The sequence below is a fragment of the Paenarthrobacter sp. CCNWLY172 genome (assembly GCF_037402035.1).
Taxonomy (GTDB): Bacteria; Actinomycetota; Actinomycetes; order Actinomycetales; family Micrococcaceae; genus Arthrobacter.
Genome location: NZ_JBBEGB010000006.1, coordinates 1 through 57,671, shown reverse-complemented (window position 1 = coordinate 57,671; position 57,671 = coordinate 1). Strand labels below are relative to the sequence as shown.

The following is a 57,671-nucleotide window of genomic DNA, read 5'->3' as shown; positions in this document are numbered from 1 at the left end:
CGGAGGGAACCTTCAGGAGTTCTGTGAGCTCAGTCACCAAGGCCCGCTCGGCGGCCAGATGACGGAATGCGTCCAGGCCAACGAAGGCTTCAACACGGCGGTTTCCGGAGCCAACGGACTGCTCTCCCAGCAGCGAAAGGCTGCCGATGAGCGAGGTGTTGGATACGTGCGTTCCACCACACAGCTCGCGGGACCAGGCGCCGTCGATCTCCACGACGCGCACTTCGCTGCCATAGTTTTCGCCGAACAGTGCCATGGCACCCAGCGCCTTGGCTTCAGCGAGCCCCATCACCTTGGTGTCTACCCGGTAATTGTTCCGGATGGCGATGTTGGAGACTTCTTCGATCTCGGACCGCGTGGCTGTGCTCAGACCCTCGCCCCAGGCGAAGTCGAAACGCAGGTAGCCGGCTTTGTTGTAGGAGCCACGCTGGGTAGCTTCAGGGCCCAGGATTTGATGCAGGGCGGCGTGCACAATGTGCGTGCCGGTGTGGGCCTGCTCGGCTGCGTGGCGACGTTCACGGTCGACGGCGGCGCGCACCAACGCATCTGAGGCAATCTCGCCTTCGCGGACAATAGCCTTGTGCACGCTCAGGCCCTTGATGGGCCGCTGAACGTCCAGGACCTCCACCACGAAGCCATCGCCGGTGATGAGGCCGGTGTCAGCGGACTGGCCGCCTGCTTCGGCATAGAACGGGGTTTCGTTGAGGACCAGCTCAATTTCGTCGCCGGTGGAGGCATGCCCTACAGCACGGCCACCGCTGACGATGCCGCGGACCGTGGATTCGCCCTCAAGTTCGTCATAGCCCGTGAAGACGGTCTCGCCCTTGCCCAGGAGATCCTGGTAGGCGCTGAGGTCCGCGTGGCCACCCTTCTTACCCTTGGCATCAGCCTGTGCACGCTGGCGCTGCTCGAGCATGAGCGAGCGGAATCCTGCTTCGTCCACCTTGAGGCCGGCCTCTTCCGCCATTTCCAGTGTCAGGTCGATCGGGAACCCATAGGTGTCGTGCAGGGCAAAGGCGTCGGCGCCGGAGAGCGGAACACCGGCGGCCTTCGATTCCGCCACGGCATCCTCGAGGCGGGCCGTGCCCGAAGCAATGGTGCGCAGGAACGCCTTTTCTTCGGCGTAGGCAATGCGGCTGATCCGGGCGAAATCCGTCTCCACCACGGGGTAGACGCCCTTCATGGCGTCACGGGAGGCGGGAAGAAGGTCCGGCAGGCAGGCCTTTTCGACGCCGAGCAGCCGCATGGCGCGGACTGCGCGTCGAATGAGGCGGCGCAGCACATAGCCACGGCCTTCGTTGGACGGCGAAACGCCATCAGCAATCAGCATCAGGGCAGAACGAATGTGGTCTCCGACGACGCGCATACGGACGTCGTCCGTGTGGTGCGGGTCTTCCGGAGACTCGGCCGAGGTGTACTCCCGGCCGGACAGTTCTGCAGCCTTGTCGATGACCGGGCGGACCTGGTCGGTTTCGTACATGTTCTCGACGCCCTGGAGGATCATCGCGAGACGTTCCATGCCCAGGCCGGTGTCAATGTTCTTCTGCGGGAGCTCTCCCACGATGTCGAAGTCCACCTTGGAACGGACATTTTCGATCTGGTACTGCATGAACACGAGGTTCCAGATCTCGATGTACCGGGTCTCATCGGCCAACGGGCCGCCTTCGATGCCGTAGGCGGGGCCGCGATCGTAGTAGATCTCAGAGCAGGGACCGGCAGGACCCGGCTGGCCGGTGGACCAGTAGTTGTCGGCTTTGCCCATGCGCTGGATGCGCTCCGCCGGGATGCCGGTGTTCTTGAGCCAGAGTTCCTTGGCTTCGTCGTCTTCTTCGTAGACAGTCACCCAGAGGCGCTCGGCGGGAAGTCCGTAGCCGCCGTCGTCAACGCTGGTGGTGAGCAGCTCGAACGCGAACTTGATGGCGTCTTCCTTGAAGTAGTCGCCAAAGGAGAAGTTGCCGCACATCTGGAAGAACGTCCCGTGGCGGGCCGTTTTCCCCACTTCCTCGATGTCTCCGGTGCGGATGCATTTCTGGACGCTCGTGGCACGGCTGTACGGGGGTTCTTCGCGCGCAGTCAGGTACGGAATGAACGGCACCATTCCGGCGACGGTGAAGAGAAGGGACGGGTCGCTGGAAACGAGCGACGCGGAGGGAACGGCGGTGTGGCCCTTGCTGACAAAAAAGTCCACCCAGCGTTTGGTGATCTCCTGCGACTTCATTAGCTGATTACTTACCCTTCTCAATTCACTGCACGTCATGTGCGCGGTACCGGCTGGTGCCGTTCCGCAGTTTTCCATTCTGCCCTGTTGCGGGCGTGGGAGCGAACCGCTCCGCTAGCGTCGGCTTGCTCCGGCGTCGTCAATCCCCAACGCCGCCCGAAGGTCCTCTTCCCGCTGGTGCATGCCCGTCCGGACCGCGTCGGCGAAATCGAACAAGCCATCAGCCATCCGGCCCACGGCACGGTTCAAGCCCTCAGGACCGATGTTCGCCTGGGCTTCAGTGATCTTCCGGAAGGCAATGACGCCGATGGCGACGCCGATGCCCATCCACACAATTCTTTTCATTGGTTTCTTTCTCCCTCTTATTCAGCGACTGTATAGGGCAGCTGCTGCGCAGGTCAGCGGCTGCGGCGGCCGGAGGAAGGTGCACGACGGCCGGCGAAGGCGGAACGTACGCCATAGCTGAAGGCAGCCACCTTGATCAAGGGAGAACCCACCGTGGCCGCCACCAGAGAGGACAACGCGGAGATGTTGGCCGAGGCATCGGAGACGTTCGAGGCGATCCCGTCAACCTTCTTCAGCTGCTGGTTGGTGGTGGTAACCGTAGCGGTCACTTCATCCATCAAGGGGGTTGCACCGTCGCTGATGGACCGGATGGAGGTGCGGACCTCGTCAAAAACGCCACCCAGCTTCAAGATTGGCACAGCCAACAACAACACAAGGAGCGCGAAGACTCCTGCTGCGATGAGGCCGGCGATGTCGCCACCAGACATAGAACTCTTCTCCTAGGGTTGTTGCATTGCCCTGCACCAGCCGCTGAACGGCTTTGGACAAGGCCTCCCAAGTACCTTACCCACTTTGGACCGGTACCTTACATACAAAGAAGCCCGCGGCATGTGCCACGGGCTTCTTTGTATGCGCTGCTTGAATTTAGCGAGCGTAGAATTCGACGACGAGCTGCTCTTCGCAGATCACGGGGACCTCAGAGCGCTTGGGGCGACGAACCAGGCGTGCCTGCAGGGCCTCGATCTTGACGTCCAGGTACGGCGGCACGTTGTTCAGAACATGTGCGCCTGCAGCTGCCACCTGGAACGGGGGCATGACCTCGGAGCGGCTGTGAACGTGGATGAGCTGGCCTTCGCCAACGCGGAAGGACGGGCGGTCCACGCGGATGCCGTCAACCATGATGTGGCGGTGCACAACCAGCTGGCGGGCCTGTGCGATGGTGCGGGCGAAGCCTGCACGGAGCACAAGGGCGTCCAGACGCATTTCGAGCAGCTCAACCAGGTTTTCACCGGTCAGGCCCTTGGTGCGGCGTGCTTCTTCGAAGGCACGGGTCATCTGGGCTTCGCGGATGCCGTACTGGGCGCGCAGACGCTGCTTTTCGCGCAGACGTACGGCGTAGTCGGAGTCCTGCTTCTTGCGGGCACGGCCATGCTCACCGGGGCCGTACGGGCGGCGCTCCATGTACTTGGCGGCCTTGGGGGTCAGAGCGATGCCGAGTGCACGCGAAAGGCGTGCGGTACGGCGAGCACGAGTGTTGTTAGCCACTTGTGTCCTTCCAATTACTGCGGTGTGTCAGTGTTACTGGCCTCCATCAGGGAGAGCATCGGCCAACCGCTGCCTCTTGCTACTAGCCCGGGCGCACAGCACTGTTGAAGGAATCTTCAGTGGGATTGTGCGTCGGGCCATGCCAGACAAGGATCAATCGTACCATGCACAACGTGGTTGACGCCTGTGGGCCTTCGAGGGGAATGGGCGCCCCTGCCTACTCCCCACGCACTATCTTGCGGAGCCGTTCCAACCTGGCGGCAATATCCCGTTCGGCTCCGTTATTGGTGGGCTGGTAGTAGTCCTTCCCCACCAAATCGTCGGGCGGGTACTGCTGGGTTGCCACACCGTGCGGTTCGTCATGTGCGTACTTGTAGCTCTTGCCATGCCCCAATTGTTTTGCCCCGGGGTAATGCGCATCCCGCAAATGCATGGGGATGCCACCGCCAAACCCTGCCCGGACATCAGCCACCGCTTTGTTCAAGCCCATATACGCGGCATTGGATTTCGGCGCGGTAGCCAAATGGACCACAGCTTCGGCGAGGACGATCCGCCCCTCCGGCATGCCGATCAACTGCACCGCCTGGGCTGCCGCCACTGCCGTTTGCAGCGCTGTGGGATCGGCCATTCCAATGTCTTCAGCGGCGGAAATCACGATGCGTCGTGCAACAAACCGTGGATCTTCGCCCGCTTCAAGCATGCGGGCCAGGTAATGCAGCGCGGCATCGACATCCGAGCCACGGATGGATTTGATGAAAGCACTGGCGACGTCGTAATGCTGGTCCCCGGCACGGTCATAGCGAACCGCCGCGGCGTCCAAGGCACGCTCGGTATGGCGCAGTTCCACCAGCACCGGAGCGTCAGGGGTGCCGTCGCCGGCGAGCCCCGGCTCGCCGTCGTCGTTGATTGGTCCAGCGTCGCCGTCCTCCCCCGGCACGGCATCGGTACCGTCCGGTTCAGGCCCGACGGCGGTGCTGTCACCGAACGCGACCCCGGCAGCGGCTTCCAGCGCGGTCAACGCCCTGCGGGCATCGCCGCCGGAGAGGCGCACCAGATGGTCCAGCGCCTCCGGGCTGAGCTCCACACGTCCGGCAAGGCCGCGCGCATCGGCGACGGCACGTTGCAGCAGTCCCCCAATGTCGTCATCGGTGAGCGGCTTCAGCGTCAGCAACAGGGACCTCGACAACAGGGGCGACACCACCGAGAATGACGGGTTTTCCGTGGTGGCGGCGACGAGCACCACCCAGCGGTTCTCGACACCCGGCAGCAGGGCGTCCTGCTGGGCCTTGTTAAAGCGATGGATCTCGTCCAGGAAGAGGACGGTAGTTTTCTTATAGAGGTCGCGGGCCGTCAAGGCCTCATCCATGACGCGCCGGACATCCTTGACGCCTGCGGTGATCGCAGACAATTCCACGAACTTCCTTCCGGGACCCCGCGCGATCACATGGGCCAGCGTGGTTTTTCCCGTCCCCGGAGGCCCCCAAAGGATCACGGAGCTCGGTCCGGCAGGACCGGCAGCTTCGGCCCCGGCTGCCAGCTGCCGGAGAGGCGAACCATGGCCCAACAGGTGCTGCTGCCCCACGACGTCGTCCAAGGTACGGGGGCGCATCCGCACTGCGAGGGGACTGCGCTGGGACGCCATCCAGTGCGCGTCGGAAGGCCCCCCGGGCGAATGCGGCGAGACCGCCGGTTCCTCCGACCCGTCGTCGTTGTCAGCACCGGCACCAAAGAGATCTTCCACATGGATAGGCTACTCATAGTTCCAGCAAAGGAGACATCCACCATGGACCGCCGAGCATCTGCCCCGCGCCACCAGGCCATCCGGACCGCCTTGGTGTCCGCCACCAGGTTGCCGGGCTGGGTGGAACGGTTCGCGGCCGGCCACGGTCCCGTGGTGGAAGACCTCCACGACGGCGGCCTCCTCCTGCGCGCAGCCGACGGAGCCACCGCGCTGCTAAAGGCGCCATGGCCATCCGACGGACGCCCCGGCCGGGGAAGCAGCGAACTCCACCGCCTCGCCTCATTGGCCGCCCAGGAACGCGGGCTGGGCCTGGTGCTGGTCCGGCGCGGCGGTTACGCTGTGGCCTCGGCCAGCGGCACCACCATCATCGCTTCCAAGAGCGGGAACCGATTCATCGATGCCAGGTCCACGGCGGAACATGCGGCCAGGATCTTCACGGAGCACCTGATGGAGTACATCGTGCCCGGCGGAGACAGGGCCTTGGTGGATCAGGTCCTTGCGCAGCCCGCCCTCAAGGCTTTCACAGGCCGCACACGGCTGGCATTCCTGGACATTCAGGAGATCAAATCCGCGGCCCTGCAGAAAGCGGCAGCAGACGCCTGCTCGATCCGGATTACTGTGACCGATCCGGCGGCGGCGGGTTAGCAGCCGCTGAGGGCACGTTTCAGGGGAGCCTGCCGGTACACGTAGCTGCCGTGGTCCACGAATCCAGCCTGCGTGTACAGCGCCTGTGCCCCGTGGTTGGCGGCCGTGACCAAAAGCCAGACCCCCTTGAGATCCCGCCCGGCACCGGCATGCAGCAACGCGGCCAGCACCTGGGCGGCGTATCCGCGCCGGCGGTGCCTGGCAGACGTCGCCATACCGTAGATACCACCCCAGCCATCAACCAGGGCGAGGCGCCCGACGGCGGCGGGGACGCCGTCGTCGTCCCTCACCATTGCGTACAGCGCCGGGCAGCCGGTGAGGATACTGTGAGCGACCGATAATTCGGCCTCACCCCCGCGGCCATCGACGGACCACCAGAGACTGAGCCATTCCTCAGAAGGCAGTTCGAGCATCTCCACCGTCGGTTGGCAGGACGGCAATGAGTCCAGGCCGCGGAGCATGATCTTCGTTTCGGACTGCCGGGTGAAGCGGCGGCGGTCCAGGAGATCATTGAGGGCAGCACTGCGGGAGTCATCGAACACTTGGAAAATCAATGGCAGACGGCGGCGCCGGTACCACTCCGATGCGGCGGTGACGGATCGCTCAAGGTCAGCGGCAGACTCCAGGCCGGTGGCCACTGCATGACTTTCTGCACTGCCTGCACTTTTTGCACTGTCTGCCGGGTTGGCCGGCCACACAGAATTGGCCCGTTGCGTCACCCCGTTCGAAGCACGAAGCACCCACTTCACCGTGCCTTCGCCAACAAGGTCTTCACGCTCAAGGGCCGGCCAGGCCTTATCCATGAGCGTTTCCAGCACGGTTTGCTCGAGCATCCGGCAGCACCTTTCGTTGAGGGAGTCTTGGGGGAGAAACGCCAAAGGCCCTCCACCGGAGTGGAGAGCCTTTGGGTGACCGTTTAGACGGTGGTGGTTTCCGGCTTGGCTGCAGGCTTGGCTTCCGGCTTGAAGTCGACGCCTGCCTCCTTGCGCTGCTGCGGAGTGATCGGTGCAGGAGCGGCAGTCAGGGGGTCGTAGCCGTTGCCCGACTTCGGGAACGCAATAACATCGCGGATGGATTCCACACCGGCGAGCAAAGCAACAACGCGGTCCCAGCCGAGGGCCATTCCGCCGTGCGGAGGTGCACCGTACTTGAAGCCCTCCAGCAGGAAGCCGAACTTGGTTTCGGCGTCTTCCTTGTCAAGCCCCATGAGCTGGAAGACCCGTTCCTGCACTTCGCGCTGGTGGATACGGATGGAACCGCCACCGATCTCGTTGCCGTTGCAAACGATGTCATAGGCATACGACAGTGCGGATTCCGGGTCCTGGTCGAAGGTGTCCAGGAATTCCGGCTTGGGCGAGGTGAACGCGTGGTGCACAGCCGTCCACTGCCCTCCACCCACAGCTACGTCACCGGAAGCGACAGCTGCGGCGGCGGGCTCGAACATGGGAGCGTCCACGATCCAGACAAACGCCCAGTCGTTGGGGTCGATCAGGCCGGTACGGTGACCAATTTCCACGCGGGCAGCACCGAGCAGGGCGCGTGCCGCTGACTTCTCACCGGCGGCGAAGAAAATGCAGTCACCAGGCTTGGCGCCCACGGCGTCGGCCAGTCCGGCACGCTCTTCTTCCGTGAGGTTCTTGGCAACGGGGCCGGCGAGCTCGCCGTCCTCCTTGAAGAGCACGTAGGCGAGGCCCTTGTGTCCGCGCTGCTTGGCGAATTCCTGCCAGCCGTCCAGCGTACGGCGGGGCTGCGAAGCTCCGCCGGGCATGACCACTGCGCCGACGTACGGTGCCTTGAACACGCCGAAGTTGGTGTCCTTGAAGAACTCCGTAAGCTCAGTCAGCTCCACACCGAAGCGCAGGTCCGGCTTGTCCGAGCCGTACTTGGCCATGGCATCCAGGTACGTCATGCGGCGGATCGGGGTGGGGATCTCGACGTCGATGAGCTGCCACAGAGCCTTGACGATTGCCTCGCCCAGCTCAATGACATCGTCCTGGTCCACGAAACTGGCTTCGATGTCGAGCTGGGTGAACTCCGGCTGGCGGTCCGCACGGAAATCCTCGTCGCGGTAGCAACGGGCAATCTGGTAGTACTTCTCAAAGCCACCCACCTGGAGCAGCTGCTTGAAAAGCTGCGGCGACTGCGGCAGGGCGTACCAGGAACCCGGCGCCAGACGTGCCGGGACCACGAAGTCGCGGGCGCCTTCCGGCGTCGAACGCGTCAGCGTGGGTGTCTCAATTTCGACGTAGCCACGCTGGTGCAGCAGTTCGCGGGCCACACGGTTGGCCTCCGAACGCAGACGCATGTTGCGGGCGGGGCCGGGACGACGAAGGTCCAGGTAACGGTGCTTAAGGCGTGCTTCCTCGCCAACTTCAACGTGTTCGTCGATCTGGAACGGAAGTGGCTCAGAGGTGTTGAGGATGACCACCTTGTCAGCGATCACCTCGATGTCACCCGTCGCCAGAGCCGGGTTTTCGTTGCCTTCGGGACGCTTGTTGACGGTACCCGTCACCTGCAGGACGTACTCGTTCCGCAGGCCATGGAAGACCTCTTCCTCACGGACTACCACCTGGGCGGCACCGGACGCGTCACGCAGGTCAACGAATGCAACGCCACCGTGATCACGGCGGCGGCCCACCCAGCCGGCCAGGGTAACGGTTTGTCCAATGTGCTCGGAGCGAAGTGATCCGAGGTCATGTGTGCGCAGCACAGCATTCCTTTCAGCATGAAATTTATAGGGACCGCTGCAATGGCGGTCCCGTCCGAGTTTACCCGCCCCGGCCGCGGCTCCCGCCAAACGGCGGAACAAGCGATGCCGGTATCAGGCGGTGGTGACGCGGACGTGCAAGTCCTCTTCCGCCGGCGTCCATTCTGCGGGGTCGGCGTCAACCTGCTCACCGGTGCGGATGTCCTTGACCTGGTGTTTGCCGTCGTCGTCGGTAAACCACACAAACGGGATACCGCGCCGGTCGGCGAACTTGATCTGTTTGCCGAACTTCTCGGCTTTTGCAGCAACTTCGGTCGCGATGCCCCTCCCCCGCAGTTGTGCCGCGATATCCTGCGCGGAAGACCAGCTGTCGTCCGTATTCAAGGCAACCAGGACCGCTGTGGGGACCGAGCGCGATGCCGTCGCCAGTTCCTGGCTAAGGATGCGCGATACGAGGCGCGTCACACCGATGGAAAGGCCGACGCCGGGGAACTTGCGGTTGCCCTTGCTGGCCAGGGCGTCATAGCGGCCACCGGAGCAAATGGAACCGAGCTGCTCATGGCCCACCAGCACGGTTTCGACGACAGTTCCGGTGTAGTAATCCAAGCCGCGGGCGATGCTCAAATCGGCAACCACCTTTCCCGGGGCACGCTGTACGGCCGCCTGGATGACCTGCTCCAGCTCGTTGAGCCCTTCCTCCAGGAGCTCATCGGTGACGCCCAGGGCGCGGACCTGCTGGACGAAGGAGGTGTCCTCAGTGCGGATACGAGCCAGTTCCAAGGCCAGTCCGGCTTGCTCGTCCGTGGCACCAAGCTCGCTCTTCAACAGCTCTGCCACCCTCGCAGCGCCGATCTTTTCCAGTTTGTCGATGCTGCGCAGGACCCCGGCAGTGTCCGCCAGGCCGATCCCGCGATAGAAACCCTCGGCCAGCTTCCGGTTGTTGATCCGGAGCCGGAAATCCGGAATCGGCAACGCGCTCAATGCCTCGGCAATGACCAGGGCAATCTCGACGTCGTAGCGGAACGGAAGCTCGCCGTCGCCCACCACATCGATGTCCGCCTGGGTGAACTCACGGGCGCGGCCTTCCTGCGGCCGCTCGCCACGCCACACCTTCTGGATCTGGTAGCGGCGGAAGGGGAACGCCAGGTAGCCGGCGTTCTCCACCACGTAACGGGCGAAGGGAACAGTCAGGTCGAAGTGCAGGGCCAAGGCGTTGGGATCCGCTTTATCTGACTTCGCAGCCTCACCCTCGTCATCCTGGAGCCGGCTCAGCCCGTAAACCTCTTTGTCGATCTCGCCTTTGCGGAGCAGCTGCCCCACAGTTTCCACCGCCCTGGTCTCGATGGACGAAAACCCATGCAACTCGAACGTCTTGCGGAGCGTATCCAGCACGTGGAGCTCCACCAACCGCTCCTGGGGAAGCCACTCGGGGAATCCGGACAGGGAGGCGGTACGTGCCATGGTGGAAATGTCTCCTCGAAGAAAGCTGACGCTGGTATGGGACCCACAGCTTTAAAACGCCCGTACGGCGTTTACAGGGCGGGCGTCCAGCCGGTCATGCATAAACTATGTGCGGCAGCCAGTTTATGCTTTCCGCGCGTGCACATCTAATGCAGCATGCCCGGGTTCCTGTCGGCGGCCCCGGAAGTGGACACAATCAGGAGGACTCTTGGCAACAAGGTCGCGGGATGACCGCGAAGCGAAACGGCGCATCAGGCAGATGGAAGCCAAGCGTGCCCTGCGGCAGGAACAGGGCAAGCGGCGCAAACGCGACAACACCATCGCCGTTGGCGCAGGTGCCGCAGCGGTGGTTCTGGCCGTCGTGCTGCAACTGACGGTCTTCAGCTCCAACCCCACCGAAGCGGAGTTCGCCGCCGCAGAAGCCGGGCTCAGCTCTCCGTCCGCTTCGCCGTCTGCGTCTAACAGTTCGGACATTCCCAGCCCGGACACAGCCGCTGGAAAAACGTTCACCGGCGAGCTCGCGTTGAACAGCGGAGTGGTCGGCGTTGAACTGAACGGAACGGCTGCACCCCAGGCCGCGGCAGTGTTCAAGTCACTCAGCGACTCCAGCTACTACAACGGGAAGTTCTGCCACCGCCTGACGACCTCGGAAACCTTCGGGCTGCTGCAGTGCGGCGCCCCGTCCGAAGACGGCGCGGACGACCCCAACTACCGATGGGGTCCGCTGGAAAACACGCCCGCAGACAACAAGTACCCTGCGGGGACGATAGCCGTGGCCCGCAGCGGGAACAACGCCTATGGCAACGGGCACCAGTTCTTCATCGTCTACAAGGACACCACCATTCCTGCTGACACGGCCGGTGGGTACACCGTAGTGGGCAAGGTAACCAGCGGGCTGGACGTAGTTACCAACATCGCCGCCGCAGGCCTGAAAACCGGCGAAAGCACCAGTGACGGCGCCCCTGTGGCACCTGTCACGATAGACTCGTTTTCTCTGAAGTAACCAGCTCCAGGCCCCGGCCCGGGGTGCATTACCTGAGCAGTCCCTCCAAGCGAAAGACTTTTAGCGGTGACAGACAGTCAGAAATCCGACGAAACAGCAGTAGTGGCCAACGAAGAAGAAGCAGTCGAGGCGACCAGCCCCGACCATGTGGAAACCTCCGTCGCGCCGGCAGCTGCACAAGAACCAGCGCCTGTTGATGAGGCAGCAGCCGGGGCCGAAACAGCAGCCGGGGACAAACCGGAACCTGCAGCGACGCCCGAGGCCGAAGCAGCCGCAAGTGAGCCGGCCGCACCGCGACCTGCCCCGTCCGCTGCCCCAACACCTGCAGCGCTTGCGGCCCGCCCCAAGGCTCCCGCCGCCGTCGTTCCCGCTGCCCCGGCCGTGTCCGCCGCGTCGCTCGCCGAGGCAGCCAAGTGGGGTCGCGCCGAACGCGATGGCCACGTGTTCCTGACGCTGGATGGTGACGAGATCGCCGTCGGCCAGTACCCGGGGGTCAGTCCCGACGAAGCCCTGGGTTACTTCGCCCGGAAGTTCGACGACATTATTGCCCAGGTGGTCCTGCTGGAACACCGTGTTGAGTCCAAGGCCCCGGCCACGGACATGCAAAAGACCGTCACTCATCTCCGCGAACAGCTTGCAGAGCGCACCATGGTGGGCGATATCCGGTCTGCGGAAGCACGCCTGGATGCCCTTTCCACCCAGATCGTGGAGCTGGAAAAGTCGGAGAAGGCAGCACACGAGGCTGTGCGGGCCGGCGAACTCGCTGCACGCGAAGCAATAGTATCCGAAGCCGAATCCATTGCCGGACAGGATCCTGCCCAGATTCAATGGAAGACCTCCAGCGCCCGCATGAACGAGTTGTTTGAAACCTGGAAGGCGGCGCAGAAGAGCGGTGTACGCCTGGGCCGCAGCAATGAGGACGCATTGTGGAAGCGGTTCCGTTCGGCCCGCACAGTCTTTGACCGTCACCGCCGCGCCTACTTCTCACAACTTGACAGCAACAATTCAGCAGCGAAGTCCGCCAAGGAAGCGCTGATCGCCGAGGCTGAAGCCCTCTCCTCTTCCACCGATTGGGGATTCGCCGCCGGTGAATACCGCAGGCTGATGGACCAGTGGAAAGCCACCCCCCGGGCGAGCCGCAAGGATGACGACGCATTGTGGGGCCGCTTCCGCGCCGCCCAGGATGTCTTCTTCAGCAACCGCCAGGCGGCCAACGACCAGATCGACCAGGAATACACCGCCAACCTGGTGGTCAAGGAGCAGCTGGTAGCTGAAGCGCAGGCCCTGCTTCCCATCAAGGACCTCAACGCAGCCAAGAAGGCCCTCCAGTCCATCAGGGACCGCTGGGAAGATGCCGGCAAGGTTCCGCGAGGGGACATGGGTCGCATCGAGGCCGGACTCCGCAAGGTTGAAGACGCCGTCAAGGAAGCCGAAGAAGAGAAGTGGCGCCGGAGCAACCCGGAGACCAAGGCGCGCACCAACAGCGCCCTCTCGCAACTCGAAGCTGCCATCGCCGGCCTTAAGGATGACCTCGAGAAGGCTGAAAAGGCAGGCGACCAGCGCCGCATCAAGACTGCCCGCGAGGCCTTGGAGGCCCGCCAGGCGTGGCTGGACCAGATTCAGCGCTCTGCAAGCGATCTCGCCTAGCGCTTCTGGCAAGGCACTACCGCAGGCTCCGTTCCAGTTATCCACATAACCGGAACGGAGCCTGTACTGCTTCGGCGGCGGCGCGGAATGATCAGTGGATGGACCCCGCTGCCGCCGCCCCGCACCTATCGGAGCCGGCCATCCCAGAGCTGTACTCCCCCCACCGGATCTTCACGTGGAACGAACTCCAGGGCATGGCCTTCGACGGCATCCTGCTGCCGCTCTACGGGAAGAGTTACGCCTCGCCGGGCACCGCTGTCACCCATCGCCTCCGGGCCCGCGCAGCAGCCCTCACAGTTCCGGAACGGATCCGAACCAAAGTAGTTGCCGGCCGCCTCACGGCCGCGTGGATCTACGGCTGCGCGAACCCTCCGGAGCGCCTGTCGCTCCTGGTTGATGCGAAGCACCGCATTTCAAGTCTGCGCGGAAGCACCGCCTGCAGCCTCCACGAGGTCCGGCTTGGTCAAATGGACGTAGTGAGTCTGGGCGGGATGCTGGTGAGCAGCCCGCTCCGCACCGCAGCTGACATCGCCTTGCATGTGGAAAGTGACCGCGCCCTGCCTGCCCTGAGGCGTCTCCTGGCCAAGGACGACCTGGGAATCCGGTTGAGACTCCTCACGCTGGCCGTGGAGGCAACACCGCGCGTTCCCCACAAGCGGCGTGCGCTGGCCACCCTTGCACACCTTGCTGCCGGCTAGCTGCGCCGCCTGTTACCCGTGGTGCGGTAGACATCAAAGACGCCATCAATGCGGCGTACGGCATTCAGGACGTGGTGCAGGTACTTGGGGTCGCCCATTTCGAAAGCGAACTTCGAGATGGCAACCCTGTCGCTCGAGGTGTGGACCGAGGCAGCGAGGATGTTCACGTGATTTTCGGACAGAATCCTCGTCACGTCGGACAACAGGGATTTACGGTCCAACGCCTCCACCTGGATTTCCACCAGGAACACACTCGACTGCGTGGGAGCCCATTCCACTTCCACGATTCTGTCCGGTTGGTCCCTGAGCCCCGAAACGTTGGTGCAATCGGTCCGGTGGACGGAGACGCCCGAGCCACGGGTGACGAATCCCAGGATGGGGTCCGGCGGAACGGGTGTGCAACAACGGGCCAGTTTGACCCAGACGTCGCCCACACCGCGGACGATGACTCCGGAGTCCGAGAATTTGGACTTGGCAACCTGCGTCGGAATGCTGACTTCGTCGAGGTCTTCATCCGGAGTCTCGTGGCCGCCCAAGTGCTCGACGAGTTTTTCCATCACGGATTGGGCGGAGGTATGTCCATCGCCCACCCCTGCGTAGAGCCCGGAGATATCTACGTAGTGGAAGTCCTCGGCCACCGCAGACAAGGCGTCGTGCGTCATAAGGCGCTGCAAGGGCAGGTTCTGCTTCCGCATGGCCCGCGTCAGCATGTCCTTGCCGCGATCGATTGCTTCTTCGCGGCGTTCCTTGGTGAACCACTGGCGGATCTTGTTGCGTGCGCGTGCCGACTTGACGAAATGTTGCCAGTCCTGGCTGGGACCGGCTCCTTCGGCCTTGGATGTGAAGATCTCCACCCAGTCGCCATGGTTCAGCTCACTGTTGAGCGGGACCAGCTTGCCGTTGACGCGGGCGCCGATGGTCCTGTGGCCGACCTCCGTGTGGACGGCGTAGGCAAAATCGACGGGAGTCGATCCCGCGGGCAGGGCCATGACCTCACCCTTGGGGGTGAAGACGAAGACTTCGCGTGCATTGATCTCATAACGCAGCGAGTCCAGGAACTCGCCGGGGTCCGACGTTTCCTGCTGCCAGTCCACCAACGACCGCAACCAGCCCATGTCCCCATCGCGGGGGCTGCCGGGGCCCTGCGCCGTGCGGTTTGGCTGGTCCTTGTATTTCCAGTGTGCTGCCACACCGTACTCGGCCCGGCGATGCATCTCATGGGTTCGGATTTGAATCTCCACGGGCTTGCCGCCCGGGCCGATCACCGTGGTGTGCAGCGACTGGTACATGTTGAACTTGGGCATGGCGATGTAGTCCTTGAACCGCCCCGGAAGGGGATTCCATCGCGAATGCAGGGTACCCAGAGCTGCGTAACAGTCCCGGACCGAGTCCACCAGGACGCGCACGCCCATGAGGTCGTTGATGTCGTCGAAGTCCTTATCCCGGACGATCATCTTCTGGTAAATGGAGTAGTAGTGCTTGGGACGCCCGGTGATGGTCGCCTTGATCCGGGCCGTGCGCAGATCATCAGCTATCTGGTTGCGGATGACACTGAGGCTCTTCTCGCGCTCCGGCGTGCGGTCCCCCACCATGCGCACGATTTCCTCGTACACCTTGGGATACAGGGCAGCGAAGGACAGGTCTTCGAGCTCCCACTTGATGGTGTTCATGCCCAGTCGGTGAGCCAGGGGGGCAAAGATCTCCAGCGTTTCACGAGCCTTGCGGGAGGAAGACTCAGCGGAGACAAAGCGCCACGTACGGGCGTTGTGCAGGCGGTCGGCCAACTTGATCATCAAGACACGGATGTCCTTGGCCATGGCCACAACCATCTTGCGGACGGTCTCTGATTGCGCGGCTTCGCCAAAGCTGACCTTGTCCAGCTTGGTCACGCCGTCCACCAGCATGGCAACCTCGGGACCAAAATCCCTCGTCAGGTCAGCGAGTGTGTAGGGCGTGTCCTCCACGGTGTCGTGAAGCAACGCCGCTGCCAGGGTGGTTCCTGTCATTCCGAGTTCAGCCAGGATGGTGGCCACGGCAACCGGATGGGTGATGTAGGGATCACCACTCTTGCGTTTCTGGCCCTGGTGGCTTCGCTCCGCTACGGCGAAGGCCCGCTGGATCAGGTCAAAGTCCTCTTTGGGGTTGTTGGCCCGCACTGTCCGCAGCAAAGGTTCGAGGATCGGAGAATACGGAGCCACGCCACGACCGGTCAGACGGGCCAAACGGGAACGTGTACGCTCCCGACGGCCCGGGAAGGTTGGACGCGCGCCAGGGGTATCCACCGGAACAGCTCCCGCAGTCCGTCCAGCCATGCTTGTTGCTGGAACCGCCACAGCATTGTGGCCGTCTTCCCCGCCCGCCGGTGGTGCCGACGTCGCACGTTCTTCCACAGAAGTACCCCTCACAACCGAATAATTCTCTAAGTCTATTCCCGTCAGTGAATGCTTCTGCAAATGGGCAGCACATGACGCATGGGACGGGCAAGTCAAAGAGCCGGTCCCGCGTAACTGCGCGGACCGGCTCCTTGGTCAAACAGAGGAGTTGCCAGAGCCTAGACGGTGACCTCGGCCCGGCGGTGGGCTACCTTCTTGGCCTGCTTTACGAGTTCCGGTTCACCTTGGCGCAACCAGGCGTACAGGGGCGCCGCGATAAAGATGGTGGCTGCCGTACCGATGAGGATACCGACGAACAACGCCAGCGAGAGGTCACGCAGCGTGCCCGCACCCAGGAGACCGGCGCCGATGAAGAGGATCGCTGCCACCGGGAGCACGGCCACCATCATGGTGTTGATGGAGCGGACCAGGGTTTGGTTGACGGCCAGGTTGACCTCTTCGGCGAATGTACGGCGGGTGGAAGTCGAGATATCGGCCGTGTTCTCGCGGATCTTGTCGAAGACCACAACGGTGTCGTAGAGCGAGTAGCTCAGGACCGTCAAGAAGCCGATGATGGCCGACGGCGTCACCTCGAAGTCGCTCAAGGCGTAGACACCCGCTGTGGTGAACATTGTGACAAGCATGCCCACGAGGGCCGACAACGACATCTTCCAGGTTCTGAAGTACAGCGCCATCAGGACAGCCGCCAAACCAACGAACACCACCAGGCCGATGAGTGCCTGCCTGGTGACATCCTGACCCCAGGTGGGACCCACAAAGTTGGACGTCACTTCATTCTCGGTAACGCCATAGGCGCTGGTAAGGCCGTCCTTGATGCGGTTGGTCTCATCATCGGTGAGCTGGTCCGTTTGGATCCGCATGGTGTTGCCCGCGACGTTTGCCACGCGCGGGATGGCGCCGGGTACGACGTCGTGCACAGCCTTTTCGCCAAGGCTGGCGTCCGTGGTGCTCACGTTGGAGACGGTGAACTCCGAGCCGCCCCGGAACTCGATGCCAAGGTTGAAACCGCCCTTGGCCACCGGAATGAGGATGGACAGGGCCACCGCGACGGCCGCAATGATGAACCAGATCTTCTTCGAATTGACGAAGTTGTACGAGCGCTTGCCCGTGTACAGCTCATGGCCGAAGGTTGCGAAGCTCGTAGTCATTACTTCTCCTCCTTGGTTGCCTTGGAGGAACCAGTCAACTGGCCCTTCTCGGCAAGGCGCCGTTCGGCGATGGTCATGCGACGTTCAGCTTCAGCCACTGCGCCGGTGTTCCGCGCACGGACAGCCGGGGGCTTCTCGTCAGGTGTACGGAGCCGGCCCGCGCCACGGTACAAGGGAACTGCCCCAAGACGGTCCGGGGAAAGGCCCGAGAATCGGTGGCCTTCCCCGAAGAACTTGGTGCGCGCCAGAACCTGCAGCATGGGGTGGGTAAACATGAACACGACCAAGAGGTCGGCGAGGGCTGTCAGGCCCAAAGTGAAGGCGAAGCCGCGCACGTTGCCGACAGCCACGAAGTAAAGCACCAGGGCAGCAAGGAGGTTGACCGCCTTGGAGGCAAGGACAGTTCGCTTGGCCCGCTTCCAGCCGTTTTCGACGGCGGATACAAGTCCGCGGCCTTCGCGCAGTTCATCGCGGATACGCTCGAAGTAGACGATGAACGAGTCAGCGGTCTGGCCGATGGCCACGATCAAGCCAGCCACGCCGGCGAGGGAGAGTCGATAGTTCTCGGTCCAGCCGAGGATCGCGATGGCCAGATAGGTCAAGACGCCGGCCACCACCAAGGAAGCGATGGTGACAAGGCCCAGGGCCCGGTATTGGAAGAGGGAATAGACCACCACCAGCAGCAAGCCGATCATGCCGGCCAACAACCCGAGCCGGAGCTGGTCCCCACCCAGGGTGGCCGAAATCTGTTCCTGTGACTGGATCTCGAAGCTGATGGGCAGGGCACCGTAACGGAGCTGATCGGACAGCGCTTTGGCAGTAGCCTGCGTGAAGTCACCCGTGATCTGCGGGCGTCCGTCGGTGATCACTGCCAGGGAACGCGGTGCGGAAATGACTTTGTCGTCCAGGACAATGGCGAACTGGGATTTGGGATCTTCAGTTCCCTGCGCCTGGGCCGCCACATAGTACTGGTTGAGCCGCTCGGTGACGGCCTTGAACTTCTCGGTGGCATCCCCGTTGAAGACGATGTTCACACCCCAGGAGTTGGTGACCGAACCCTGGGCGCCCTGCACCTGGGAGAAAGTGGAATCGCTGATGTCCTGGCCCCGGACTTCTACCGGTCCAAGGATGTACTTGAGGGCCGGAGTCTTGGCTGTGGCAGCTTCGCAGGTGACAAGGGGCTTGGCCGGATCGGAGCGTTCACGCCTTTCCGTCGAAGGATTGACGCAGTCAAGTGCTTCAAATTCCTTCTGGACTTCGGGGGTGATCCAATTGACATCACTCGCATTGGCCGGCTCCGCCGTCGGTTTGTTCAGCTGGTCATCCGGTGTGCGTGATTCCACCGGGACGGCCGCGGGATCGCCGTAGGTGATGACAGGCCGGAAGTTCATGTCGGCCGAAGCCTGGATCAAGTCGCGGGTTTCCTTGGACGGTGTACCCGGGAGGCTGACCACAACATTGCGGCCGGACTGGGTGCTGATCTCTGCTTCAGCAACACCCGAGCCATCAACCCGCTGACGGATGATGGCAACTGCCTGGTTGAGCTGCTCTTCGTTGATCTCGCTGGATCCGTCAACCCTGGGCGCCAGGATCATCTGGGTACCGCCCTCGAGGTCCAAGGCAAGCTTGGGTGCCCAGCTGGCATTCCCAGTCAAAACTCCGCCACCGAGGACAGCGGTGAGTACAACGAATATTGCTCCAAGCCAGGTCAGCACCCTGCGGGCTGAATTTTTGGGGCCGGTCCGTGCCATTATCGATCTTCCTGTTATCGCCGGACAGCCGCCGGCCAACGCTTGTGAGCGTCTGCCGGCGGCTCTCAGCTGCCGTAGAAGTTGCCTTGCGCGGGGGTGCCGCGCCTGACGATCCTAGTTGTCCTTCTTGTCCTCTTTGTTGAGGCGCGCAATGGTTTCTTCGGGCGTCTCAACTGCGGCAGGAGCTTCAGCATCTGCGGTAGTCAGCGAAGAAGCGTCGTCCGGTACAACCGGGGCTTCCTCAGCGGGCGCTTCGACTACCTTGGTGACGGCCTGGCGGTGAACCGTGGCCTCGTTACCCGGGGAAAGTTCGATGACAACCTTGTTCTCGGCTTCGTCGATGGAGACGATGCGGCCAAAGAGACCGAAGCTGGTCATGACGTCGACGCCCGGAGCGAACTTGGACTGCATTTCAGCCTGCTGCTGCTGGGTCTTCTTGTTGCGGCGGAACATCATGAAGACAAAGAGTCCAAGCATGACGAACAGCAATATGGTCATTGGATCCACAGGGAAGTTCCGTTCTGTACTTACGTTTTGGTTCACGGCAACGTCCCTGGCAGATCCGCGGGCGGCTGCATGGATCAAGGACTCGAACGTGCCGAGCGTCATACCAGTCTAGAGGGAAAAGCTGAACACGGCGTGTTAACCGACGGTATCTACGCTTTCGGCGTGGTTTTCATCCTCGCCGAAGAGTGCCAGTGCTTCCTGACCGAAGACTCCGGCCGGCACGGCATAACCGAGGTGCGTCCACGCTGAAGCCATGGCGATACGGCCGCGCGGCGTGCGACCCAGCAGTCCTTCACGCACCAAAAACGGCTCGGCTACGGTCTCCACCGTTTCCGGCTCCTCGCCAACGGCAATCGCCAGGGTGGACAATCCCACAGGACCGCCATTGAACTTGGTAATGAGGGCTTCCAGCACGGAGCGGTCCAGCCGGTCCAATCCCCTGGCATCCACTTCATACATGTCCAAGGCCGCTGAAGCAGACCGGGCGTCAATCTGGTCAATGCCGTGAACCAGGGCCCAGTCTCGAACCCTGCGAAGGAGACGGTTGGCGATTCGTGGAGTACCACGCGACCGGCCGGCGATCTCCGTAAACCCGGCCGAGTTCACTTTCAGGTCCAGCAGGCCTGCAGATCGGCGAAGGACAAGCTCCAGTTCAGCAACCGAGTAAAACTCGAGGTGACCTGTGAAACCGAAGCGATCACGCAACGGTCCCGGCAGGAGGCCGGCACGGGTGGTGGCTCCTACCAGCGTAAACGGGGGCAACTCCAGGGGAATGGCCGTAGCGCCGGCTCCCTTGCCCACCACAATGTCCACCCGGAAGTCTTCCATGGCCATATAGAGCATTTCCTCTGCCGGCCTGGACATCCGGTGGATTTCATCCAGGAACAGGACCTCTCCCTCGGACAGGGAGGAGAGGATGGCGGCGAGGTCTCCGGCATGCTGGATGGCAGGACCACTGCTGATACGCAAGGGCGCGTTCATTTCTGCCGCAATGATCATGGCCAGAGTTGTCTTGCCCAGGCCAGGTGGGCCGGACATCAAGACGTGGTCGGCACTGCGTCCGCGCATCTTTGAGGCCTCGAGGACGAGGGCCAGTTGCTTACGGACGCGATGCTGGCCGACAAAATCATGCAGGTTCTTAGGACGGAGTGCGGCCTCGATGACCCGCTCTTCCGGTTCCTCTCCCCCGTTGACCAGTGACTGCTCAGCCACGGTTGCCTACGCGGTTGCCGGCGCGTGCGCCGTCCTGGCCCAGCCACCGCAGAGTGGCGCGGAGGATCTGGGCCACGTTACCGGCCTCCACCAGTTCCGGAGAGTCGGCCATGGCTTTGTCGATGCTGCCCGTAGCGTCCTTCTCGGACCACCCCAGGCTGGTCATGGCAGCGACTACCTGGGGCTTCCACTCGGCGTTGGTGGCAGTCTGGGCAGCAGTGGTTGCGGAGCCGGTGCCATGCGGAACCAGTTTGCCCGCGAGTTCCAGGACGATCCGGCCGGCCACCTTGGGCCCGATTCCGGGGACCTTGGTGAACGCCTTGCCATCACCGGTGTGCGCTGCCACACGGATTGCTTCAGGCTCGTGCACGGCCAGGACGGCCAGTGCCAGCCTCGGCCCCACTCCGCTGACGCTGAGCAAGACGTCGAAGACTTCACGTTCGTCATCATCCGCGAAACCGAACAACGTGAGGGAATCCTCACGGACGATCATGGACGTGAAGAGCTTGGCTTCGGTTCCAACTTTGAGGTGGCTCAGGGTTTGGGGGGTGGCGAAGACGTTCATACCCGCCCCGTTGAGGTCAATGACGGCGGTGGACAAACCCACGTGGGCTACGGTTCCACGGAGAAAACTGATCAAGACCCGGCTCCTGAATGATTGTGGCCCAAGCGGACTATCCGAACATATCTACGAATACCCTAGCAAGGACGGCGGGGAATCACCGTGCGCGGCGCGCTTTGGCTTCCGCGTCGGCCCAGGCCTTCTGCGCCGGAGTCAGCGAACCGGCACCGGAGGATCCACCCGCTGCGCCCATACCGGTGCCTGCCCGCCATGCGTGGGTCAGTGCGAGGGCAAGGGCGTCTGCAGCATCGGCCGGCTTGGGTGGAGCGTCCAGGCGCAGGATCTTGGTCACGAGTTTGGTGACAGCATCTTTGTTGGCCGTGCCACTGCCGGTCACTGCGGCTTTGACCTCAGAGGGAGTGTGCAGGGCCACCGGAATACCACGGCGGGCGGCCGCAGCGATCACCACCCCTGACGCCTGGGCGACACCCATTACTGTACTGACGTTCAGCTGGGAGAAAACGCGTTCGACGGCGACGACGTCCGGCTCGTGCCGGTCCAGCCATTCATCGATCGCTTCGGCAATCACCAGCAGGCGCTTGTCCAAGGTCTGGTCGGCGGAGGTCCCCACCACTCCGACGGCCACCATGGTAGCCCTGCGGTTCCGCTCAATATCGACGACGCCGATGCCGCAACGGGTAAGGCCCGGATCGACTCCCAATACGCGAAGAGTCAAGTCCGGGCCTTCCTGGTTGAAATCAACATTGGTTGCTGCCCCGCCTAGTCGGCGTCGAGGGCAGCCTGCACTTCCTCGCTGAAGTCCGCATTGCTGTAGACGTTCTGGACGTCGTCCAGGTCTTCCAGTGCATCGACGAGCTTCATGAACTTCCTGGCACCATCGACATCGAGTTCCACCTGCATGGACGGAACGAATTCGGCCTCATCAGTTTCGTAGTCGATGCCGGCGTCTTTAAGGGCGTCGCGGATGGCCTGGAGGTCCGAGGGCTCGGAGTGGATTTCCCAGTTCTCGCCGCTGTCCTTCACTTCCTCAGCGCCAGCTTCCAGGACAGCCATCAGGATGTCGTCTTCGCTGAGGCCGTTCTTCGGCAGGACCACAACACCCTTGCGGGCAAAGAGGTAACTGACCGAACCGGGGTCGGCAATGGTGCCGCCGTTGCGCGAAATGGCAAGGCGGACTTCCGAAGCTGCCCGGTTCTTGTTGTCCGTCAGACATTCGATCAGCAGAGCAGAGCCCTGCGGACCGCGTGCTTCGTACATGATTTCCGTGTAGTCGACTACCTCACCAGTGAGGCCGGCACCACGCTTAATGGCGCGGTCAATGTTGTCGTTGGGTACCGAGGTCTTCTTTGCCTTGGTGACCGCCAATTCCAGGCCGGGGTTGCCGGCGAGGTCCGGACCTCCCATTCGGGCAGCAACTTCAATGTTCTTGATCAGTTTTGCGAACGACTTTGCACGCCTGCCATCAATAATGGCTTTCTTATGCTTGGTGGTCGCCCATTTGGAGTGGCCTGACATGCTTTACGCTTCTCCTCTGATCATTCGAATAAAGAGTTCATGCACGCGCTTCTCCCCAGTCACTTCCGGATGGAAAGAGGTGGCCAGCAGGTGGCCGGAGCGCACTGCAACAATTCTAGCCACTCCGTGCAAAGCAGCTGTGTGGCTGGCGTGGTCGGGATCAACCTGCGCCAGGATTTCGACGTCCGGACCTACCCGTTCCACCCAGGGACCGCGAATGAAGACAGCGTGAACGGGATCCACGCCGGACTCCCCGGCGCTGAAGTCCAGGCCCTTGAAATCGAGATCCGTTTCGAAGGATTCACGCTGGCGCCCAAAAGCGTTCCGGCGCACAGTGATGTCCAGGCCGCCGAAAGTCTGCTGGGGATTTCCGTTAAGGTCCTTGGCGGGATCGGCGATCTCATCGGCCAGCAGGATCATTCCGGCGCAGGAGCCGTACACGGGAAGCCCGTCTGCGATGCGCTTTTGAATCGGATCGCGCAGTTCGAAAATCCGTGACAGTTTGTCGATGGTGGTGGATTCGCCGCCGGGGATGATCAGGCCGTCAACATCGTCCAGCTCGGACGGACGGCGGATGCCCACGCCGGCGGCTCCAGCGGCCTCCACAGCGTGGATGTGCTCGCGGAAGTCGCCCTGGAGTGCCAGAACGCCGATCCTGAGTCCTGAACCCACGCGCGATGAAGCGTCGGAAAGGGGGTTGGTCATTGATCCATCATAGTGCGCTGCGCCTGCTGCGGCGTCTTCTGCGACCACCGGGGAGTCCCGTCAGTCCGGGTTCCATGCCATGACTGGGATATATTACAGAGCATGCTTTCCTTCAGCGTCCCCCTCGGCAAGCTGGTCCGCACACTGTCCCGGCTTCGGGGCGGAGGATCAGCTTTTCCCGGCCTGGTGGTTGAGAAAATCGACCCCGGCTTCATGCAGCGAACGCTGGCCTCACTCCCCCACGGCGTGGCCGTGGTCAGTGGCACCAACGGCAAGACCACCACCACCAAGATGGTGGTGGAACTCCTCGAAAGCCAAGGCCTGAAGGTCTTCACCAACCGTTCCGGCAGCAACTTCACCCGTGGCGTGGCCGCCTCCCTCCTCGGCGAAGTTGACTGGCGCGGACGGCTCGATGCCGACATCGCCATCCTGGAACTCGACGAAGCGCATGCCGTGCATTTCGTCAACAAGGTTGAGCCCCGGTTCAGCCTCCTGCTCAATGTCCTGCGTGACCAATTGGACCGCTTTGGCGAAATCGATAAGACTGCCCGCTTACTGGAGCACATCGCCTCCAGAACCACGGATACTGTGATCCTGAACCGTGAAGATCCCCGCGTGGCCCGGATCGCGAAGGTCCTTCACGACGTTGATGCACTTCACCACCCCGCCGTTCGGTACTTCGGCCTCGATGAATCGCTGCGCAGCACTTTCCCGAACGACGACGAAATGCGAACCACCGGCTCCGGCCCGTCGCCGTCGGGAACTCCGGTGGCCGCTGCGGAAGGCGAGCCGGTAGAACTGCCGGACGCCGACGTCGTGCTCCGCCGGGTGGGCGCGCAGGACGCCGATTTCGAGTTCGACGGCGAAACCGTCAGTACCGCGATGAAGTTGCGTGGGGTTTACAACATCTTCAACGCTGCTGCCGCCTTGTCGCTGGCGCGCGCGGTCCTCGGCACCGGCCCCGTGGACACTCCCAAACTTGTCAAAGCCCTGGGTGAAGTAGCTCCCGCCTTTGGCCGCGGCGAAAGCCTCACCGTGGATGGTCAACCCCTGGAACTTGTCCTGGTGAAAAACCCCAGTGGATTCCGGCTCGGGCTCAAGTCCTTCCCTGCCGGTGGCTACGCCACCATGATTGCCATCAATGACAACTACGCGGACGGCAGGGACATGTCCTGGCTTTGGGACGTGGAGTTCGAGTCATTGCGCGAGGATGGCGTGGAAGTCCTCACGGGCGTCCGCGCCTACGACATGGCGCTGCGGCTGCAGTACGACGAAGTGCCCTTCGGCGTGGTGGAACCGGACATCACCGCCGCCCTGCGCACCTTCATCAACGGCTCCCGCGGCAAACCCAAACGAATTTTCTGCACGTACACCTCCATGCTCGCGATCCGTCGCGAACTCGCCAAAATCACCATAGTTGAGGTGGTCTCATGACCTCGGAAGTACAGCCAACGCCGGAGACACAGCCCGAATCGCCACAGCCCGGGAAGGGGACCCTCCGCGTCCTCCAGCTCTACCCCCGCGAGATGAACATTTATGGCGACTGGGGCAACGCCCTGGTCCTCCAGCAGCGCATCAAGTGGCACGGCTACACACCGGAGCTGCTGGAGTACAACGTGGGTGACGAATTTCCCGAGGACATCGACATTGTGGTCGGTGGAGGCGGACAGGACAGCGGACAGCTTGTCATCCAGGACGACCTGCAGGCACGGGCGGAGCACCTCCGGGAACTGGCTGATGGCGGTGCCCCCATGCTGGTGATCTGCGGCCTCTACCAGCTTTTCGGCAAGTTCTTCAAAACCAGCGCTGGACCGATCATTCCCGGAATCGGCATCCTCGACGTCGAAACCCACGGCACGGATGAGCGGCTTATTGGAAACGTGATCATGAAGTCCACCGAGTTCGGCGACATTCTGGGCTACGAAAACCACAGCGGACAGACCACCTTGGGTCCCGGCGTCGAACCTCTTGGGACCGTCACCAAAGGTGCCGGTAACAACAGCAAGGACGGGCACGAAGGTGCGCGCTACAACAATGTGGTGGCCAGTTACCTGCATGGCTCATTGCTGCCGAAGAACCCCGCGATAGCCGACTTCCTCATCCGAACGGCGGCCGAGCGCAAGTACGGCACCTTCATACCGGGCAAGCCCGACGACGACTACGCCCGCCTCGCGCGCGAACACGCCGCCCGCCGGCCGCGGTAGGCGCTACTTCTCCTTGGTGATCAGCAGTTCATGCGCGCCTGCCGTCGCGGCGCCCATGGACTCAACCACTTCTTTGGTTCGTTGGTAAGTGGCAGCGTCGGCTGCCGGTGATGCGCAGACTCCTTGTGGAGCGTCGCTGGCCACTGAGCACCATCGGTAGGGATCGCGGACAATCACCGAAGGTGCCCAGGCAAGGTCCGAGGCGGTCCACGCACCGGCGGCGTTCTGGCTGAACTGGGCCCTCACCAGCAGCCCTTCGTTATTGAGTACGTACCAGGGCGACAGCTCGGTGACACCGTTGCCCAGTCCGTACACAATCCACGTGCCCTTGTAGTTTTCGATCGGCAGCACAGAGTGTGTGTGGTGCCCGTAGATCATGGTGAACTGCCCGCTGTCCACCAACGCGTGCGCAACATCCTGCTGCTGGGCATTGGCTTCGCTGGCATATTCGTCGCCTGCGTGCATCACTCCCAGGACGATGTCCGCTCCCAACGCCTTGGCTTGCGTTGCCTTGGCGATCATGGCTGCGGGATCAAGCTCGTCCACCAGCCACGGGTACTCGGGGATCTGGCCGTTGTGGCCGTAGGTACCGATGATGACTGCCACCTTGGCAGCCTCCGTTTGGAGCATCAGGATTTCCTTGGACTCCGCTTCGGTCTGGTAGGAGCCTGTGTGCTTGAGTCCGGCTGCGTCCAGGGCATCGAGTGTCCGCAGAAGCCCGTCGGTCCCTCGGTCAATGGTGTGGTTGCTCGCCGTGGTGCAGGCCTGGTAGCCAACCTCCTTGGAGGCGGTGATGATCTGCGGCGGGACGTTGAAGGACGGATAGGCCGAGAAGGGCCCTTCGGGCGTCGCCACCGGTGTTTCCTGATGACAGATGGCGAGGTCGCTGTTGCGGATATAGCGCCGCTGTCCTTCAAGGAGGGGCACGAATGTGTACCCGGGAAGGCCGGCCGCCGCGGCGTCGGCCCTTGCCTGTTGCCATAACTGGGTGTGGACCAGCATGTCGCCGGTCACGGTGATGGAGGTACAACGAAGTGCGGGGCACGCTGGGCCTTTGCCGGGAGTGGGGTTAGGCGCCGGAGTGCGGGTTGGCTTTGGGGACTCCGACGCGGGAGCAGAGGCCGCCGTGCTGCGGTCCTTGTTATCAGTCTCGGCAATGACGCCACAGGCGCCCAGCGACAATGCAGCCAAGGCGGTGATTGTCACGAGCATGGCCCGTGAACGACGGATCCGTTCTGCCGCAGATGTGATGTTCCCCATGGTTTTCATCCTACGGCGGATGAGCTGCACGCCCGGGCGTGCCGCTCTTGAGGACACGATTCTTACGTGAAAGAGTCACTTCATGACCAATCCCCTCCTGAGCCCCAGCCCCCTGCCGTATGGACTTCCGGCGTTCGCCAGCCTCACCCCTGGGCACTACGCCGAAGCTGTCGATGCCGGTTTGGCCAGCCACCTGCAGGACATCCAAGCCATCACGGACAACCCCGAACCGGCAACCTTCCAGAATACGGCCGTAGCCATGGAACGCTCCGGGCTCCTTCTGGACAGGGCTGCTGCAGCGTTTTTCACTGTGGTTTCGGCCGATGCCTCCGATGACATCAAGGCCCTGGAGACCGGGTTGTCACCCAAGTTCTCAGCGCACCAGGACGCCGTGTACATGAACCGTGCCCTGTATGAACGGTTCGCCGCTATCGACGTCTCCGATCTCGACCCGGAATCCTCCCGGTTGGTCGAAGAATACCTGAAGGAGTTCCGGCAGTCCGGGATCCAGCTTGATGCCCCTGGACAACAACGCCTGCGGGATGTCAACGCAGAACTCTCGCGGTTGGGAACCGAATTCGGCCAGCGGGTCAAGGACGGCATGAAGTCCGCTGCGCTCCTGCTCGACGACGCCGGAGACCTGGCCGGGCTGCCGGCCGAAGACGTCACAGGGGCCAGCGAGGCAGCAAAAGCGGCAGGGCACGACGGCAAGTACCTGCTGACACTCATCCAGCCCAGCAACCAGCCCGCTATCGCGTCGCTGGAGAACCGGGCCATCCGGCGTCGTTTGTATGAAGCGTCCCTGGCACGCGGCATCAGCGGTGGGGCCATGGACGTGCGGGACCTCGTGTCTGCTACTGTCCGGCTGCGCGCGGAGAAGGCACGCCTTCTGGGTTTCACGAATTATGCCGAGCTTGTAGTGGACCAACAGACCGCACCACATTTCGGCGATGTGGAGGCCATGCTTGGCCGACTGGCCCCTGCCGCGGTCCGGAACGCGCAATCCGAGGCCGAGGCCTTGGCCGCTTCCGCCGGGCATGACCTGGAGCCATGGGACTGGGCCTACTACTCCGCCAGGGTCCGTAAAGAGAAGTTCGAAGTTGACGAGCAAGCGCTGCGCCCCTATTTCAGCTTGGAAAGTGTCCTCTCAGACGGCGTCTTCCATGCTGCCACCCAGTTGTACGGCATCACCTTCCACGAGCGGTCCGACCTTAATGGCTACCACCCGGACGTGCGCATCTGGGAAGTGCGTGACGAGGATGGGCACGGAATCGGACTGTTCCTGGGCGACTACTACACCCGTGCTTCAAAGCGGGGTGGCGCGTGGATGAATTCCCTGGTCGAACAGTCCAGCCTGCTGGGAACAAAGCCGGTGGTGATCAACAACCTCAACATCACCAAACCTGCTCCCGGCGAGCCCACGCTGTTGACCCTCGACGAGGTCCGCACCGTATTCCATGAGTTCGGCCATGCACTGCACGGGCTGTTTTCCGAGGTCACTTACCCGCGCTTCTCCGGCACATCCGTTCCCCGGGACTTTGTGGAGTACCCGTCGCAGGTCAACGAAATGTGGATCATGTGGCCCGAAGTCCTGGCCAACTACGCCCGTCATTACTCCACCGGGGAACCCCTCCCCCAGGCCACCGTGGACAAACTCAATGACTCACTGCTGTGGGGCGAAGGATTCGCCACCACCGAGTACCTTGCAGCTGCCCTTTTGGACCTGGCCTGGCACGTGTTGGCTGAGGCGGACGTTCCAGAGGACGTCATAGCGTTCGAAGCCAAGGCCCTTGCCGGGGCCGGCGTTGCCCATCCGCTGATTCCACCGCGGTACCGGACCGGCTACTTCCAGCACATCTTTGCCGGCGCGGGCTACGCAGCCGGCTACTACTCCTACATTTGGAGCGAAGTACTGGATGCGGACACTGTGGAATGGTTCAAGGAGAACGGCGGCCTGACACGGGCCAACGGCGCCCATTTCCGATCCGAACTCCTCTCGCGGGGCAACAGCCGTGATCCCCTGGAGTCCTTCCGGGCGTTCCGGGGCCGCGACGCAGAACTGGAACCCCTCCTGAAACGACGGGGACTGGAATAGAAACGACGGCGGCCGGTCACCTCGGAAGGTGACCGGCCGCCGTCGTACGGTTAACTCTTACCAGCCGCGTTCTGCGAGGCGGTGGGGCTGGGGAATGTCGTCGACGTTGATGCCCACCATGGCTTCGCCCAGGCCGCGGGAGACCTTGGCGATGACATCCGGGTCGTCGTGGAACGTGGTGGCCTTCACAACGGCGGCGGCGCGCTCTGCCGGGTTGCCCGACTTGAAGATACCGGAACCAACGAACACACCGTCGGCGCCGAGCTGCATCATCATGGCAGCATCAGCCGGGGTGGCGATGCCACCGGCGGTGAACAGCACCACGGGCAGCTTGCCGGTGGCGGCAACTTCCTTGACCAGCTCGTACGGGGCCTGCAATTCCTTGGCCGCAACATAGAGCTCGTCCTCGGGGAGGGCGGCGAGTTTGGCGATCTCGGAACGGATCTTGCGCATGTGCCCGGTGGCGTTGGAAACATCCCCGGTACCGGCCTCGCCCTTGGAACGGATCATCGCCGCGCCCTCGTTGATGCGGCGCAATGCCTCACCGAGGTTGGTGGCACCACAGACGAAGGGGACGGTGAAGTTCCACTTGTCGATGTGGTTGATGTAGTCCGCCGGGGTCAGGACCTCGGACTCGTCGATGTAGTCAACGCCGAGGGACTGCAGGACTTGGGCTTCGACGAAGTGGCCGATGCGGGCCTTGGCCATGACCGGGATGGACACGGCGGCGATGATGGCATCGATCATGTCGGGATCGGACATGCGGGACACGCCGCCCTGGGCGCGGATATCGGCCGGGACACGTTCGAGCGCCATGACGGCGACGGCACCGGCATCCTCGGCGATGCGGGCCTGCTCGACGTTAACGACGTCCATGATGACGCCGCCCTTGAGCATCTCAGCCATGCCCCGCTTGACGCGGCTGCTGCCCGTGACGCTGTTCGCGGACGAACCGGCTTCGTTGCTTACATCTGGTGTAGACACAAAAACCCCTATGGGTAGATAAACGACCTATTTGCCGGAGGCACGCGCAGCCACACGACCGCAATCAGAGCACACCGGGTTTTCAGGTCAAGGTGACCAAGTACTAGTAATAGTAGTCGCACGTTCCATGGTGGGAGTACATTCATTACCGCTCCGACGGGCAACAAAGGACGCCGTGGTAGGACAGGTGCACAACCCGCGGGGGACGAGTTTGGTCGTATGCCAGTTCCCTGCGGACAGGCGGCTTGTTAGCCGCTAGCCCGCAGCAGTACCGTCGGCCTCGGCCATGGCCTGCCGGTGCACGGTGGACATCCGCTGGATGATGGTGACAACGCTGGCCAGCGCCAGCAGGATCAAGGTCCCGAACAGCACCACGGGCGGAAGCCCCAATCCGGTCAGGCCGGTGATGAGCAGGACGGACGCCAAACGCTCGGCCCGCTCAGCGATGCCAACGCTGGCCTGATATCCCAAGGACTCCGCCTTTGCCCTGGCATAGGAGACAACCATGCCAAGGACAAGGCAGACGACGGCGGCAGTTCCAATCGCGGGATCCTCGCCATGGGTGAAGAACCAGATGGTGATGCCGGCAAAGATCGCGCCATCAGCCAGACGGTCCAGGGTGGAATCCAGGAAATTGCCCCAGCCGCCACTCCTGCCTTGGAGCCGCGCCATGATGCCATCAACGACGTCGGAGAAGGCGAAGAACGCCACCAGTACAGAGCCCCACCACAGGTGGCCGAGCGGATACAGTACCAAGCCGCCCAGGATCACGCCCGCCGTACCTGCCATGGTCACTGCGTCAGGGGAAACCCCGATCCTGAGGAGCCAACGGGCAAGGGGTGTGAAAAGTGATGTGAAAAAGCCGCGCGCATGCCTATTCAGCATTCGACTCCCCCGGCCAGGCTTCGGCCACGAGCTTGCGGACTTCGTCCAATGTCTGCGTGATGGCCTTGGTCTGGGCGATGATCGGGAAGAAGTTGCCATCCCCGCCCCAGCGTGGGACTACGTGCTGGTGAAGATGCGCGGCGATTCCTGCGCCGCCGGTCACGCCCTGGTTCATGCCCAGGTTGAAGCCGCTGGGGTTGGATACTTTCCTCAAGACCCGCATGGCGGTCTGTGTGAGTTCGGCGAATTCGGCAGTCTCTTCCACAGTGATGTCCGTGTAATCGGGCACGTGGCGGTAGGGACAAATCAACAGGTGCCCCGGGTTGTACGGGAAAAGGTTGAGGACCACATAGCAGGTCCTCCCCCGGTACACGATCAGGGATTCCTCGTCCGAGCGCGCGGGTCCCACACAGAACGGGCAGTCGTCCTTGTTCTTGAATTGATCCTGCCCGCCCTTGATGTAGGCCATGCGGTGCGGAGTCCACAGGCGCTGAAATGCGTCCGGCACGCCCGCCAGTCCGAAATCATCGGTTACGTCGGCGTCGTCCGGAATCCCAGCTGCCGCGCCTGTGTTCTCCTGCACCGTCTCTGCGTCCGTTCCGTCAGCTCTCGCGGTTCTTGACGGCGTCCACAATCCTGCGGACCGCCTCGGCCACGGGCACGCCGTTGTCCTGGCTGCCGTCACGGAAGCGGAATGAAACTGCGCCCGCCTCGGCATCCTCACCTCCGGCAATCAGGACGAAGGGAATCTTGTCCTTGCTGGCCGTGCGGATCTTCTTGGGGAAGCGGTCCGAGGAGATGTCCACTTCGGCCCGGATGCCGGCAGCCTTGAGCTGGCCCACGACGTCGAACATGTAGTCGTTGAATGCCTCGGCCACCGGGATGCCCACCACCTGGACGGGAGCGAGCCAGGCCGGGAAAGCGCCGGCGTAGTGCTCGGTGAGGACGCCCATGAAGCGTTCCACGGAACCGAACAGTGCGCGGTGGATCATGACGGGCCGCTGGCGGGTTCCGTCCGCAGCCTGGTACTCGAGCTCGAAACGCTCGGGCAGGTTGAAGTCCAGCTGGATGGTGGACATCTGCCAGGTCCTTCCGAGGGCATCCTTCGCCTGGACGGAGATCTTGGGACCGTAGAAGGCAGCTCCACCCGGATCCGGCACCAGTTCCAAACCTGAGGCAGCGGCAACTTCGGACAACGTGCGGGTGGCTTCCTCCCAGGCAGCGTCGTCACCAACGAACTTTTCTTCGTTCTTGGTGGATAGCTCCAAATAGAAGTCATCCAGGCCGTAGTCCTTGAGGAGGCCCAGGACAAAGTTCAGCGTAGTGGTGAGCTCGTCCTTCATCTGCTCGCGGGTGCAGTAGATGTGGGCATCGTCCTGTGTCATGCCACGGACGCGCGTCAGGCCGTGCACAACGCCGGACTTTTCGTAGCGGTACACCGATCCAAATTCGAACAGGCGCAGCGGAAGTTCGCGGTAGGACCGGCCGCGGGAGCGGAATATCAGGTTGTGCATGGGGCAGTTCATCGGCTTCAGGTAGTAATCCTGGGCCGGCTTGCGCACGGTGCCGTCTTCGTTGAATTCGGCGTCCACCTGCATGGCCGGGAACATACCGTCCTTGTACCAGTCAAGGTGTCCGGAGACCTCGTAAAGGTGACCCTTGGTGATGTGCGGTGTGTAGACGAACTCGTAGCCGGCATCCACGTGGCGCTGGCGGGAGTAGTCCTCCATGGCCTTGCGGATGATGCCGCCCTTGGGGTGGAACACCGGAAGGCCGGATCCCAGCTCGTCCGGGAAGGAGAAGAGGTCAAGTTCCACGCCAAGCTTGCGGTGGTCGCGCCGTTCGGCTTCGGCAATCCGCTCCTGGTAGGCCTTGAGGGCTTCCTTGGTGGGCCAGGCGGTTCCGTAGATGCGCTGGAGCTGCTGGTTGTTCTGGTTGCCCAGCCAGTAGGCCGCCGAAGAACGCGTGAGCGCGAAGGCGTTGGAGATGATTTTGGTGTTCTGCAGGTGGGGACCGCGGCAAAGGTCGCACCAGATGCTCTCGCCACTCTTACGGTCCACATTGTCGTAAATGGTGATGTCGCCGGCGCCGACCTCAACGTTGACGCCTTCCGCGGCGTCGGTTGCGTCGTTCTTCTTGCCCAACAGCTCCAGTTTGTAGGGTTCGTTGGCCATCGCTTGGCGGGCTTCTTCTTCAGTGACCACACGGCGGACGAACTTCTGGTTCTGGTTGATGATCTTCTGCATCATCTTTTCCAGGGTCCGCAGGTCCTCCGGGGTGAACGGCTCAGCGACGTCGAAGTCGAAGTAGAAGCCGTCAGTGATGTACGGGCCGATGCCGAGCTTGGCGTCGGGGCGCAACTGCTGCACTGCCTGTGCCATAACGTGGGCGGTGGAGTGGCGGAGGACGTTGAGTCCATCAGGGGAATCGATGGTGACGCCTTCGACGTCTGCGCCTTCAGTGAGGACCTGGTCAAGGTCCTTCAAAACGCCATTGACACGGGCTACAACGACGTCGCGGCGCTCGAAGAAGAGTTCCGCGCCGGTCGTCCCTTCCGTCACCTTGGTCTCTTCGCCATCGACGATGAGGGTGATCTGTTGGGCATCTGACACGGGTGTCTCCTATTCATGGTTAAGGCTTCATAGCTTGTGGCGTACGGGGACCACAGCCAGCCACCGTCAATCGTATCTGCTTCCGCGGGGGCGGCCAAAGCAGCGCGCCGACGCCTGAAGCAGCCGTCCATCAGCTTCCCAAACCAGTGATGGCAAGGTTCCTGGAGATGCCATGAAGAGCACCTCGATGGGTGTATTCATCCGGTGGATCGCCCCCGGCAGGCAGGAGCTCGGTAAAGGGCAATGTTTCAGGCCTGCTCAGGTCCCAGGCTTTGGTGGCGCTGAGGCTGATGCCTTTGGGACCTGTCCGCCTGGTGGTTCCACGGATCAGCAGCAACCGTGTCCCAAACAGCAGGGGCCCGGATTCTTCCTGGGCCTCATGGAAGAAGACCGAATCCACGCAGCCAGTGCCGTCATCGATGCTGATGAAGACCACGCGCCTGCCGCCGCGCATTGGCGGGGTCTGGGTTGCGATCCTTACCCCTGCCACCAACACTTCTGTGCCATTGCGGAGACCGAGGAGCTGATCCGCGGTAGTGACACCCAGCTTGTCCAACAAGGGCCGGTGGCTGTCCATGAGGTGCTCGCTGACATCGACGGCCATCAAGTCAAGCTCTGCCCTGACGTTGTCTACCATGGAGGGTTCAGGAAGTTCAGGTGCCAGGTTCCTTAGCTCAACATCACCCAAGGCAAAGGACAACTGCCCCTCAATAACGTCGGTGGCTTTTTTGGTGGGACTGCTTTGGAGTGCCTGCAGGTGTTGCACAAGGTCTGCCCGGTTGGCTTTTCCACCGGAGTCTTGATGGAGGGCATCAAATGCGCCAAGTTGGGCAAGCCTCTTGATGTTGGGCTTGCTCACCCTCGCACGGGCCCGCAGGTCTGCCAGGGAATCGTAGGGCTGGCCTGCCACAATCCTTTTCAGCTCAGCCCCTGACAGCCCATAAATTCCCGTGAGGCTCAGGCGGATGCCAAGTTTGCCTTGATGGGGACCTTGCTGGATCTTCTCCACCCGGTATTCTGCATGGCTGCGGTTGATGTCCAAGGGGAGGATGGGGATACCCAGCCTGCGTGCTTCGGCTACCAGGAGTCGCTTGGGATACATCCCGGGATCGTGTTCCCACAACCCTGCAAGGAAGGCCTCGGGATGATGGGTCTTGAGCCAAGCCGACTGGTAGGTGGGCACGGCAAAGGCAGCACCGTGTGCTTTGCAAAAGCCAAAACTGCCGAAGGCCTTCAGGGTTCCCCAGACCTTGTCCACCACCTCGGGCGTGTAATTCCTGATGGCTTCCCGGCGGAAGTAGCTCTCCACTCCAGGCTCATGTACTTCATCTCCCAGAGCCCTGCGGAATTCATCCGCCCTTGCCAGTCCGCATCCGGTCATGACATCAAACGTCTTCAGGATCTGCTCATGAAACACGGTGACCCCATGGGTTTCCTGCAAAACCGGCTTCAGGTCCGGATGAGGATAGATCTCCGGAGCAAACCCGTGCCTGTGCTCAAGGAAGGGCCGCACCATATCTGATTTCATGGGCCCGGGCCTGAAGAGCGATATATCGATGATGAGGTCGTTGAATTCCCGGGGTGCCATCTTTCCAATGAGCTCCCGCTGTCCCGGGGACTCAATCTGGAAACAACCCAGCGTGTGGGTGCTGCGGATCAACTCATAGGTGGGTTCGTCGTCGAAGGGGACAGCATTGAGATCGATCCTGCCATCGTCGGCAATATAGTCCGGACCTGTTCCTCCAGGTTCCACAGGATGACGTCCGGCGGCCACTACTTCAGCTTTGGAGGGATGAAGGCGAATGACTTCCCGGACAGCAAAAGCCATGGCACTTTGCATTCGCACGCCCAGGACATCGAGCTTGAGCATTCCCATGGGATCCATATCGTGTTTGTCGAACTGGCTCATGGGCAATCCCAATCCGCTGGGCTGCACAGGGGTGCGGTCCAGGAGGGTCGCATCTCCCAAAATCACTCCACACGGATGCATGGAGATATGCCGTGGCAAGCGGTCCAACCTTTCGGTAAGGTCCACCAAGAGATCCAGCTGCTGGTTTTCTTCCAGGCCTCCTTGCTCAACCCGGCCTGCAAAGGAGCGTAGTTCCGGTTTCTCAACCAGTGCTTCACGGAATTTGCGGGCTGAAAATCTCCACAACTGTTTGGCAATTTCACCGATCTCGCCATCATCCATTCCCAGCGCCAGGCCTGCGTCCCGGACAGCTCCCCTTGCCCTGTATCCGTTCTGCATGCTCATGAGGGTGACGCGCTCGGCTCCGAAGCGGTCAAAAATCTTTCGATAGACGTTGTGCCTTTCTGCGCTTTCAACATCTAAATCAATGTCGGGCAGGGTGGACCGGCGGCCTGACAGGAATCGTTCAAAGATGAGGTCGTGACGGATCGGGTCCACCTGGCTGATATCGATCAGGTAGTTCACCAGGCTGGACGCACCGGATCCCCTAGCAGCAACCCTGACGCCCATATCAAGGATCATCCTGGATACCTCGGCAACGGTGAGGAAGTAGGGGGCAAAACCCAGCCGGGCGATGATGCCGAGTTCATGCTCCAACCGCGAGCGCAGCTGCTTTTCTGCTTGTCCGGCGATGCCCGGGAACCTTCTGGTAATGCCGGACTGGCAGCGCTGGGTGAGTTCCACCATGGGGTCGCAGTCGATGCCGATGATGGAGGCTTCGGGAACCACGGGTTTCTTCCACCCCATGTCCAGAATGGGGTTGATGCGGCATTTGTCAGCGAGCGCTTCGGTGTTGGCGAGCAGTTTGTGGAGGTCCGCTTTTCCTTGCCCTGCCGCGGCCATGATTTCTTTGCCGAGTTGGTGCATGTGGTGTGCGTTTTTCAGCCAGCCTTGGCCTGTTGGTTGGAGCATGGGCGCTGCCGAGAGTTCGGGGAGGGATTTGAGGGTGCGGGCTGAGTCCAGGACGTCCGCGGTGGCTGCGCCGTCCTGGGCACAGTAGCGCACGGCGTTGCTGAGGACGGCTGGGATGTTGTATTCGAGTGCGAGCTTGAGCATGCGCACGGCGTGTGCGGTGCTGAGCGGTTCTCCAGGGGCGCTGAGGTGGGTGACTACTTCGGTGACGATGGTGCCGGGCGGCATTGCGTCGATCCATTGTTTGAAGAGTGTTCTTGGCCGGAGGTATTTTCTGCCTCCCATGGCCTGACCCACATCTGAGTCCGGTCCGATCATGACTGTCAGCACGGGTTTGAGGGTGTGGGGGTCAAGTGTCCTTGAGGCCAGTTCGCCACGGGTGACTGCGGCGGGGATCGCTCCCCCGGCCTTGCCTGAGGTGCGTGCGTGGGCGTCGGAAATGAGGCGGCAGAGCGCCCGGTAGCCGGCGCCGTTGTTGTTTCCGTGGGCGAGGACGACGACGCGGCCCGCGACCTGGGTGCGGTGGTCGCCGTCGTCATCGAATACAGCCAGGTCCACACCGACGATGGGATCGATGCCGGCGTCCATGCAGGCTTTGAGGTGTTTGATGGTGCCGTACAGGCCGTCGCGGTCCGTGCAGGCGAGCGCCGTGGCGCCGTCTGCTGCGGCTGTTTGGGCGAGTTCGTCGGGCCAGGAGACGCCATAGTGCGCACTGAAGGCCGTGGAGACGTGCAAGTGGGTGAAGCTCAAGGGTTCACGCTGCTTCGTCAGGCTCTACGGCCTGTGCCGGCGCAGCGTCGTGGATGCGAAGGAGCCGCCATCGTCCACTGCTGACATGGCGGACAAGGTCAAGGGTGATGGGGTCTGCAGTTGGGGCATCTGCATCCAGGGGGTGGAGTTGGACGCGCCATATTTCGTGGTCCACCAGTCCTGCTCCGGTACCCAGGGGGGCGCGGCTTTCTTCCAGCCACCATTGGCGTCGCTCGTACCACCGGACGGGGTCGTTGGAGACTGTGTAGTGCGTCCCTTTCCAGTGGACGGTGCGTGGCTGGCCTGTTTCCGTGCAGCCGACCTCCACGGACTCGCTGAACAGCCCCATATCCTCACCTCGTTTGCGCCGGATTTTGTATTCGAATGTATGTTCGAATAAATCCAGTTTACGCCGGGGTTGGGACAAAACCTACTTCGAAGTTCCTGCCTTCCCCTTGGACCGGGGTACCCGCTTGCCTGCCTGCTTCAGCAGGGCATCACGCCAGGGCTGCATTCCCTGGGCGAGGGCTATGCTGCCCATCATTGACGATGCCAGGCGAAGTTGCTGGGTTCGCAGTATCCGCTTTCTGCCATAGGTGGCGAGTGCTGCATCCCTGGGCATTTCATTGAGGAGCTTGCCCAGGGTCACGGCATCGATCAACGCTTCGCAGGCGCCCCGGCCCAGGTTGGGTGTCATGGCGTGGGCGGCATCCCCAAGCAACACCACGTTGCCCCGCGCATAACGCCCCAGGGGTGGCGTGGTCCAAATCCGTTGGGCCAGGGAGTTGTCCGGCGACGCCAAGGAAAGAACCTTCCTTACCGCAGGCGAGTAGTGGCCATACCGGTTCCGTGTCAGTTCAAGAGCCTGGGCAACGTCCACTTTCTCCGGGCCGAGGTCCGAACGGAAGGAGGCGTACCAGTTGGTTCCGCTCCCGGTGGGTGCCAATCCAAAAATCTCTCCGCGTCCCCAGTACTCGCCAATGTCTTCTGTGGACGGAGTTGCTGGGATGACTCCACGGACAGCGAGGAACGGCGTGGGCCTGGCGGCGCTGCGCGATCCCCAGGAAGCCTGCCGGACCACACTGTTGACCCCATCCGCCCCGACAGTCAGCCATGCGTCACCCGGGAGTCGGTCCACGCGCCCAGTTGCCCGGTGGACGGCTTCCGGGACGGCGGAGTCCAGCAGCCTCAACAATTCCGGCCGTGACACCCCAAGGAGCCCCTCCCCTTCCATGGACAGGATGGGCTCACCTGAGGGGCTGCGGAGCGCTCCGGCTTTGATGATGGCTCCCCTGCTCCGGGCGGCTCCCAAAATTCCCAGCTCGGACAAGGCCCCCTGGGCTTCCCTCCACATGGCCAGGGTCGTTCCTACTGTGGGCAGTTCCGGCCGTTGCTCGTACACCGTGACATCGAACCGGCCGGTGTCCAGCCGGCCTGCGAGCGCCAGGCCCGCAATTCCGCCGCCGATGATGTCCACTTTTTCCATGGCCACACTGTACTACTACATTTGTAGTGGCGAAAGGGTTTGAGGCTAGACTTTCGCCATGCCGGACCGCCGAACAGAACTTGCCGACGCCGCCCTCGCCGTCGTGGCGGCGAAAGGCCTCAAAGGACTTACCCACCGGGCTGTCGACGCCCAAGCCGGCGTGGCCGTCGGAACCACCTCGAACTATTTCCGCAACCGCGCCGCACTGGTCAGTGCCGCCGTCGACCGCGTCGAAGAGCGGGACACCCTCCTGCTCCAGCAGGACGGATGGGAGACCCCGACGTCGGTGGCGGCCTTGGCGGACCAACTCACCGGCGCCCTCATGGGACTGGCGCTGGAAAATGCAGACCTCACCCGTGCGAGGTTCGCGTTTGCCCTGGACCAGCCCGAGGTCGTAGCGGCCGGCCACGAGCGGATGCTCGCCGGGCTGACCCGCATCCTGGGCTTTCTGAAGGTGCCCGACGCCAGGGCACGGGCCGAGTCGGTGGCCGACTACGGAGATGGCCTTGCCATGCACCTTCTGACTGCCCGCAAAGGCCAGGATATTGAAAGGGCATCTGTGGCACGGAACATCCAGCGCCTGCTGGAAGGATGAAAGTCAAGGGGTGGACGGCAGCGGGTCCACAGAGCAGGATTGTGGCATGAGTACCAATGACGCACTCCTGAAGCAGGTCAACATCACGGCATCGGACGACAACCTGGTGGCAAGGTTTGAAATCGATGGGAACATACCAGGCTCCGGCGCTTACGTCGTGGGCCTTGTTGCTGCCAGTGAGGATTACTCCTCACAGCGTAGGCTCGGCATCGAATTTATGAATGGAGAGGCTATCTCCTTCTACTCCTTCAACCACTCCCTGAGCGCCGAGGAAAACTACGACATCAAGGGCGTAGAGCACTCCGGCAACGTCATCACCGGAAACTTCCCGATGTCGGCCATCCACGGCCTCAGCAAAGGCCATGTGATGACGGGCTTCAGCGAAGCGGACGGCCGGGACTTCCAATCCGGGGTCCCGGTAACAGAAGCACTCTGACGTCAGAAGAGGCCTTCCACCGGCTCAATGAGCTCCGGTGAATTATTGCGGACGTTTCCCACGGCACTGCCCACAGGATCCAACGTCCACCCGGAGGCGGCGTCGTGCGCCTTGGAACGGACCATCTCCACCAGCCCCGCAGCATCCTTCTCCCGCGGATCCAACCAGGCTTCCATGGTCTCCGTGTCCATGGGCAGCGGAACCCGGTCGTGAAGGGCAGTGAGCTCGTCAAACACCGAAGCACTGCGACGCGTCCGGGCAGATTCGGCGGTTGGGGTGTCCGCCGTCAGGATGGACATGGACAGCAGCCAGCGACCGGGATCATCATCAGCTGCCGACTGGTCCCGCCACCATTCATACAACCCGGCAAAGACCAGGCCCTGGCCATCCCCCGGGTGTACGTAATAGGGCTGCTTGTTCTTCCCCTCACCCTTTTTCCACTCGTAGTAGCCATCGGCCGGAACTGCGCACCGCCGGGCAACAGCAGCCTTCTTGAAGGAAGGCTTTTCCAAAAGGGTCTCGCTGCGGGCATTGATCAACCGGGCGCCACCCTTGGGATCCTTGGCCCACGATGGCACCAGGCCCCACTTGGCAACGTGGAGCTGCCGCTTCAGGTTGTCATCGACAAGCCGCTCCAATACGATCGGAACAGCGTCGGTGGGTGCCACATTCCACGACTTTTCCAGGGCGATCTCGTTCTCCAGCTCGGCGTCGAAATCGGCAAGCAGATCCCCCACCGCACGGGCCATTACATAACGTCCACACATGCCAACAGTCTGCCCTTTCCTCCCACATCGCACCAGCGCATGCGCGTGACGTAACCCGGTTTCCCGGCCGTACGGGAATTATCAGGGGGCAGGTTACCGTTGTTAACAACGAATTACCCGTGCAAACCACCACTACTGAGGAGAGCTCTGTGGACTTCACTCCCGACTCCGGCACCATCACCATGTTCTCGACCACTTGGTGCGGTTACTGCAACCGCCTGAAGAAGCAGCTGGACGCCAAGGGCATCGGCTACACCGAGATCAACATCGAAGAAGTGGATGGCACTGCCGAACTCGTCGAGCAGCTCAATGGAGGCAACCGCACCGTCCCCACCGTCCTCTTCCCCGACGGCACCGCGGCTACCAACCCCTCCGCTTCGGAGGTTGAGAAGCGCCTGGTCGCCGCATAACCGCCCGCTCCACGCCTAAGCGCTCCAGGGCCCGCACGGAACAATCCACACGCTGTCTGCCACCTGTGATAGACAGATTGGGAATCCGTTGCGGGCCCTGCTGCATTTAAGGGCCCGCTCTCCGCGAGCCCGAAAGGAACATCTCCATGGTCCACGCAGTCAAAGGTGTCGTCGTCCGCTCCAAAGGCGCACCCGCAACCCTGGAAACCATCCTGGTTCCCGAGCCCGGTCCCGGCGAAGCACTGGTGGACATCCTCACCAGCGGCGTCTGCCACACCGACCTCCACTACAAACTCGGTGGCATCAGTGACGACTTCCCGTTCCTCCTGGGCCACGAAGCCACCGGCGTGGTCAGCGCAGTGGGCCCCGACGTCACCGACGTAGCCCCCGGCGACCGCGTGGTCCTCAACTGGCGTGCAGTCTGCGGCAACTGCCGGGCCTGCAACCGCGGGCAGGCCCAGTACTGCTTCAACACCCACAACGCCACCCAGAAAATGACCCTCGAAGACGGCACGGAACTCTCACCCGCCTTGGGCATCGGTGCATTCATTGAAAAAACCCTGGTCGCTGCCGGTCAATGCACCAAGGTAGACCCCGACGCCGATGCCGCCGCCGTTGGGCTGCTCGGCTGCGGCGTCATGGCAGGTTTGGGCGCGGCGCTCAACACCGGCGGCGTCAAGCGCGGCGACTCGGTTGCCGTCATTGGCTGCGGCGGAGTGGGCGTAGCTGCCATCGCAGGTGCCGCGCTCGCAGGCGCCACCACCATCATCGCCGTCGACATCGACGCAAAGAAGCTCGAGCGGGCAAAGGACCTCGGCGCAACCCACACAGTGGATTCCTCCAACAGCGACCCCGTCGAGGAAATCCGCGCCCTGACGGGTGGTTTCGGCGCAGACGTGGTGATTGACGCCGTCGGACGTCCCGAGACCTACAAGCAGGCCTTCTACGCCCGCGACCTCGCAGGAACCGTCGTCCTGGTAGGCGTCCCCACGCCGGAGATGACCCTGGAACTGCCCTTGCTGGACGTCTTCGGCCGCGGCGGTTCACTCAAATCATCGTGGTACGGTGACTGCCTTCCCTCCCGGGACTTCCCCATGCTGGTGGACCTCTACAAGCAGGGCAAGCTGGACCTCGATGCCTTCGTCACCGAACGCATCAGCATCGACCAAGTGGAAGAAGCATTCGACAAAATGCACCACGGCGCCGTCCTCCGATCGGTGGTTGAACTATGAGCACCCTCACCATTGACCACGTGGTCACGTCAGGCACGTTCTCGCTCGACGGCGGCACCTGGGACGTCGACAACAACGTTTGGATTGTCGGGGACGACTCCGAATGCCTTGTCATCGACCCCGCCCACAACCCTGACGCCATCCTGCAGGCAGTCAACGGCCGCACCGTCAAAGCCATCCTGCTGACCCACGGCCACGACGACCACATCCGCTCAGCCGGTGAATTCGCGGATCTCACCAAAGCACCCATCCATTTGCACCAGGACGACTGGATGCTGTGGCGGGCAGTGTTCCCGGACGTCGACCCCGATGCCGCAATTGCGGACGGCGACCAGTTCACCGTTGCCGGAGCCAACTTGAAGGCCATCCACACGCCTGGACACTCGCCGGGATCCGTTTCCTTCCACTTGCCCGGCGAAGGGACACTCTTCAGCGGAGACACGCTCTTCCAGGGCGGCCCCGGTGCAACGGGACGCTCCTACAGCGACTTCCCCACCATCATCGACTCCATCCGGACCAAACTGCTCAGCTTGCCGGAAGAGACGGTGGTTCGCACCGGGCACGGGGACTCCACCACCATCGGAGCGGAAAAGCCGCATCTGGACGAGTGGATCGCCCGGGGCCACTGACCTAAGGCGAGTCAGCCTCCGGGGCCTGGAAAGCAGGGGCTCGCGTCCCTAGCCCACCAGGCTCCGGAAGTCGCCGTCGACGACGTCCGCGTACCCGCGGTAGGCCTCGATGACTGCATCCTCCACGGTCTGGACATCCAGGTGGGGCAGAAGGTCATTGGCGGCGCCCGCGGTAGCAGGATCCCAGTCAAGGCCCAACGCGGCGTAGCTGGCCGTCAAAACGTCACGGATGGGCTTGGAGTTTTCCACCACAATCACGGAGCTGAAGAGCCACCCACCGGAGACCACCCGCTGTGCAGTGCCGATCAGTTTGATGCTGTGAGCGGGAAAATCAGGGTCCTCGCCGTGGACGCTGAATTCACCAGGGCAGTACTCCCCGGGGATCTCGCCGACCGCGGCGTGGACACCAACGCTGCGAAGCGCGCCGGCCAACAACTCACCAAACTCCGAAAACCTTGCCTTCGCGCGCACGATCGCGTCCGGATGCGGCTCAATGTGGTCAATGACCAACGTCCCCTGATGATAGGCAGCCGCGCGTCCGCCGGCTTTCCGGATCAGGGGTTCGAACCCCAGCTCCCTGCAGGCTTCCTCCGCCGCGGGAAAGCCAGGGAGGTTCGCGTCCCTTTGTCCGAACGCCACAGTTGGCTGCGGACGGTACAGGCGAAGCGAAGGGCCCAACTGCCCGCTGCGGGCGCGCTGCAACAGCTCCAAAGCAAAATCCAGGTCCTGTGCCGCACCCATGGATTCCAGCTGGCGGTAAGCGGTGAGCTGCGCCGCGGGTGCTTCGGCCCGCATCAGCTCTTCCTCAACGTCAGGATCTGTTCGGCCCTGCCGAACGGCCCATTGATGTCGTGCAGCACCGTGGACGTCAGGCCGATGCCGTCCGCTCCGAACGAGACTTTGTTGTCCAGGCCCAGCCATTCACCGGACGGCGCCCGGTACATGTGTACCTGGAGGTCAACATTGGGAAAAATGTAGCTGTTTTCGCCGGGAGGGACCCTGGCTGCGATGCCGTTGGCGGTATCCACCAGACCCATCAACCGTGCAAGATCCGAGCTGTCGTCATGGTCGGTCAGAGGAAGCGGGGTGCGGATCCACACCTTGCCTGATCCAGGCCGGTGGCCCTCCGCCAAGCGCATTTCCAAGGAACGGATATAGCCGCCAGGCCACACACTTGCACCCTCCCACGGCTTGCATTCGTCGGGGGCCGGCATGGGCTCGTCCTCAACTGCGGCTACCGCGCTGGTGTCGCTGGTCACCATGCGCCATGCAGCGGCACGGATGGCTACACGGCCTCCAGCGGAGAGCTCGGCTTGGATGAGCTCAATGGTCCGGCCCGGCCGCAGCGTTGAGGTGGTGACCTGGAACTCGCCGCCGGGAATCAGCCCCAGGATTTCATAACTGATCCGCGCCATACGGACATCGTCCCGGGGCTCATGCCTTGCAAGGGCGTCGGCCATGATGCCCGACGCCGGGGCCATATGTTGCTCATGCGGATTCCACGCACCTTGGGCATGGATGGTGGACCTGTAACGGCCCTGACCCAACGATTCGTAGTAGAAATCGCCATCCGCCAGTTCCGGTAATGCAGTAGTCAACCCAAGCCTTTCGCCGATCCAGCAGTAGAACTCAGACCACTGTATCCGCTGATTTGGCCGCAGAACGACGCTTGCGGGCCACCACTACCCAGACGATGACGGCGGCGAATGCCGCAACCCCCAGCCCGGCTCCCACAGGCGATGCCGCCGCAACCGCAAGCCAGGCTTCCAAGGCTGCCAGCCCGATGGTGGCATACAGCAACGCCCACATGAGCGAACCGGCAATTGCTGCGGGCAGGTATCTGCGAAGCGGCATGCGGGCAGCACCTGCTGCAAGGTTGATGGCCGTCTGCAGGCCAATGGTCAGGAAGGAAAGTACGACGGCGTACGGCCCCCAGCGCTGGATGAGGACTTGCGCGCGGGCTGCTTTGGGACGCTCCAGGGATCTACCGAAACGGGTGTGGGCGAACCCGGCCACGGCACCGCGTCCGATCCAGTACGTGACGTTGACGCGGATCATGACAATAGCGAAGAGCGCCGCGATGGCGACGCCGAAGGGCAAACTCATGATCTGATCCACTCGACTTAGGCTACCCTAAGCAACGTCGCATTATGGATTCGGTCGACCGGACCGGGCGCAGTGAACCCTAGGATGAGTCCATGGATCTCCGCGATGCCGCCCAAGAGCTGTACGCCGTGCCGCCCAAAGACTTCACCGCTGAACGAACCGCCTTGGCCCGCAAAGCCAAGGATGATGGAGAAAAGGACCTGGCCAAGGAGATCGGCGGCCTGCCCAAACCCGCCGCCGGTGCCTGGGCCATCAACATGCTGTCCGTTCACAAGCCTGAGGTAATTGACGGCGTCGTGCGTTTTGGCGTTGCTCTCAGAACCGCCCAGGAGGACGGAGACGCAGAAGCGTTTCGTGAGCTCGGACAGCAGCGGCAGGGGCAGCTGACATCGGCCGTGCATGCCGCAAAGGAACTTGCCACCGAGCTGGGGACGCCCCTCAGTGCCGCGGCAGCAGCCGACGTGGAACAAACGCTCCGGGCCGCCATGGCCGACGCCGGCGCGGCCGCCGCCGTCGGCACAGGCCGGCTGGTGCGGGGACTCAGCGGCAGCGGCTTTGAGGCAGTGGACCTCACAGATGCGGTGGCTGCGGCCGCACCCGGGGACCTTGTTGTCCCCGAACAGGAGGTCGCATCGAAACCGGCAGCAAAGAAGGAACCCGCGTCCCGTACCAAAGAGTCACCCCCTCCCCAAGCCGCGGCGCCCGGGAAAAAGCCGCCGCAGGAAGAAGCCACCTCGCTGGCGGATCGCCGGGCAGCCAAGCAACGGGCAGCGTTGAAGGACGCGCAAAAAGATTTCGACGCCGCAGACCAGGAAGCCGCGGAGGCCGAAGCAAAGGCATCCTCAGCCTGGGATGTCGTCAACGAACTCTCGGCCCGTCGAACACGCCTCAAGTCCGAGATTGAGGATGCCAAAAAGCGCCTGTCCTCGCTCGAAGCAGAACTCATTGGCCTGACCAGGGACGCTGAAGCTGCGGAATCCCTGAAGAAACGTTCCGTCAGGGAGGCTACCCAAAAACGACGCGCTGCTGACCAAGCCCAGCGGCGCGTGGACCGGCTGGGCTAGTTCTCTTTCTTACCGACCGACTTTTCCAGGGGACGGGTGGCGGGCCCCTCCAAGTACTGGCCCTCTGGTGTGAAGCGGGAGCCGTGCAGCGGACAATCCCAGGACTTCTCGGCATCGTTCCAGCTCAGGAGGCCGCCCAGGTGCGTGCACGTGGCGGAGACCTTGCAGACTTTCCCTTCCACAGTGGACACGGCCGCTGGCTCACCCTTGTACATCCCCACGACGCCTGTCCCCTCCGGTGGGCGGGTCTCGTCGGTGATCTCGGGGTTTTTCCTGACCTTGGCTTTGTCCTCGATCATCCGGCGGGCAACGTCCGCATTGTGCCGGACACCCTCAACCGCGCCTTTCGGCGAGGTGACGCGATGATGGATGACGGTGGCCCAATCGGACTGGCCTCCCAGAATGTCCGAGGTGATGGACAGTGCTGCCGCCACCCCGTTGCTCATCCCCCATTTGTTATAGCCCGTGCCGAAGAAAATCCGTCCCTGTCCGCGGGGAAGTTTGCCAAAGAAGGGCATGAGATTGGTGGCCCGGTAGTCCTGGGCAGACCAGGTGTGGGTGACTTCAGCGCCAGGGTAATGCTTTGTTGCCCATCCGAGCAGGTCATCCAGGTGCGACTGCGGCGACGCGGCCCGGCCGCCCGCATGCCCGTAGCCGCCCACCAGGAGCAATTCGCCCTTGGGAGTGGGTTGAGTGCGTTGGGACCGGGTGGGTGAATCGATGGACAGATACATGCCCTGAGGTATGTCTCCCGGTACCTTCAGCGCCGCTGCATAGGACCGGTTGGGCTCAAGCTTGGCAAAGTACAGGCCACGATCCAGGATCGGAGTCCCTGTAGCCAGCACCACGGTGTCCGCTGTGAAGGTACCCTTCTGCGTGGAGACTTCCAAGGGCTGCTCCGAACTTACGTTCCGGACCTGCAGATCCTCGACGATCATGCCGCCATGCCTGCGAAGGTCCCTTGCAAGGGTTTCCAGCACGTCCATGGGGTTGATCTGGATCTGGTTTTCGAGCTCCAGCGCTTCCACTACGGGGAACGGCAGGCCGGCATCACGGCTGAAGTGGACGTTCAAACCTGCGTCCCGTGAAACTGCTGCCTCTTTGCGAAGCCGCTGGCCGCCGTCGTCCGTGGTTGCGAACGTCACCGCAGTGCGGCGCTGGAACGGAGTGCCCTGCTGCTCCATGTACTGCGTCAGCCAGGCTTGGCCGGACTTGTTGGCCTCCACGTAGGCCTGCACCACTTTCAGGGGGTACTGGCCACGCAAAGCGGACAGTACACCGCCTTGCAAGAGGCTCAGTTTCCCTGTGGTGTTGCCGGTGGTCACGGCACCCAGCGTTCTGGCCTCGAAAACCACCACACGCTGGCCTGACCGTGACAACAGCAAGGCCGTCACCATTCCAGTGAGCCCGGCGCCTACCACTATGGTGTCGAAGTGTTTTTCCTCAGGGATGTGGTCGGAGGTGAAGCGCATCTCCCGGTCCAACCAGAGCGATTTCATCGATCAGCCTGCCTCTCACCTCAATGGCATGTGGTGAGGGAAACGCTAGGCGGGTCGCTGGTGCTTATCAAGAGGTGGCGGTGCCTGCCGCCAATGCCGCAGCGTGCCGAAGCTCGGGGTCCGGATCTGCAGCCCAACGCTCCAGGACGCGTTCGGCGCGTTCCTTCGCGAGTCCCTCCAGCCGTGCCACCAACGGCCTCACAACGTCTGAGGCCAGGGGATCCACCAACTCCCGGGTCCCGGCTTGCCTGATGAAACCTTCAATACGGGTCAGGTCAGTGTTGACCAGGATGCCTGCTTTGGTCTGCAGCAGAACCACTGCGGCGAGACGCCGTTCGAAGACGGGCTCCGCGTAGAGCTCCGAACTCAAGGCGGTGACGTCGTCATGGTCCAGGTTCTTGTACCGCTTCAGCGTATCCCTCACCGTTCCCCGCACGGCACCCACGGACGCGCCATACACCTTCAGGGCCCCGCCCAGACGTTCACTGGCTTCAGCAGCTTTCTCCCAGGTGGATTCCATCTGCAGGGTGTGGTCCACGAATTCACCGGCTTCACTCACCTGCCTATTTTGTCAGGGCCTCCCCCTAGCGTGACAACAACAGCAACCGACAGGAGCACCATGCCGTCCCAAGAGCTCGCCACCGAAGCATCATTTCCGGGTGTCCCGGCCGCTTCGTCCATGCCCGACTGGTACCCCACCTTGCTCAACACTGTGGCGAAGGAAGTCCGCGTGGGCAGGACCCGGGCCATGGCAGCGGCCAACAGCGAGTTGTTGAATTCCTACTGGAGCATCGGCCGGCAGCTCGCCGAACGTGAATCCGAGCAGGGCTGGGGCGCCAAAGTGGTCACTCGTTTGTCTGCCGACATCAGGACCCGCTTCCCGGAAGCGAAAGGCTTCTCCCCCAGAAACCTCCGGTACATGAAGAGCTTCGCCCAGGCTTGGCCCGACTTCCCAATGTTGCAAGAGCCGCTTGCAACATTGCCCTGGTACCACCAGATCGCACTGCTGGAAAAACTCGACGACGCCGCCACGCGGCTCTGGTACGCAGCGGCAGCTGCCCAGCACGGCTGGTCCCGCAACGTGTTGACGCATCAGATTTCAACCCGCTTGCACGAGCGGTCGGGGCAGGCCATCACCAACTTTGCCTCCACAATGGTCCCCGCAGATTCGGACCTGGCGCAGCAGGCGACCAAGGATCCCTACGTCTTCGACTTTCTGTCCATGAGTGATCGGCACACCGAACGGGACCTGGAGCTGCAGTTGGTGAAACATGTGGAGAAATTCCTGTTGGAGCTGGGCCAAGGGTTCGCTTTTGTAGGTGAGCAGGTGCGCTTGGAGATCGCCGGCGACGAGTTCTTCGCGGACCTCCTCTTCTACCACCTGAAGCTGCGCTGCTACATGGTGATCGAACTCAAGGCCGTGAAGTTCGAACCCGGGTTCCTCGGGCAGCTGGGGATGTACATGGCAGCAGTGGACGACCTCATGGCACACCCGGACGACAAGCCAACTATCGGATTACTGCTGTGCAAGGAGAAAAACAGCGTGGTGGCCGAGTACGCATTGCGTGGATTCAACGCTCCTGTGGGCATTGCGGAGTGGCGCACGTCCCTTGCGGATTCCTTGCCTGACGAGTTGGTGGCCAGCCTGCCGAGCATCGAGACCTTGGAAGCCGAGCTGGCGAGTGAGGCTGCCCGGTTGCAGGGGTAGGTTCACGCGTGCTGCGGCCTAGACGTTGTCCTTGAACCACGCCAAGGTATCGTTCCATGCTGCTGTAGCTTGGGCCTCCACGTAGCGCTCACCGGTGTCGTTGTGGAACGCATGGTCTACTCCGGGGTAGACCTTGAGCTGATGCTTGACCGTCGTGGCGTCCAAGGCTTCCTGGAGTTGGGGCATAGCGCCGGTGATGCGTGCGTCGTTCTCGGCATAGACGCCAAAGACTGCCGGCTTGATGGCGGAGACTTTGGCCAGGTCAGGGGCTGGACCGTAGAACGCTGAGGTGGCTTTTAGACCTTGGATCTCGGTGCTCGCCTGCCACGTGATGCCGCCGCCGAAGCAGAAGCCAATCATGGCGATGCGGCCCTCTTCGACGAAGTCCTGGCCGTTGAGGTAATCGAAGGCAGCTTTGAAGTCGCCCACGTGGCGTGCGGCGCCCGCCTGCGTCAGGGCTCCCGGAACGGCGTCGGGATCCATGGTCGCCGTTCCGCCTTCCCTGCTGAGGAGGTCCAGGGCCAGCGCCACGTAGCCTTCCTTGGCGAAGCGACGGGCAACGTCCTGGATATGCGGGGTCAGGCCGCGGTTTTCGTGGCAGATCAATACGGCGGGACCAGGTTGGCCGCCCTCGGGCCTTGCGAGGTAACCGCTGATTTCGGTCCCGTTGGAGTCGAACTTCACGGTGGCCGATGTCAGACCTGCCGCGCCCTCCGGAACGGACAGTGGGCTCTTGGCATTGGGGACGGCGGTGGTGGCTGGCCCTTGAGATCCTGCCATGGTTGTTGGCGATGGCGTGGGCATCGGATCCGTGGTTCGCGGTACCTCCTCAGGCGCACAGCCCACCAAGGTCATGGCCGCCGCAGCCGCCGTCATGCTGCCCATGATGAACGCCACCCGCCGGGTGAAGGTCACATGCGACATATCCCCCGACCGGTAGTCATCGTAGAACTCTTCGATCAAGTACTTTTCGAATTTCTCCAACTGCACCATGGCGAACCTTCCGACGATGATGATGATCTTCCCCTGATGTGAAGACGCGGACAAGGCTGGGATGGTTCAGAGCCGCCTGACCGAAACCGCCCAATAATGTCGGTACCCCCTGCGAGAGTAGGGACATGAAACAGATCCGGGACGGGCAAGTGAGGGCGGCGGTCTCTGCTGTGCCTCTTCCAGCTCTGTCTCGAGGGGTGGCTCAGGCCGGCAGTTCAGTTCAGCCCAGCACTGTCAGCGGTGACCTGATCGGTCAGTTGCGGGTGTTGGAGGAGATGAAGTCAGCCATCTCCGGTTTGCAGGCGCAGATTGCTGTGGCGTTTGATCTGGCGCAGCGGGCCGAGCAAGCCGAGGCCGGAGTCCCTGCGGCGGAGCGTGGCAAGGGTGTCGGTTCGCAGGTGGCGTTGGCGCGGCGGGAATCACCGAACCGGGGATCCAGGTTGTTGGGCCTTGCCAAGGCCCTGGTGATGGAGATGCCACACACGCTGGCGGCGTTGAACAAAGGCCTGTTGAACGAGTGGCGGGCCACACTGCTCGTAAAGGAAACAGCGTGTTTGTCGGTGGAGGACCGGGCTGCCGTGGATGAGGAACTCGCTCCCGATGCCGGGACTTTCGAGGGTTTCGGTGACCGGGCCCTGGTCGCTGCCGTGAAAGCGGCCGCGTACCGTCGTGATCCGAGGTCTGTGGCGCAGCGGGCCAGCCATGCCGCGAGCGAACGGACCGTGAGTCTGTGCCCGGCACCGGACACCATGACGTATCTGACCGCGCTGCTCCCGGTCGCCCAAGGGGTGGCGGTGTATGCGGCGTTGACCCGGTCCGCTGATGCTGCCCGTTCCAGTGGTGATCCCCGGGGCCGTGGCCAGGTCATGGCCGACACCCTGGTCGAACGTGTCACCGGCACCCGGGCCGGGTTTACGGGCATCAACCTGGACCTCGTCATGACCGACCGCACCCTCTTTCAGGGAGACAGCGAACCGGCCAGGCTGCAGGGCTACGGCATCGTCCCCGCGGAATGGGCCAGAACCCTGATCGGCGCAGAAGAGACACACGGCCGGGCCGGGACGAAATCCGCGACAGGGCAGGGTCAGGACTTCGCGGTCTGGGTCCGGCGGCTCTACACCGCGCCCGGCAGCGGGGAACTGCTGGCCATGGACTCCAGAGCCCGGCTCTTCCTACACCGACACCGGCGATTCATCCAAACCCGGGACCACACCTGCCGCACCCCGTACTGCGACGCGCCCATCCGGCACATCGACCACATCGTGCCCTGGCACTCCGGCGGAACCACCACCCTGGACAACGCCGCAGGGCTCTGCGAAGCGTGCAACCACACCAAGGAAAACCCCGGCTGGACCGCCACACCCCTGCCCGCAGACACCCACACCCTGCACATCAGCACACCCACCGGACACACCTACCACTCCAAAGCCCCACCACTCCCCGGACACCGACCCTCCAGAACATGATCCAGACACAAGAAAGGCGGACAGCGATTGCTCGCTGCCCGCCCTCAATAAAAACAACTGCTGCTTAGAACTCCCAGTCCTCATCCTCCGTGTTGACAGCCTTGCCAATCACGTAGGAGGAGCCCGAGCCGGAGAAGAAGTCGTGGTTCTCATCGGCGTTCGGGGACAGGGCCGACAGGATGGCCGGGTTCACGTCGGTAACGGACGCCGGGAACATCGCCTCGTAGCCGAGGTTCATGAGCGCCTTGTTGGCGTTGTAGTGCAGGAACTTCTTGACGTCTTCGGCCAGGCCGACTCCGTCATAGAGGTCGTGGGTGTACTGGACTTCGTTTTCGTACAGCTCGAAGAGCAGCTCGAACGTGTAGTCCTTGATTTCCTGCTTGCGGGCCTCGGAAACCTTCTCCAGGCCCTTCTGGAACTTGTAGCCGATGTAGTAGCCATGCACAGCCTCGTCACGGATGATGAGGCGGATGAGGTCGGCCGTGTTCGTGAGCTTGGCGCGCGAGGACCAGTACATGGGCAGGTAGAAGCCCGAGTAGAACAGGAAGCTCTCCAGCAGCGTGGAGGCAACCTTGCGCTTCAGGGGATCGTCGCCCTGGTAGTAGTCCATGACGATCTGCGCCTTCTTCTGCAGGTTCTCGTTTTCGAGTGACCAGCGGAAAGCGTCGTCAATCTCCTTGGTGGAGCACAGGGTGGAGAAGATGGACGAGTAGGACTTGGCGTGCACCGACTCCATGAAGGCGATGTTCGTGTAAACGGCTTCTTCGTGCGGGGTGATTGCATCCGGGATCAGCGAAACGGCGCCAACCGTGCCCTGGATGGTGTCCAGAAGCGTGAGGCCAGTAAAAACGCGCATGGTGAGCTGCTGCTCATCCGGCGTCAGGGTGTGCCACGACTGGACGTCGTTGGACAGCGGCACCTTTTCCGGGAGCCAGAAGTTGTTGACCAGCCGGTTCCAGACTTCCACGTCCTTGTCGTCCTGGATTTTGTTCCAGTTGATGGCCTCGACGTGTGTCAGCAGCTTGACCTTTTCGGTCATTTCATCCCCTTAAAGCGATGGTTTTCTTGAGATAAGCCTACGACGGCGGGTGGAAACCCGCCGTCGTACTCTTTAGTTTTGAGTGCAGCCGGGGCCGCAACTAATCAACCGATAAAGGCTGATTACAGCATGCAGCTGACGCAACCTTCCACCTCAGTGCCCTCCAGCGCGAGCTGGCGGAGACGGATGTAGTAGAGGGTCTTGATGCCCTTGCGCCATGCGTAGATCTGGGCCTTGTTGATGTCACGCGTGGTGGCGGTGTCCTTGAAGAACAGCGTCAGGGACAGGCCTTGATCCACGTGCTGCGTGGCAGCGGCGTAGGTGTCGATGATCTTCTCGTAGCCGATTTCGTAGGCGTCCTGGTAGTACTCCAGGTTGTCGTTGGTCAGGTACGGAGCCGGGTAGTAGACGCGGCCGATCTTGCCTTCCTTGCGGATTTCGATCTTGGCGGCCACCGGGTGGATCGACGACGTGGAGTTGTTGATGTAGCTGATGGAACCGGTAGGCGGTACGGCCTGGAGATTCTGGTTGTAGATACCGTGCTCCATGACCGAGGCCTTCAGCTCGCGCCAGTCATCCTGCGTGGGGATGTGGTGGCCGGCGAAGAGCTCGGAGACGCGTTCCGTTGCCGGGACCCATTCCTGCTCGGTGTACTTGTCGAAGAATTCACCCGAAGCATAGGTGGACTTCTCGAAGCCGCCGAACTTCTGGCCGGTCTCGATGGCCAGACGGTTGGAAGCGCGCAGAGCGTGGAACAGCACCGTGTAGAAGTAGATGTTGGTGAAGTCCAGGCCCTCTTCGGAACCGTAGTGGACGTGCTCGCGGGCAAGGTAACCGTGAAGGTTCATCTGGCCAAGGCCGATCGCGTGGCTCTGGGCGTTGCCCTGTGCGATGGACGGCACCGAGTTGATGTACGACATGTCGGACACAGCGCTGAGGGCGCGGATGGACGTCTCAATGGAACGACCAAAGTCCGGCGAATCCATGGTCTTGGCGATGTTCATGGAACCGAGGTTGCAGGAAATGTCCTTGCCCACGGTCTCGTAGCTGAGGTCTTCGGCGTAGATGGACGGCGAGGAAACCTGGAGGATCTCCGAGCAGAGGTTGCTCATGGTGATCTTGCCGTCGATCGGGTTGGCCCGATTCACAGTGTCCTCGAACATGATGTACGGGTAGCCGGACTCGAACTGGATCTCCGCGAGGGTCTGGAAGAACTCCCGGGCAGAGATCTTGGTCTTCTTGATCCGGGAATCGTCAACCATCTCGTAGTACTTCTCGGTCACCGAAATATCGGAGAACGGGACACCGTAGACCTTCTCGACGTCGTACGGGGAGAAGAGGTACATGTCCTCGTTCTTCTTGGCGAGTTCGAACGTGATGTCCGGAACCACAACACCCAGGGAGAGCGTCTTGATACGGATCTTCTCGTCGGCGTTCTCACGCTTGGTGTCCAGGAAGCGGTGGATGTCCGGGTGGTGGGCGTGCAGGTACACGGCACCTGCACCCTGGCGGGCACCGAGCTGGTTGGCGTAGGAGAAGCTGTCTTCGAGGAGCTTCATCACGGGGATGACGCCGGAGGACTGGTTTTCGATCTGCTTGATCGGAGCACCGTGTTCACGGATGTTGGTGAGAGAGAGCGCTACACCGCCGCCACGCTTGGAGAGCTGGAGCGCGGAGTTGATGGCGCGGGCGATCGACTCCATGTTGTCTTCGATGCGGAGCAGGAAGCAGGAGACGAGCTCGCCGCGCTGTGCCTTGCCGGCATTGAGGAACGTAGGCGTAGCCGGCTGAAAGCGGCCGTCAATGATCTCATCGACGAGGCGGTTGGCCAGGTCTTCGTCGCCGCGTGCCAAGTGAAGGGCAACCATGCAGACGCGGTCTTCGTAGCGCTCCAGGAAACGCTTGCCGTCGAAAGTCTTCAGCGTGTAGGACGTGTAGAACTTGAAGGCACCAAGGAAGGTTTCGAAGCGGAACTTCTTCTTGTACGCGCGGTTGAAGAGGTCGCGGATGAAGTTCATCGTGTACTGGTCGAGAGTTTCGCGCTCGTAGTACTGGTTCTTCACCAGGTAATCGAGCTTCTCTTCCAGATCGTGGAAGAACACCGTGTTGTTGTTCACGTGCTGCAGGAAGTACTGGTGCGCAGCCTCACGGTCGGCTTCGAACTGGATCTCGCCGTTGGGGCCATACAAGTTCAGCATGGCGTTGAGCTCGTGATAACCCAAACCCTTGAAAGCCTCAGGCAGCGGCTTCTTGACCGTGTCCACAGCGCCCCCGGTTACTTCTGTTTCTGCGACAGTTGTGTCCAAAACTTTTCCAGCCCTTCGTTGACCCGCTGAACGTCTTCCGGCGTTCCCATGAGTTCAAATTTGTAAAGATGCGGCACTTTGCACTTGACGGAGATGATGTCTCCCGCCGCGCAGTAGTTGTCCGCGAAATTGGTGTTCCCTGCTCCGATAACACCGCGGATCAGTTCCCTGTTCCTGGAATCGTTGAGAAATCTGATGACTTGCTTCGGCACGGAACCTTCGCCGTTTGTTCCGCCGTAAGTGGGCAGTACAAGCACGAAGGGTTCAAGGGCTCGAAGCGGGGCATCCTGGGCGTATAGCGGGATGCGCGCCGCATCCGTACCCAATTTTTCGACGAATCGTTTGGTGTTCTCGGAGGTCGAGGAAAAGTAGATGAGGTGACTCCTCGTGGTCACAGCTTCCGCAGCATCGCGTACGGGTGCCGCTGCCAGCGGTGCCATGGGAGTCACCTCGACTACATAGGAATTCTTAGTGTGCTGTGGTGGCGAAGTTTGAATGAAACTTAGGCCACGGAGGAAACGGCCTGGGCCAGTTCCTCGATCTTGTCCGGGCGGAAACCAGACCAGTGGTCCTGCTCGGTTACGACGACCGGAGCCTGCATGTAGCCCAGTGCCTTGAGGCGCTCGAGGGCCTCGGCATCCTGGGAGATGTCGACACTCTGGTAGGCAATGCCCTTCTTGTCGAGTGCCCGGTAGGTTGCGTTGCACTGAACACAGGCCGGCTTGGTGTAAACCGTTACGGTCATGATCCCTGTCCCCTTAGTTGAAGTCTGTCGCTCTTCGTATCTGGCGGGCTCAACCGGAACTAGCTACTGAATCCGATACCGGCCCGCGGGCTGCCGTGACAGCCAACACGCTCTGATTTTGTCTTGTGCTGGTTTCCCGCTCAATCCGTAAATCGATACTACATGTAGTGCAAGCGTCGAACTGGAACCCCAAGATGATGTATTACAAGTATGTCATTCAATCCACCGCTCGTCCACAGGCGAGGGCCCTCAAAATGTCCGTGATTCCGCCAAATTGAGAGATGTCATCCACACCCTGTGGACTACTTAGCCACATTTAATCTCCAGCGTGTCGCCCGGATACGGCGTGTCGTGACACTTTGAAAATGTGGCGTGGCGAACAGCTAAAATCTGCTGATGGTCAATCTCCTCCACCTCCGGACGCTGATGGAAGTAACCCGCTTGGGTTCCTTCGCTGCTGCCGCCGCCCAGCTTGGCTACACAGCCTCGGCAGTCTCCCAACAGATGGCCGCGCTGGAACGCGATACCGGCGTCGAGCTTTTCCAACGTTCGGCGCGGAGCGTTGTCCCCACGGAAGCTGCCGTGACCATGACCCGGCACGCATCGAAGGTACTGACAGACGTCGAAGCCCTCATGGCTGCCGCTTCACGAACCAACGACTCCCCCGCGCAGGAACTGAGGCTTGGCATCTTTCCCAGCCTTGCCACCTACGTGTTGCCGGAAATCCTCCGGAACGATCGGTGGAACGGGCTGGGCATTGAGCTCCGCGTCTCCGTGGCGGAGCCCGCCCAAACCATCCAGGGACTGCGCAGCGGCGGCGAACTGGACGTGGCGCTGGTCTACCAGGTGGGGCAGTCCGGACTGGCCTGGCCACACTCCCTGGAACGGCAGTGGATCGGCGACGACGACTTCAGGGTGGTGCTGCCTGCATCCTGGAAAATCCGGGAGGACGCCGAGATAGAAGCCGCTCACCTGTCCGACATGCCGTGGATCGTCCACCACCCCGGCACCAGCGACGCCCTGGTGATCGAGCGCCTGTTCGCCAGCTGCAACCTCCATCCACGGGTGGTGGCGTACAGCGACGACTTCCACGCCAGCTTGGAGATGACCGCCGCCGGCCTGGGTGCCTCGCTGGTACCCGAACTGGCGCTCCGGAACCGGCCATCCGGCGTCGTGGTCCTTGACGTCCCGGACATTCGGCTGGCGCGCAACGTCTTCGCACTGCTCATCAACGAAAAGCGGACGGCGCAAGTGCAGTTGTTCACACAACTGCTGGCCGACACCCTCCGGGAGACGCCGGGTAAGAGCGGACTTCACCCCTTGAAAACCGCGCCTGTCAAGGCCCCGCAACGGCGCCGGTGAAATATCCCCAAGTGCTGGAACCCGCCGGTTGATGGGGTTAGATTGATCACATGGGCAAGGTAGCGAGCAAACATTTTGGGGAGATCGAGCTCAACCACGGGCGTGAACATTGCTTCGTCGCAAGACACGAACTCGCCGGCAACCAGTTGGAGCTGGACCTCAATGTCACCGCGCACGACCACTTCGATGAGGCCGCCATGCGCAAGGTGGACTACAGGTTGCGCTTCCTGCCCGAACTCGTGGACCAGGTCAGGGAAATGATTGCCGAAGAGCTTGACCAGGACGGCACCAATCCCCAGCAATTCCTGCATTTCCATAGCTCACAGCTCAAGGACGAGCAGCTGGAATCGGTCTTCGGCGTCCGGGACAAGGGCCAACTAACCAATGATGTGTTCCTGAAGGCCCTCAAGCTCGGCCACGTGGCCATCTACCCCGGACAGCCTGAGCGGTATTTTGTGCTGGACTTCACCCTCGGATCTCATTTCACGGACGAACTCCTGGTGGTCGCGGCCGACGAAGACGGCGTGGTGGATGACGAAATCCTCTGGGAGTAGCCAGCAACGCTTAACAGCGAACGACGGCGGCCGGTCACCTTGGCGGTTTCTAGGAGTCGTTGCAACACCTGTTGGTTAGGTGGTTAGTAGTAAATCACGTAGGCGCTCGGCTGGGGTT

The 57,671-nt window shown here is 62.2% G+C and carries 53 protein-coding genes (1 of these 53 running past the window's edge); 17 read left to right on the top strand and 36 right to left on the bottom strand.

Annotated elements, in window-relative coordinates; all coding sequences use genetic code 11:
• The 5 genes from alaS to WBN73_RS10840 form a co-directional block, all read right to left on the bottom strand.
• Window positions 1–2,218 carry the 5' portion of an alanine--tRNA ligase gene (gene alaS, locus WBN73_RS10860; RefSeq protein ID WP_207593675.1) on the bottom strand. It extends 461 nt beyond the left edge of the window, so the window shows 2,218 of its 2,679 coding nt (coding positions 1–2,218); the start codon lies at window positions 2,216–2,218; the stop codon falls past the left edge of the window.
• 114 nt (window positions 2,219–2,332) lie between these two features.
• Window positions 2,333–2,563: a hypothetical protein gene (locus WBN73_RS10855; RefSeq protein WP_207593676.1), complete on the bottom strand. Its 231-nt coding sequence runs from the start codon at window positions 2,561–2,563 to the stop codon at window positions 2,333–2,335.
• A gap of 53 nt (window positions 2,564–2,616) precedes the next feature.
• Window positions 2,617–2,991: a DUF948 domain-containing protein gene (locus WBN73_RS10850; RefSeq protein ID WP_011774967.1), complete on the bottom strand. Its 375-nt coding sequence runs from the start codon at window positions 2,989–2,991 to the stop codon at window positions 2,617–2,619.
• 157 nt (window positions 2,992–3,148) lie between these two features.
• Window positions 3,149–3,769, bottom strand: coding sequence for a 30S ribosomal protein S4 (rpsD, locus tag WBN73_RS10845; RefSeq protein ID WP_207593677.1), 621 nt, complete (start codon window positions 3,767–3,769; stop codon window positions 3,149–3,151).
• 217 nt (window positions 3,770–3,986) lie between these two features.
• Window positions 3,987–5,510: a replication-associated recombination protein A gene (locus WBN73_RS10840; RefSeq protein WP_207593678.1), complete on the bottom strand. Its 1,524-nt coding sequence runs from the start codon at window positions 5,508–5,510 to the stop codon at window positions 3,987–3,989.
• 42 nt (window positions 5,511–5,552) lie between these two features.
• Between WBN73_RS10840 and WBN73_RS10835 the strand changes: the two genes are divergently transcribed.
• Window positions 5,553–6,155, top strand: a complete 603-nt coding sequence (locus tag WBN73_RS10835; protein WP_337340258.1) for a Vms1/Ankzf1 family peptidyl-tRNA hydrolase — start codon at window positions 5,553–5,555, stop codon at window positions 6,153–6,155.
• Here the strand turns inward: WBN73_RS10835 and WBN73_RS10830 are convergent.
• The 3 genes from WBN73_RS10830 to hisS form a co-directional block, all read right to left on the bottom strand.
• Window positions 6,152–6,988 carry a GNAT family N-acetyltransferase gene (locus WBN73_RS10830; RefSeq protein ID WP_337340257.1) on the bottom strand — a complete coding sequence of 279 codons (837 nt, stop codon included), beginning with the start codon at window positions 6,986–6,988 and terminating at the stop codon, window positions 6,152–6,154. The two genes, WBN73_RS10835 and WBN73_RS10830, sit on opposite strands and share 4 nt — an antisense overlap.
• A gap of 83 nt (window positions 6,989–7,071) precedes the next feature.
• Window positions 7,072–8,865: an aspartate--tRNA ligase gene (gene aspS, locus WBN73_RS10825; protein WP_337340256.1), complete on the bottom strand. Its 1,794-nt coding sequence runs from the start codon at window positions 8,863–8,865 to the stop codon at window positions 7,072–7,074.
• A 111-nt stretch (window positions 8,866–8,976) separates the two neighbouring features.
• Window positions 8,977–10,323 carry a histidine--tRNA ligase gene (gene hisS / locus WBN73_RS10820; protein ID WP_207593682.1) on the bottom strand — a complete coding sequence of 449 codons (1,347 nt, stop codon included), beginning with the start codon at window positions 10,321–10,323 and terminating at the stop codon, window positions 8,977–8,979.
• A 208-nt stretch (window positions 10,324–10,531) separates the two neighbouring features.
• On the opposite strand from hisS, the gene WBN73_RS10815 reads away from it, so the two are divergent.
• From WBN73_RS10815 to WBN73_RS10805, 3 genes are all read left to right on the top strand, one after another.
• Entirely contained in the window at window positions 10,532–11,326 is a 795-nt protein-coding gene (locus tag WBN73_RS10815; RefSeq protein ID WP_207593683.1) for a peptidylprolyl isomerase, read from the top strand.
• A gap of 66 nt (window positions 11,327–11,392) precedes the next feature.
• Window positions 11,393–12,973 carry a DUF349 domain-containing protein gene (locus WBN73_RS10810; RefSeq protein ID WP_337340255.1) on the top strand — a complete coding sequence of 527 codons (1,581 nt, stop codon included), beginning with the start codon at window positions 11,393–11,395 and terminating at the stop codon, window positions 12,971–12,973.
• Between the two features lie 98 nt (window positions 12,974–13,071).
• Window positions 13,072–13,671: a hypothetical protein gene (locus tag WBN73_RS10805; protein WP_337340254.1), complete on the top strand. Its 600-nt coding sequence runs from the start codon at window positions 13,072–13,074 to the stop codon at window positions 13,669–13,671.
• Here the strand turns inward: WBN73_RS10805 and WBN73_RS10800 are convergent.
• From WBN73_RS10800 to pdxT, 9 genes are all read right to left on the bottom strand, one after another.
• Window positions 13,668–16,061, bottom strand: a complete 2,394-nt coding sequence (locus tag WBN73_RS10800) for a RelA/SpoT family protein (RefSeq protein WP_207593686.1) — start codon at window positions 16,059–16,061, stop codon at window positions 13,668–13,670. The two genes, WBN73_RS10805 and WBN73_RS10800, sit on opposite strands and share 4 nt — an antisense overlap.
• 161 nt (window positions 16,062–16,222) lie before the next feature.
• Window positions 16,223–17,212, bottom strand: coding sequence for a protein translocase subunit SecF (secF, locus tag WBN73_RS10795; protein ID WP_207593687.1), 990 nt, complete (start codon window positions 17,210–17,212; stop codon window positions 16,223–16,225).
• The gene (gene secD, locus WBN73_RS10790) at window positions 17,212–18,963 is read right to left on the bottom strand and encodes a protein translocase subunit SecD (protein ID WP_207593688.1); all 1,752 of its coding nucleotides are present in this window, start codon (window positions 18,961–18,963) and stop codon (window positions 17,212–17,214) included. Before secD ends, secF begins: the two co-directional genes overlap by 1 nt.
• Before the next feature lie 114 nt (window positions 18,964–19,077).
• Complete coding sequence (gene yajC, locus WBN73_RS10785) at window positions 19,078–19,461, bottom strand: preprotein translocase subunit YajC (RefSeq protein ID WP_198318222.1); 384 nt, start codon at window positions 19,459–19,461, stop codon at window positions 19,078–19,080.
• A 144-nt stretch (window positions 19,462–19,605) separates the two neighbouring features.
• A complete protein-coding gene (ruvB, locus tag WBN73_RS10780) occupies window positions 19,606–20,682 on the bottom strand; it encodes a Holliday junction branch migration DNA helicase RuvB (protein WP_089595248.1) in 1,077 nt (358 codons plus the stop codon).
• Window positions 20,675–21,322 carry a Holliday junction branch migration protein RuvA gene (gene ruvA, locus WBN73_RS10775; protein WP_337340253.1) on the bottom strand — a complete coding sequence of 216 codons (648 nt, stop codon included), beginning with the start codon at window positions 21,320–21,322 and terminating at the stop codon, window positions 20,675–20,677. The genes ruvB and ruvA overlap by 8 nt, the downstream gene beginning before the upstream one ends.
• A 79-nt stretch (window positions 21,323–21,401) precedes the next feature.
• Window positions 21,402–21,980: a crossover junction endodeoxyribonuclease RuvC gene (ruvC, locus tag WBN73_RS10770; protein ID WP_337340252.1), complete on the bottom strand. Its 579-nt coding sequence runs from the start codon at window positions 21,978–21,980 to the stop codon at window positions 21,402–21,404.
• Window positions 21,981–22,024: 44 nt separating this feature from the next.
• Complete coding sequence (locus WBN73_RS10765) at window positions 22,025–22,780, bottom strand: YebC/PmpR family DNA-binding transcriptional regulator (protein WP_089595251.1); 756 nt, start codon at window positions 22,778–22,780, stop codon at window positions 22,025–22,027.
• A 3-nt stretch (window positions 22,781–22,783) separates the two neighbouring features.
• Window positions 22,784–23,485, bottom strand: a complete 702-nt coding sequence (pdxT, locus tag WBN73_RS10760; protein WP_207593691.1) for a pyridoxal 5'-phosphate synthase glutaminase subunit PdxT — start codon at window positions 23,483–23,485, stop codon at window positions 22,784–22,786.
• A 102-nt stretch (window positions 23,486–23,587) separates the two neighbouring features.
• On the opposite strand from pdxT, the gene WBN73_RS10755 reads away from it, so the two are divergent.
• Window positions 23,588–24,919, top strand: a complete 1,332-nt coding sequence (locus WBN73_RS10755; protein WP_280622940.1) for a Mur ligase family protein — start codon at window positions 23,588–23,590, stop codon at window positions 24,917–24,919.
• A complete protein-coding gene (locus WBN73_RS10750) occupies window positions 24,916–25,689 on the top strand; it encodes a type 1 glutamine amidotransferase (protein ID WP_207593693.1) in 774 nt (257 codons plus the stop codon). Before WBN73_RS10755 ends, WBN73_RS10750 begins: the two co-directional genes overlap by 4 nt.
• Before the next feature lie 3 nt (window positions 25,690–25,692).
• On the opposite strand, the gene WBN73_RS10745 is transcribed toward WBN73_RS10750, so the two are convergent.
• On the bottom strand, window positions 25,693–26,949 hold the full coding sequence (locus tag WBN73_RS10745; RefSeq protein WP_443193257.1) for a CapA family protein: 1,257 nt from the start codon (window positions 26,947–26,949) through the stop codon (window positions 25,693–25,695).
• Window positions 26,950–27,031: 82 nt separating this feature from the next.
• On the opposite strand from WBN73_RS10745, the gene WBN73_RS10740 reads away from it, so the two are divergent.
• Complete coding sequence (locus tag WBN73_RS10740) at window positions 27,032–29,044, top strand: M3 family metallopeptidase (protein WP_337340250.1); 2,013 nt, start codon at window positions 27,032–27,034, stop codon at window positions 29,042–29,044.
• 57 nt (window positions 29,045–29,101) lie between these two features.
• Here the strand turns inward: WBN73_RS10740 and pdxS are convergent, their stop codons facing one another.
• The 7 genes from pdxS to WBN73_RS10705 form a co-directional block, all read right to left on the bottom strand.
• Window positions 29,102–30,028, bottom strand: coding sequence for a pyridoxal 5'-phosphate synthase lyase subunit PdxS (gene pdxS, locus WBN73_RS10735; protein ID WP_017197521.1), 927 nt, complete (start codon window positions 30,026–30,028; stop codon window positions 29,102–29,104).
• A gap of 255 nt (window positions 30,029–30,283) precedes the next feature.
• Complete coding sequence (gene pgsA, locus WBN73_RS10730; RefSeq protein WP_337340249.1) at window positions 30,284–30,913, bottom strand: phosphatidylinositol phosphate synthase; 630 nt, start codon at window positions 30,911–30,913, stop codon at window positions 30,284–30,286.
• Window positions 30,903–31,496 (bottom strand): HIT family protein, encoded by a 594-nt coding sequence (locus tag WBN73_RS10725; RefSeq protein WP_337340248.1) that lies wholly within the window; start codon window positions 31,494–31,496, stop codon window positions 30,903–30,905. The genes pgsA and WBN73_RS10725 overlap by 11 nt, the downstream gene beginning before the upstream one ends.
• A 19-nt stretch (window positions 31,497–31,515) precedes the next feature.
• A complete protein-coding gene (gene thrS / locus WBN73_RS10720) occupies window positions 31,516–33,525 on the bottom strand; it encodes a threonine--tRNA ligase (protein WP_207593698.1) in 2,010 nt (669 codons plus the stop codon).
• A 130-nt stretch (window positions 33,526–33,655) separates the two neighbouring features.
• Entirely contained in the window at window positions 33,656–37,156 is a 3,501-nt protein-coding gene (locus WBN73_RS10715; RefSeq protein ID WP_337340247.1) for a DNA polymerase III subunit alpha, read from the bottom strand.
• A 4-nt stretch (window positions 37,157–37,160) separates the two neighbouring features.
• Window positions 37,161–37,505 (bottom strand): DUF6504 family protein, encoded by a 345-nt coding sequence (locus WBN73_RS10710; RefSeq protein WP_337340246.1) that lies wholly within the window; start codon window positions 37,503–37,505, stop codon window positions 37,161–37,163.
• 81 nt (window positions 37,506–37,586) lie between these two features.
• Window positions 37,587–38,648: an FAD-dependent monooxygenase gene (locus WBN73_RS10705; RefSeq protein WP_337340245.1), complete on the bottom strand. Its 1,062-nt coding sequence runs from the start codon at window positions 38,646–38,648 to the stop codon at window positions 37,587–37,589.
• A gap of 52 nt (window positions 38,649–38,700) precedes the next feature.
• Between WBN73_RS10705 and WBN73_RS10700 the strand changes: the two genes are divergently transcribed.
• Together WBN73_RS10700 and WBN73_RS10695 are read left to right on the top strand one after the other, a co-directional pair.
• Window positions 38,701–39,237: a TetR/AcrR family transcriptional regulator gene (locus tag WBN73_RS10700; RefSeq protein WP_337340244.1), complete on the top strand. Its 537-nt coding sequence runs from the start codon at window positions 38,701–38,703 to the stop codon at window positions 39,235–39,237.
• Between the two features lie 46 nt (window positions 39,238–39,283).
• Window positions 39,284–39,673, top strand: coding sequence for a hypothetical protein (locus WBN73_RS10695; protein WP_089595262.1), 390 nt, complete (start codon window positions 39,284–39,286; stop codon window positions 39,671–39,673).
• A gap of 2 nt (window positions 39,674–39,675) precedes the next feature.
• On the opposite strand, the gene WBN73_RS10690 is transcribed toward WBN73_RS10695, so the two are convergent.
• On the bottom strand, window positions 39,676–40,422 hold the full coding sequence (locus WBN73_RS10690) for an SOS response-associated peptidase (protein ID WP_242703629.1): 747 nt from the start codon (window positions 40,420–40,422) through the stop codon (window positions 39,676–39,678).
• Window positions 40,423–40,589: 167 nt separating this feature from the next.
• Here WBN73_RS10690 and WBN73_RS10685 point away from each other — a divergent pair, with 167 nt between their 5' ends.
• From WBN73_RS10685 to WBN73_RS10675, 3 genes are all read left to right on the top strand, one after another.
• Window positions 40,590–40,850 carry a mycoredoxin gene (locus WBN73_RS10685; protein WP_024816868.1) on the top strand — a complete coding sequence of 87 codons (261 nt, stop codon included), beginning with the start codon at window positions 40,590–40,592 and terminating at the stop codon, window positions 40,848–40,850.
• A 146-nt stretch (window positions 40,851–40,996) separates the two neighbouring features.
• Window positions 40,997–42,082, top strand: a complete 1,086-nt coding sequence (locus tag WBN73_RS10680; protein WP_337340243.1) for an S-(hydroxymethyl)mycothiol dehydrogenase — start codon at window positions 40,997–40,999, stop codon at window positions 42,080–42,082.
• A complete protein-coding gene (locus tag WBN73_RS10675; RefSeq protein ID WP_207593705.1) occupies window positions 42,079–42,711 on the top strand; it encodes an MBL fold metallo-hydrolase in 633 nt (210 codons plus the stop codon). The genes WBN73_RS10680 and WBN73_RS10675 overlap by 4 nt, the downstream gene beginning before the upstream one ends.
• A gap of 48 nt (window positions 42,712–42,759) precedes the next feature.
• Here WBN73_RS10675 and WBN73_RS10670 read toward each other — a convergent pair whose 3' ends face one another.
• From WBN73_RS10670 to WBN73_RS10660, 3 genes are read right to left on the bottom strand one after another with little or no spacing between them, the layout of a single operon-like run.
• Window positions 42,760–43,506, bottom strand: coding sequence for a lipoate--protein ligase family protein (locus tag WBN73_RS10670; RefSeq protein ID WP_207593706.1), 747 nt, complete (start codon window positions 43,504–43,506; stop codon window positions 42,760–42,762).
• Window positions 43,506–44,309, bottom strand: a complete 804-nt coding sequence (locus tag WBN73_RS10665; protein ID WP_337340242.1) for a thioesterase family protein — start codon at window positions 44,307–44,309, stop codon at window positions 43,506–43,508. The genes WBN73_RS10670 and WBN73_RS10665 overlap by 1 nt, the downstream gene beginning before the upstream one ends.
• 31 nt (window positions 44,310–44,340) lie before the next feature.
• Window positions 44,341–44,829 carry a DedA family protein gene (locus WBN73_RS10660; protein WP_337340241.1) on the bottom strand — a complete coding sequence of 163 codons (489 nt, stop codon included), beginning with the start codon at window positions 44,827–44,829 and terminating at the stop codon, window positions 44,341–44,343.
• A gap of 80 nt (window positions 44,830–44,909) precedes the next feature.
• On the opposite strand from WBN73_RS10660, the gene WBN73_RS10655 reads away from it, so the two are divergent.
• A complete protein-coding gene (locus WBN73_RS10655) occupies window positions 44,910–45,881 on the top strand; it encodes a hypothetical protein (RefSeq protein WP_337340240.1) in 972 nt (323 codons plus the stop codon).
• On the opposite strand, the gene WBN73_RS10650 is transcribed toward WBN73_RS10655, so the two are convergent.
• Both WBN73_RS10650 and WBN73_RS10645 read right to left on the bottom strand, forming a co-directional pair.
• A complete protein-coding gene (locus WBN73_RS10650) occupies window positions 45,878–47,380 on the bottom strand; it encodes an FAD-dependent oxidoreductase (protein ID WP_337340239.1) in 1,503 nt (500 codons plus the stop codon). The two genes, WBN73_RS10655 and WBN73_RS10650, sit on opposite strands and share 4 nt — an antisense overlap.
• A gap of 67 nt (window positions 47,381–47,447) precedes the next feature.
• Window positions 47,448–47,939, bottom strand: a complete 492-nt coding sequence (locus WBN73_RS10645) for a DNA alkylation repair protein (RefSeq protein ID WP_337340238.1) — start codon at window positions 47,937–47,939, stop codon at window positions 47,448–47,450.
• 60 nt (window positions 47,940–47,999) lie between these two features.
• Here WBN73_RS10645 and WBN73_RS10640 point away from each other — a divergent pair, with 60 nt between their 5' ends.
• On the top strand, window positions 48,000–49,088 hold the full coding sequence (locus WBN73_RS10640) for a PDDEXK nuclease domain-containing protein (RefSeq protein ID WP_337340237.1): 1,089 nt from the start codon (window positions 48,000–48,002) through the stop codon (window positions 49,086–49,088).
• 18 nt (window positions 49,089–49,106) lie between these two features.
• Here WBN73_RS10640 and WBN73_RS10635 read toward each other — a convergent pair whose 3' ends face one another.
• Window positions 49,107–50,135, bottom strand: coding sequence for a dienelactone hydrolase family protein (locus tag WBN73_RS10635; protein WP_337340236.1), 1,029 nt, complete (start codon window positions 50,133–50,135; stop codon window positions 49,107–49,109).
• A 71-nt stretch (window positions 50,136–50,206) separates the two neighbouring features.
• On the opposite strand from WBN73_RS10635, the gene WBN73_RS10630 reads away from it, so the two are divergent.
• Complete coding sequence (locus WBN73_RS10630; RefSeq protein ID WP_337340235.1) at window positions 50,207–51,547, top strand: HNH endonuclease; 1,341 nt, start codon at window positions 50,207–50,209, stop codon at window positions 51,545–51,547.
• Window positions 51,548–51,611: 64 nt separating this feature from the next.
• Here WBN73_RS10630 and nrdF read toward each other — a convergent pair whose 3' ends face one another.
• The 4 genes from nrdF to nrdH all read right to left on the bottom strand — a co-directional run bounded on the left by nrdF (window position 51,612) and on the right by nrdH (window position 55,637).
• Window positions 51,612–52,586 (bottom strand): class 1b ribonucleoside-diphosphate reductase subunit beta, encoded by a 975-nt coding sequence (gene nrdF / locus WBN73_RS10625; protein WP_011775019.1) that lies wholly within the window; start codon window positions 52,584–52,586, stop codon window positions 51,612–51,614.
• 122 nt (window positions 52,587–52,708) lie between these two features.
• Window positions 52,709–54,850 carry a class 1b ribonucleoside-diphosphate reductase subunit alpha gene (nrdE, locus tag WBN73_RS10620; RefSeq protein ID WP_337340370.1) on the bottom strand — a complete coding sequence of 714 codons (2,142 nt, stop codon included), beginning with the start codon at window positions 54,848–54,850 and terminating at the stop codon, window positions 52,709–52,711.
• Between the two features lie 11 nt (window positions 54,851–54,861).
• Complete coding sequence (gene nrdI / locus WBN73_RS10615) at window positions 54,862–55,332, bottom strand: class Ib ribonucleoside-diphosphate reductase assembly flavoprotein NrdI (RefSeq protein WP_207593714.1); 471 nt, start codon at window positions 55,330–55,332, stop codon at window positions 54,862–54,864.
• A 62-nt stretch (window positions 55,333–55,394) separates the two neighbouring features.
• Entirely contained in the window at window positions 55,395–55,637 is a 243-nt protein-coding gene (nrdH, locus tag WBN73_RS10610; protein ID WP_011775022.1) for a glutaredoxin-like protein NrdH, read from the bottom strand.
• A 396-nt stretch (window positions 55,638–56,033) separates the two neighbouring features.
• Here nrdH and WBN73_RS10605 point away from each other — a divergent pair, with 396 nt between their 5' ends.
• Complete coding sequence (locus tag WBN73_RS10605; RefSeq protein ID WP_337340234.1) at window positions 56,034–56,999, top strand: LysR family transcriptional regulator; 966 nt, start codon at window positions 56,034–56,036, stop codon at window positions 56,997–56,999.
• A 50-nt stretch (window positions 57,000–57,049) separates the two neighbouring features.
• Window positions 57,050–57,553, top strand: coding sequence for a DUF2004 domain-containing protein (locus tag WBN73_RS10600; RefSeq protein WP_089595277.1), 504 nt, complete (start codon window positions 57,050–57,052; stop codon window positions 57,551–57,553).
• Window positions 57,554–57,671 lie beyond the last annotated feature (118 nt).

Coding starts and splice junctions, on each gene's coding strand:
- WBN73_RS10700 (WP_337340244.1), top strand. CDS start 38,701: ATGCCGGACCGCCGAACAGAACTTGCCGACGCCGCCCTCGCCGTCGTG.
- nrdI (WP_207593714.1), bottom strand. CDS start 55,332: ATGGCACCGCTGGCAGCGGCACCCGTACGCGATGCTGCGGAAGCTGTG.
- WBN73_RS10710 (WP_337340246.1), bottom strand. CDS start 37,505: ATGGGGCTGTTCAGCGAGTCCGTGGAGGTCGGCTGCACGGAAACAGGC.
- WBN73_RS10850 (WP_011774967.1), bottom strand. CDS start 2,991: ATGTCTGGTGGCGACATCGCCGGCCTCATCGCAGCAGGAGTCTTCGCG.
- nrdH (WP_011775022.1), bottom strand. CDS start 55,637: ATGACCGTAACGGTTTACACCAAGCCGGCCTGTGTTCAGTGCAACGCA.
- WBN73_RS10650 (WP_337340239.1), bottom strand. CDS start 47,380: ATGAAATCGCTCTGGTTGGACCGGGAGATGCGCTTCACCTCCGACCAC.
- WBN73_RS10740 (WP_337340250.1), top strand. CDS start 27,032: ATGACCAATCCCCTCCTGAGCCCCAGCCCCCTGCCGTATGGACTTCCG.
- WBN73_RS10765 (WP_089595251.1), bottom strand. CDS start 22,780: ATGTCAGGCCACTCCAAATGGGCGACCACCAAGCATAAGAAAGCCATT.
- WBN73_RS10835 (WP_337340258.1), top strand. CDS start 5,553: ATGGACCGCCGAGCATCTGCCCCGCGCCACCAGGCCATCCGGACCGCC.
- nrdF (WP_011775019.1), bottom strand. CDS start 52,586: ATGACCGAAAAGGTCAAGCTGCTGACACACGTCGAGGCCATCAACTGG.
- pdxT (WP_207593691.1), bottom strand. CDS start 23,485: ATGACCAACCCCCTTTCCGACGCTTCATCGCGCGTGGGTTCAGGACTC.
- hisS (WP_207593682.1), bottom strand. CDS start 10,323: ATGGCACGTACCGCCTCCCTGTCCGGATTCCCCGAGTGGCTTCCCCAG.
- WBN73_RS10600 (WP_089595277.1), top strand. CDS start 57,050: ATGGGCAAGGTAGCGAGCAAACATTTTGGGGAGATCGAGCTCAACCAC.
- secF (WP_207593687.1), bottom strand. CDS start 17,212: ATGACTACGAGCTTCGCAACCTTCGGCCATGAGCTGTACACGGGCAAG.
- WBN73_RS10605 (WP_337340234.1), top strand. CDS start 56,034: ATGGTCAATCTCCTCCACCTCCGGACGCTGATGGAAGTAACCCGCTTG.
- WBN73_RS10630 (WP_337340235.1), top strand. CDS start 50,207: ATGAAACAGATCCGGGACGGGCAAGTGAGGGCGGCGGTCTCTGCTGTG.
- WBN73_RS10745 (WP_443193257.1), bottom strand. CDS start 26,949: ATGGGGAACATCACATCTGCGGCAGAACGGATCCGTCGTTCACGGGCC.
- WBN73_RS10680 (WP_337340243.1), top strand. CDS start 40,997: ATGGTCCACGCAGTCAAAGGTGTCGTCGTCCGCTCCAAAGGCGCACCC.
- WBN73_RS10755 (WP_280622940.1), top strand. CDS start 23,588: ATGCTTTCCTTCAGCGTCCCCCTCGGCAAGCTGGTCCGCACACTGTCC.
- WBN73_RS10830 (WP_337340257.1), bottom strand. CDS start 6,988: ATGCTCGAGCAAACCGTGCTGGAAACGCTCATGGATAAGGCCTGGCCG.
- WBN73_RS10670 (WP_207593706.1), bottom strand. CDS start 43,506: ATGCGGGCCGAAGCACCCGCGGCGCAGCTCACCGCTTACCGCCAGCTG.
- WBN73_RS10750 (WP_207593693.1), top strand. CDS start 24,916: ATGACCTCGGAAGTACAGCCAACGCCGGAGACACAGCCCGAATCGCCA.
- WBN73_RS10655 (WP_337340240.1), top strand. CDS start 44,910: ATGGATCTCCGCGATGCCGCCCAAGAGCTGTACGCCGTGCCGCCCAAA.
- WBN73_RS10690 (WP_242703629.1), bottom strand. CDS start 40,422: ATGGCCCGTGCGGTGGGGGATCTGCTTGCCGATTTCGACGCCGAGCTG.
- secD (WP_207593688.1), bottom strand. CDS start 18,963: ATGGCACGGACCGGCCCCAAAAATTCAGCCCGCAGGGTGCTGACCTGG.
- WBN73_RS10675 (WP_207593705.1), top strand. CDS start 42,079: ATGAGCACCCTCACCATTGACCACGTGGTCACGTCAGGCACGTTCTCG.
- yajC (WP_198318222.1), bottom strand. CDS start 19,461: ATGACCATATTGCTGTTCGTCATGCTTGGACTCTTTGTCTTCATGATG.
- WBN73_RS10695 (WP_089595262.1), top strand. CDS start 39,284: ATGAGTACCAATGACGCACTCCTGAAGCAGGTCAACATCACGGCATCG.
- WBN73_RS10855 (WP_207593676.1), bottom strand. CDS start 2,563: ATGAAAAGAATTGTGTGGATGGGCATCGGCGTCGCCATCGGCGTCATT.
- pgsA (WP_337340249.1), bottom strand. CDS start 30,913: ATGCTGAATAGGCATGCGCGCGGCTTTTTCACATCACTTTTCACACCC.
- WBN73_RS10640 (WP_337340237.1), top strand. CDS start 48,000: ATGCCGTCCCAAGAGCTCGCCACCGAAGCATCATTTCCGGGTGTCCCG.
- WBN73_RS10805 (WP_337340254.1), top strand. CDS start 13,072: ATGGACCCCGCTGCCGCCGCCCCGCACCTATCGGAGCCGGCCATCCCA.